General features: G+C 55.8%; 25 protein-coding genes and 1 CRISPR repeat array. Of the genes, 19 read left to right on the top strand and 6 right to left on the bottom strand.

Going from position 1 to position 40,552, the window contains the following annotated elements; all coding sequences use genetic code 11:
• Window positions 1–136: 136 nt before the first annotated feature.
• Window positions 137–2,240: a CRISPR direct-repeat array (repeat unit 33 nt; unit sequence GTCGCGCCTCACACGAGGCGCGTGAGTAGAAAT).
• A 3-nt stretch (window positions 2,241–2,243) separates the two neighbouring features.
• A complete protein-coding gene (locus FYJ65_RS07950) occupies window positions 2,244–2,705 on the bottom strand; it encodes a DUF3592 domain-containing protein (RefSeq protein WP_154554792.1) in 462 nt (153 codons plus the stop codon).
• Window positions 2,706–2,873: 168 nt separating this feature from the next.
• On the opposite strand from FYJ65_RS07950, the gene FYJ65_RS07955 reads away from it, so the two are divergent.
• Window positions 2,874–3,278: a hypothetical protein gene (locus FYJ65_RS07955; RefSeq protein WP_154554793.1), complete on the top strand. Its 405-nt coding sequence runs from the start codon at window positions 2,874–2,876 to the stop codon at window positions 3,276–3,278.
• Window positions 3,279–3,537: 259 nt separating this feature from the next.
• On the top strand, window positions 3,538–4,674 hold the full coding sequence (locus FYJ65_RS07960) for a tetratricopeptide repeat protein (protein ID WP_154554794.1): 1,137 nt from the start codon (window positions 3,538–3,540) through the stop codon (window positions 4,672–4,674).
• A gap of 1,895 nt (window positions 4,675–6,569) precedes the next feature.
• Here FYJ65_RS07960 and mltG read toward each other — a convergent pair.
• On the bottom strand, window positions 6,570–7,595 hold the full coding sequence (gene mltG / locus FYJ65_RS07965; protein WP_206157372.1) for an endolytic transglycosylase MltG: 1,026 nt from the start codon (window positions 7,593–7,595) through the stop codon (window positions 6,570–6,572).
• 267 nt (window positions 7,596–7,862) lie between these two features.
• Between mltG and FYJ65_RS07970 the strand changes: the two genes are divergently transcribed.
• The 4 genes from FYJ65_RS07970 to FYJ65_RS07985 all read left to right on the top strand — a co-directional run bounded on the left by FYJ65_RS07970 (window position 7,863) and on the right by FYJ65_RS07985 (window position 13,835).
• The gene (locus FYJ65_RS07970) at window positions 7,863–8,321 is read left to right on the top strand and encodes a MarR family winged helix-turn-helix transcriptional regulator (RefSeq protein ID WP_154554796.1); all 459 of its coding nucleotides are present in this window, start codon (window positions 7,863–7,865) and stop codon (window positions 8,319–8,321) included.
• Window positions 8,318–10,054, top strand: a complete 1,737-nt coding sequence (locus FYJ65_RS07975) for an ABC transporter ATP-binding protein (RefSeq protein WP_154554797.1) — start codon at window positions 8,318–8,320, stop codon at window positions 10,052–10,054. Before FYJ65_RS07970 ends, FYJ65_RS07975 begins: the two co-directional genes overlap by 4 nt.
• A complete protein-coding gene (locus tag FYJ65_RS07980) occupies window positions 10,054–11,973 on the top strand; it encodes an ABC transporter ATP-binding protein (protein ID WP_154554798.1) in 1,920 nt (639 codons plus the stop codon). Before FYJ65_RS07975 ends, FYJ65_RS07980 begins: the two co-directional genes overlap by 1 nt.
• A gap of 788 nt (window positions 11,974–12,761) precedes the next feature.
• Window positions 12,762–13,835, top strand: a complete 1,074-nt coding sequence (locus FYJ65_RS07985; protein WP_154554799.1) for an endonuclease/exonuclease/phosphatase family protein — start codon at window positions 12,762–12,764, stop codon at window positions 13,833–13,835.
• A 46-nt stretch (window positions 13,836–13,881) separates the two neighbouring features.
• Here the strand turns inward: FYJ65_RS07985 and FYJ65_RS07990 are convergent, their stop codons facing one another.
• On the bottom strand, window positions 13,882–14,514 hold the full coding sequence (locus FYJ65_RS07990) for a CvpA family protein (protein WP_154554800.1): 633 nt from the start codon (window positions 14,512–14,514) through the stop codon (window positions 13,882–13,884).
• Between the two features lie 33 nt (window positions 14,515–14,547).
• On the opposite strand from FYJ65_RS07990, the gene FYJ65_RS07995 reads away from it, so the two are divergent.
• The 8 genes from FYJ65_RS07995 (at window position 14,548) to FYJ65_RS09770 (ending at window position 26,912) form a co-directional block, all read left to right on the top strand.
• Window positions 14,548–16,083, top strand: coding sequence for a sensor histidine kinase (locus FYJ65_RS07995; RefSeq protein WP_154554801.1), 1,536 nt, complete (start codon window positions 14,548–14,550; stop codon window positions 16,081–16,083).
• Window positions 16,080–16,778 (top strand): response regulator, encoded by a 699-nt coding sequence (locus FYJ65_RS08000; RefSeq protein WP_287795378.1) that lies wholly within the window; start codon window positions 16,080–16,082, stop codon window positions 16,776–16,778. The genes FYJ65_RS07995 and FYJ65_RS08000 overlap by 4 nt, the downstream gene beginning before the upstream one ends.
• 73 nt (window positions 16,779–16,851) lie before the next feature.
• Complete coding sequence (locus FYJ65_RS08005) at window positions 16,852–17,982, top strand: DUF3048 domain-containing protein (RefSeq protein ID WP_206157373.1); 1,131 nt, start codon at window positions 16,852–16,854, stop codon at window positions 17,980–17,982.
• Between the two features lie 1,860 nt (window positions 17,983–19,842).
• A complete protein-coding gene (locus FYJ65_RS08010) occupies window positions 19,843–21,174 on the top strand; it encodes an MATE family efflux transporter (RefSeq protein ID WP_235898241.1) in 1,332 nt (443 codons plus the stop codon).
• Window positions 21,161–24,625, top strand: coding sequence for an ABC transporter ATP-binding protein/permease (locus tag FYJ65_RS08015; RefSeq protein WP_154554803.1), 3,465 nt, complete (start codon window positions 21,161–21,163; stop codon window positions 24,623–24,625). The genes FYJ65_RS08010 and FYJ65_RS08015 overlap by 14 nt, the downstream gene beginning before the upstream one ends.
• 25 nt (window positions 24,626–24,650) lie before the next feature.
• Window positions 24,651–25,718: an A/G-specific adenine glycosylase gene (gene mutY, locus FYJ65_RS08020; RefSeq protein ID WP_154554804.1), complete on the top strand. Its 1,068-nt coding sequence runs from the start codon at window positions 24,651–24,653 to the stop codon at window positions 25,716–25,718.
• A gap of 104 nt (window positions 25,719–25,822) precedes the next feature.
• Window positions 25,823–26,764 carry a magnesium transporter CorA family protein gene (locus FYJ65_RS08025; protein ID WP_154554805.1) on the top strand — a complete coding sequence of 314 codons (942 nt, stop codon included), beginning with the start codon at window positions 25,823–25,825 and terminating at the stop codon, window positions 26,762–26,764.
• 25 nt (window positions 26,765–26,789) lie between these two features.
• Window positions 26,790–26,912 carry a hypothetical protein gene (locus tag FYJ65_RS09770; protein ID WP_268890087.1) on the top strand — a complete coding sequence of 41 codons (123 nt, stop codon included), beginning with the start codon at window positions 26,790–26,792 and terminating at the stop codon, window positions 26,910–26,912.
• A 675-nt stretch (window positions 26,913–27,587) separates the two neighbouring features.
• Here the strand turns inward: FYJ65_RS09770 and FYJ65_RS08030 are convergent.
• Window positions 27,588–28,937, bottom strand: coding sequence for a sensor histidine kinase (locus FYJ65_RS08030; RefSeq protein ID WP_288796741.1), 1,350 nt, complete (start codon window positions 28,935–28,937; stop codon window positions 27,588–27,590).
• The gene (locus FYJ65_RS08035; RefSeq protein ID WP_154554806.1) at window positions 28,930–29,607 is read right to left on the bottom strand and encodes a winged helix-turn-helix domain-containing protein; all 678 of its coding nucleotides are present in this window, start codon (window positions 29,605–29,607) and stop codon (window positions 28,930–28,932) included. The genes FYJ65_RS08030 and FYJ65_RS08035 overlap by 8 nt, the downstream gene beginning before the upstream one ends.
• A 227-nt stretch (window positions 29,608–29,834) precedes the next feature.
• On the opposite strand from FYJ65_RS08035, the gene FYJ65_RS08040 reads away from it, so the two are divergent.
• The 4 genes from FYJ65_RS08040 to FYJ65_RS08055 all read left to right on the top strand — a co-directional run bounded on the left by FYJ65_RS08040 (window position 29,835) and on the right by FYJ65_RS08055 (window position 34,782).
• The gene (locus FYJ65_RS08040; RefSeq protein ID WP_154554816.1) at window positions 29,835–32,453 is read left to right on the top strand and encodes a translation factor GTPase family protein; all 2,619 of its coding nucleotides are present in this window, start codon (window positions 29,835–29,837) and stop codon (window positions 32,451–32,453) included.
• A gap of 68 nt (window positions 32,454–32,521) precedes the next feature.
• Complete coding sequence (locus FYJ65_RS08045) at window positions 32,522–33,181, top strand: hypothetical protein (RefSeq protein WP_154554807.1); 660 nt, start codon at window positions 32,522–32,524, stop codon at window positions 33,179–33,181.
• Window positions 33,182–33,303: 122 nt separating this feature from the next.
• Entirely contained in the window at window positions 33,304–34,125 is an 822-nt protein-coding gene (locus tag FYJ65_RS08050; RefSeq protein WP_154554808.1) for a hypothetical protein, read from the top strand.
• Window positions 34,126–34,782, top strand: a complete 657-nt coding sequence (locus FYJ65_RS08055) for a hypothetical protein (RefSeq protein WP_154554809.1) — start codon at window positions 34,126–34,128, stop codon at window positions 34,780–34,782.
• Between the two features lie 871 nt (window positions 34,783–35,653).
• Here the strand turns inward: FYJ65_RS08055 and FYJ65_RS08060 are convergent.
• Window positions 35,654–36,571, bottom strand: coding sequence for a cation diffusion facilitator family transporter (locus FYJ65_RS08060; RefSeq protein WP_154554810.1), 918 nt, complete (start codon window positions 36,569–36,571; stop codon window positions 35,654–35,656).
• 192 nt (window positions 36,572–36,763) lie between these two features.
• On the opposite strand from FYJ65_RS08060, the gene FYJ65_RS08065 reads away from it, so the two are divergent.
• A complete protein-coding gene (locus tag FYJ65_RS08065) occupies window positions 36,764–39,109 on the top strand; it encodes a Tex family protein (RefSeq protein WP_154554811.1) in 2,346 nt (781 codons plus the stop codon).
• The last annotated feature ends 1,443 nt before the right edge of the window (window positions 39,110–40,552 follow it).

Raw genomic sequence — 40,552 nt, forward strand, 5'->3', positions numbered from 1 at the left:
AAGATGCATACATTCATTTTAAGGATTTATATATGTGGTATCCAGTTGCAGGAACAACGGTACCATATCTCAGGAATTGCGGTACCCGTTTACTGGAACAGTGGTGCAATTCTGGCAGGAATCTTCAATAGGGTGAGTCGCGCCTCACACGAGGCGCGTGAGTAGAAATCCAATATATACAATGTATGAGTGGGTGGGGTGGGGTCGCGCCTCACACGAGGCGCGTGAGTAGAAATGTCTTCCAGCGCTTCCAGGCGCTCCGCGATTTCGGTCGCGCCTCACACGAGGCGCGTGAGTAGAAATTGGCATATCGAGGACACGGTGGGTGTGCACTGCGTCGCGCCTCACACGAGGCGCGTGAGTAGAAATTCTAGCGTACTGAATAGCGTTGTCCTCGGTTTCCGTCGCGCCTCACACGAGGCGCGTGAGTAGAAATGGAGACTGCACAGGAGCGACACAGAAAGCAGATAGGTCGCGCCTCACACGAGGCGCGTGAGTAGAAATGATGTCAGATGGTTTCTGATATTTTTCATCTTCGTCGCGCCTCACACGAGGCGCGTGAGTAGAAATTATCTGGTAGCCTATGCCAATGGCTGGGTAACACGTCGCGCCTCACACGAGGCGCGTGAGTAGAAATATCTGCGGCACTGCAGCTGTGCTTGTCATTGAATGTCGCGCCTCACACGAGGCGCGTGAGTAGAAATCAATCTGCGGAAAGCGTATTCTGCCAATGTCTCGTCGCGCCTCACACGAGGCGCGTGAGTAGAAATTACTATGATGGGGATGAGTATGCAAGCGATGGTCGCGCCTCACACGAGGCGCGTGAGTAGAAATTGTTTTAAAGACAGAGCTTTTTTGATTTTATCGTCGCGCCTCACACGAGGCGCGTGAGTAGAAATTGCTTTCTTCCGGATGCGAGAGCTTCCGGACCCGTGTCGCGCCTCACACGAGGCGCGTGAGTAGAAATTGGAATCTCTTCCAACAAATACTCCAGAGCCTCGTCGCGCCTCACACGAGGCGCGTGAGTAGAAATCGTCAAACTTTATTGTTATTCCTTTAACCGTGCCGGCCAGTCGCGCCTCACACGAGGCGCGTGAGTAGAAATTGGAAAGCAGTGGCGGATGCGTTGAACGGAATCGGTCGCGCCTCACACGAGGCGCGTGAGTAGAAATGACCTTATGATTCAGCAGAAGCCGTACCTTGCAGTCGCGCCTCACACGAGGCGCGTGAGTAGAAATGACCAAACACATTAGACTATTCACTACAAATAAGTCGCGCCTCACACGAGGCGCGTGAGTAGAAATATGTGAAGCATTTCAGGGTAGAACAGGGAAGATATGACAGTCGCGCCTCACACGAGGCGCGTGAGTAGAAATTCATGTACGGGTGTTCTTCTTCCATGCGGCGGAGTCGCGCCTCACACGAGGCGCGTGAGTAGAAATCAGGGATTAGAGTACGTCGTTATATTTTTGGATGTCGCGCCTCACACGAGGCGCGTGAGTAGAAATCAGGGATTAGAGTACGTCGTTATATTTTTGGATGTCGCGCCTCACACGAGGCGCGTGAGTAGAAATTTCATATGCTTTCTTCACAAACATATCTTGTCCTCGTCGCGCCTCACACGAGGCGCGTGAGTAGAAATTCATATATGGATGCTCTTCTTCCATTCTCCTAAGTCGCGCCTCACACGAGGCGCGTGAGTAGAAATCACGGAATAGGTTCATCGTTCTTCACTGGTGCTAGTCGCGCCTCACACGAGGCGCGTGAGTAGAAATTGAGTCAAGCACAACATCGCACCCTCTTGCATTGTCGCGCCTCACACGAGGCGCGTGAGTAGAAATATGTTTCGGCGGTTCAATATCCTCTTCATCGTCGTCGCGCCTCACACGAGGCGCGTGAGTAGAAATACCCATCAGGTTGGCAATGCCGACGGCGTCCTGGTCGCGCCTCACACGAGGCGCGTGAGTAGAAATACCGATGCAGAATGTTTTACCAGATATGGGATATGAGTCGCGCCTCACACGAGGCGCGTGAGTAGAAATAGTTAATTGAGGGGTACATCAATAAGCACGAGAGTCGCGCCTCACACGAGGCGCGTGAGTAGAAATCTTCCCAGTCGATGTCTTCCCCGGCAATCTCCGGTCGCGCCTCACACGAGGCGCGTGAGTAGAAATCTGATTGTGGAGCCAGGGTGCAAATGCGTTGAAGTCGCGCCTCACACGAGGCGCGTGAGTAGAAATTTTTTAGTGCATGGTGATGGTGGGACCGAAGAAGACGAAGAGGGCGGCAGCCAGAAAGGTGAGTCCCAGGAGTAGGACGATGGTGTAGAGGACTTTCTGGGGCCGGGCGAACCTTTGGACGTAGGCCATTTTGGGCTTGCGGGGGTTGTAGAATACATCAACTTCGGAGCCGATGGGGTACAGTTCCAGCAGGGGGCTTTCGGTGAGGCCGGCGAGGGAGTTCTGCCGGAGGTTGAGTTTCAGCACGCTGGGGAGGTCCTCCCGGGTGGTCAGGTTCGAGGTGATGTCGGTTTTGGCCCGGTGGAATGGGGACGAAAAGGACTTGGAGACGGTGGCGCTGAATTTTGGGCCGACAACGGTGTAGGTGCGGCCGTTTGCCGTGTATTCCACAACGGGCAGGCTGATGTCGTTGTAGCGAACAGCGAAAGCCAGCGTGTAGAGTCCCCAGAAAATGTTCCAATTCATTTCAATCACAATCCTTTTTTTCGTTGAACAGATGGGCGTGGCATGCTAAAGTGGAGCTAAGCAGCGCGGCCGGTTTTTCTGGGTTGAGTGTACCACAGATTGGGGCCGGGCGGAAGAATTGGAAGGACGAAACTTTTTTTTAGGGAGTGAAGCGGGGAGGAATGAGCGATGCCAACGATGGACAGACGGATTAAAGGGTGCCGAAATGTGCACTGCAGATACAACAAGGAGCGGAAGCATTTGCCGCTGGACTATAACTATTGCCCGATTTGTGGGGAGAAGGTCGGGCTGGTGTGCCGGGAGTGTTTCGCGGAGATCGAGGATCTGGGGAAGACGCATTTTCGGTGCGATGCCTGTGAGGCGAAGAAAGCGAAACGGGCAGAGGAGCAGAGAGAGAAGCTGGTGAAGGCGGGGAAAAAGCTCGCGGCGCCGGCAACGGATGCGGCGGTTGGCGTAATTCAGCAGGTCGCAGTGAAACAGGTGAAGAAGGTGGCACCTGCTGCCGGGCAAGCGATGAAGAAGGTGGTGCCGGTGGCCGGGAAAGCAGTGAAGAAGGCGATTGTGAGGCACTAAAGGAAAAGGTAAGAGGAAGAGATGCACGAAGGGCGGCGGCCTTCGTGCATCTCTTTTCATCTGAACGTCGGCCGGAGGCCCAAAGGGAAGGATTTTGGTCAATGGGCTCGGGGGTGGAGCCGGCGGGTTGTCAGGGGTGCCGGGCTGCGATATACTCGAGCTAAGGATTTGGTATAGAAACCGCAGCACTGCGACGGGGTTTGCCTTGCCGGACGTGGGTGCCGAACGGATTTTGTTTTTTTTAGGAGAGGGGCGTGTGATGAACGATAGATTTAATCGGAAGGGTGCGCAGCCGGTGTGGAAGAGCCATGAGAAGTCGTCGGCGGAGAAGGAAGCGTGGCTGCGGCCTTTTGAGGAGGATGAGAACCTCCGGATGATGGACGAGGAGACGCTGGCGAAGGCGCGGCGGTACACGGAGGAACTGTGCCGGGAGGACAATGTTTTTGCGCTGCGGCTGAAGGGGTACGCGTGCTACGGGGGCAACCGGCTGTACGAGTGCGACTGGACGGCGGCGCGGGACTGCATGCTGCGGCTTCGGGAGCTGGCGGACGACGCGGAGTATGCGAATACGCTAGGGTACATCTATTATTACGGGCGCTGCAACGGGGGCGAGCCGGAGTACGAGAAGGCGTTCCCGCAGTTCAGCTATGCGGCGGCCAACGGGCTGTTCGAGGCAATCTACAAGCTGGGGGACATGTACAGCCACGGGTACGGCTGCCGGAAAAGCGAGGAGACGGCGCAGAACCTGTACCACATGGTGTATAACGAGACCAAGAAAAAATTCCTCCGGGGGTATGATGCGAGTTTTGCGGATGCGGCGCTTCGGCTGGGGAAGGTGTTCGAGTACGGCTTCGGAACGGAGGCGAATCCGGCGGCGGCCTACTGTCTGTACCTGGAGGCAGATTATGCGGCAAAAATCCGGGCGGCCCACTCGGATTTCTTCGGGGATCATTCGGTGGCAAAGCGCACGGGGCAGGCTTTGGAGCGGGTGGCCCGGAAGCTTCCGGCGGAGTTTTTCCGGGATGTCCTGTGGCTGGATACGCCTCGCCCGGTGGTGGATTTCCTGGAGGACGGCTACCGGTGTGAGCTTTCCTTCCAAAAAAAAGAGGACGGCGGGGCGTGGGTGACCGGCACGCGAATCGGGACCCGCACCTGTCCGGATGTGGAATATCGGCTGGCGAATTTTGGCGGACTGGGTGTGGTCATTCGCTGCAGGGAACTGTCCCTGAAAATGGAGGAGCCGGCAGAATATGAAATCTGCGACGGCGGGGACGCCGCTGTGTTTGACTACTACGAGCGGAATACCTACGATGACCAGGATGAGTTCTACCTGGGAGATAAACTGGTGGCCTGGATCAAGTGTCCGGGGTATCGGGTGGACCGGGAGGTTCTGTAGGGGAATAAAATGCTGATGGGAATCGATGTGGAAAGGCCGGAGAGGCGAGGAGATGATTAGAATTGACGACGAACGGGGGGAGATGTGGTGTTCGTCGTCAATTCTTTCCTTTCGGGAATTAGGATGAAGAAGAGAAGCACGAAGGGCGGCACCCCTTCGTGCTATTTCATCTGAACGCGGCCCGAATCCGGCGAGGGCTTCGTAAAGGTGGAGCTTCCGACAGGTGAGAAGCCCGCCGGGCGTGCCCGCGCGATCCGGCGGGCACCTCTAATTCGGGCCGCTTTCCGGGAATTGGTGAAAAGTGATGCAGGAACGCTCCGAAAAGAGGTTCCTGCATCACTTTCTCCGCGGCCGCCGGGTTGATTAGAGTGGAATGCCCGAGGGGGAGCGGAGGTATATGATGCTGGGAAGCAGAAAACCGGGGTTCGGACATCACTTTTTTACTTGAGCGAAATTAAAGTAGAATAAATATAGCACAGAAATGATTGGAGTGATGCATGAGGCGAAAGAAGGGGTGCTCATGCATCAACCTGGAAAATGGAGTTGATGAATGGAGCAGAAAAACAAGGGCTCATGCATCACTTTTTGGATGCGAGGCCGGCGGTCGGCCCAACCGGCGCCAAAGACGTGGTGCTCGATGACGAAGGAACAAGATTTTGCGGGGAGTGAGGCACCACGTCTGGTACGCCGGCAGCGCCTTGGGCCCCAAAGACGTGGTGCTCGACGACGAAAGAACAAGGGATTGCGGGAGGCGGAGCACCACGTCCGGTACGCCGGCAGCGCCTTGGGCGCCAAAGACGTGGTGCTTGACGACGAAAGAACAAGGGATTGCGGGGAGCGGAGCACCACGTCCGGTACGCCGGCGGCGCCTTGGGCCCCAAAGACGTGGTGCTCGACGACGAAAGAACAAGGGATTGCGGGGAGTGAGGCACCACGTCAGGTACGCCGGCGGCGCCTTGGGCCCCAAAGACGTGGTGCTCGACGACGAAAGAACAAGGGATTGCGGGAGGCGGAGCACCACGTCCGGTACGTCGGCGGCGCCTTGGACCTCAAAGACGTGGTGCTTGATGACGAAAGAACAAGGGATTGCGGGAGGCGGAGCACCACGTCCCGCAGACCGGCGGCGCCTTGGGCCCCAAAGACGTGGTGCTCGACGACGAAAGAACAAGGGTTTGCGGGGAGCGGAGCACCACGTCCGGTACGCCGGCGGCGCCTTGGGCCCCAAAGACGTGGTGCTCGACGACGAAGGAACAAGGTTTTGCGGGGAGTGAGGCACCACGTCCCGCAGACCGGCGGCGCCTTGGGCCCCGAAGACGTGGTGCTTGACGACGAAAGAACAAGGGCTTGCGGGAGGCGGAGCACCACGTCCGGTACGTCGGCGGCGCCTTGAGCTCGGAAGACGTGGTGCTTGACGACGAAAGAACAAGGGATTGCGGGGAGTGAGGCACCACGTCCGGTACGCCGGCGGCGCCTTGGACCTCAAAGACGTGGTGCTTGACGACGAAAGAACAGGGGCTTGCGGGAGGCGGAGCACCACGTCCGGTACGTTGGCGGCGCCTTGAGCTCGGAAGACGTGGTGCTTGACGACGAAAGAACAAGGGCTTGCGGGAGGCGGAGCACCACGTCCGGTACGTTGGCGGCGCCTTGAGCTCGGAAGACGTGGTGCTTGACGACGAAAGAACAAGGGCTTGCGGGAGGCGGAGCACCACGTCCGGCACGCCGGGAGCGCCTTGGGCGCCAAAGACGTGGTGCTTGACGACGAAGAAACAAGGTTTTGCGGAGAGTGAAGCACCACGTCCCACGCCGGCAGGGAGCCCCGCCCCGCGCCGGAGGCCCACCAAAAAAGGACCGACGTACAGTCGGTCCTCCTAATTCTTCTAATTCCCCTAATTCCCCTACTTCACCTTCCGGGTTTTCGTGGTCTTCCAGTTGGATTGCAGCTTCTTCTGGATTTTGGCATGTTCCTGCCAGGTCCGGGCGAAGTGCAGCCGGCCCTTGGAATCGGACTGGAAGTAATAATAGCTGTTGTTAGTGGGGGTCAGCACCGCATTGATGGACTCCATGCTCGGGCAGCAAATCGGGCCGTAGGGAAGACCCGGATATTTGTAGGTGTTGTACTTGGAATTGTACTTGGTGTCCGCCAGAGAGATGATGTCCTTTTTGATGCCCTTTGCGTACTCTACGGTGACGCAAGATTCCAGCTTCGGGAACTTGTCCGGGTGGTGGAGGCGGTTCAGGAACACGCCGGCCACGGTTTTCCGGTCTTCGGTGGTAGCGGCTTCGCTCTCCACCATGGAAGCTAAGATAATCACCTGATCCAAAGTGTATTTGCTCTTCTTCACCTTGGCCAGGATTTCCGGCGTGTACACCGTCTGCTGGAAGTGATCCAGCATCGTGTTGATGATGTTGTCCGGGTCCTCGTCCTTTGTAAAGTAGTAGGTATCCGGGAAGAGGTATCCCTCCAGACCGCCGATGCGCTTGGAAGCGGGCACTTTCTTCAGGAATTCGTAGCTAAAAGAATGGGTTTTGCAGGCTTTGAGGAATTCCGATTTCTTACAGACGCCGGCATCCTCCAGGATGGTCCCCATTTCGCGCACCTGAATACCCTCCGGGAAGGTGACACGGATGTCTCCCGCCGGTTTGCTCATGATTTTACAAATCTCGAAAAAACTGCTGCCGCCGGGAATCTTATAAGAGCCGGGGTACCAGTTGCCGTTTCGGCCTTCCACTTCCGCCACAATCCGGAAAAGGAACGGGCTCTGAATCAAGCCTTCCTCCTTCAGCTTGTCGGCCACGATGATGGATCCGTCGCCGGAGGATACGGTGACCTCGCCCCCATCGCGATTCGCAGTGATGCCGGATGTCAGGACGCCGAGCAGCAGAAACAGAGCTGTCAACGCGGCGATTGCTATAATTGTCATTTTTTTTCGTTTACTCATAATAATAAGGATATCACAGCGGTAAAAAAAATAAAAGTTAAACCACAGAGATACTGAGAAAAATTCACAGAATCGTCATTGACTATGGGGTGCGATAGGATTAAAATGTGTAGCGTGCTACATGTAGCACGCTACACATTTTACAATTAGAATTCGTTTTGCCGGAGGCTCAATCCCGGCAGCCGACGGCCCACACAGCAGCCGGAGGCCCGGTCACAGAGTGCCGCCACATGAATAAAGGAGAAAAAAATGAAGGAATGCAAATGCAATCGGAACGAAATCGGCATGCTGATCAAGCAGATTTCCTTCCAGATGCGAACCCATGCGGACATGGACCTGCGGAAGTGCGACCTCACCTGGTCTCAAGCCCACCTGCTTCGGCACCTGGCCAAGACCGAAGGACAGATGTCCCAGAAGCAGATTGAGAAAGAATTGGAGATTTCCCATCCCACGGTGGTGGGGTTGGTGCAGCGGCTGGAAACAAAGGGTTTTGTGGAAAGCTTTACCGACGAGAAGGATCGGCGGATTAAGATGGTACTCCTGACGGAACGGGCGTACGAGCACCAGCATTTTATGGAGACGCGGTTCCGAGAGAAAGAGAAATTGATGACCCGGGGGATGAGTGAGGCAGAAGTGCAGGAGCTGATTCGGCTCCTGCGAAAGCTCCACACCAACCTGGAGAACGATAAGGAGGATAACGATATATGATCAAAAAGTTAATGCAAAGCATCCGGGACTACAAGCGGCCGGCCATTGAGACGCCGGTGTTTGTGGGAATCGAGGTGCTGTTTGAATGTGCTTTGCCGTTCGTGATGGCCCAGCTCATCAACCACATGACCGGAGAATCCATGGATCCGATTGTGAAATACGGAAGCATCCTGTTGGTGATGGCCATGCTGTCCCTGCTTTTCGGCGTTTTGGCAGCGAGAAAAGCCGCTACAGCCGGCGCGGGATTCGCGAAGAACCTGAGACACGATATTTTCTATGCGATTCAGGACTTCTCTTTCGCAGATGTGGACCGATTCTCCTCTTCATCGCTGGTAACTCGGCTCACCACCGACGTCACCAACGTGCAGAACGCCTTTCAGATGATGATTCGAATTGCGGTACGGACTCCGCTGATGATGGTGTTCTCTCTGGCAATGAGTTTCTCCATCAATCCGAGAATGGCGCTGCTGTTCTTCTGTGTGATGCCGGTCATCGCCATCGCGCTGATCTGGATGATACGCACCGCCATGCCGATTTTCCGACGGATTTTCAAGAAATACGATGCCCTGAACAACTCCGTGCAGGAGAACATCGCCGGCATCCGAGTGGTAAAATCCTTCGTCCGGGAGGAGTACGAGCGGGAGAAATTCTACCGGGCATCCGATGAAGTGAGAAAGGATTTCACCCATGTAGAGCGTATCCTGGCCCTGAACAGCCCGGTGATGAGCTTCTGCATGTCCGCCTCCATGCTGCTCATCAGCTTCTTCGGTGCAAAAACCATCGTGAACAGCCACGGAACCAGCCTGAACACCGGAGACCTGTCCGCCCTGATTTCCTACGGCGTGCAGCTGCTCATGTCCATCATGATGCTGTCCATGGTGTTCGTCATGCTCACCATGGCACAGGAATCCGCGCGAAGAATCACGGAAGTGCTGAACTACGAGAACACCTTGCACTCCCCGGAAAACCCGGTGATGGAAGTGGCCGACGGAAGCGTGGACTTCAACCATGTTTCTTTTAAGTACAATGAAAAAAGCAAGCGGAATGCCCTGACGGATATCGACCTCCATATCGAATCCGGCGAGACCGTGGGCATCATCGGGGGAACCGGTTCCTCCAAAAGCTCCCTGGTGCAGCTGATTCCGAGACTCTATGACGTGACGGAGGGCTCCGTGGAAGTGGGCGGCATCGACGTGCGGAACTACGATGTGGACACCCTGCGGGACGCGGTGGCTGTGGTGCTTCAGAAGAACGTGCTGTTCTCCGGCACCATCAAAGACAACATGCGCTGGGGCAACAAGAACGCCACGGACGAGGAAATTGTGGAAGCTTGCAAGCTGGCTCAGGCGGACGAGTTCGTCTCCAAATTCCCGGACGGCTACGACACCTACATCGAGCAGGGCGGAACCAACGTGTCCGGCGGCCAGAAGCAGCGTCTGTGCATCGCCCGGGCGCTCCTGAAAAATCCAAAGGTGCTGATCCTGGACGACTCCACCTCCGCGGTGGACACCAAGACCGACGCCCTCATCCGTCAGGCTTTCATGGATAAGATTCCGAATACCACAAAAATAATTATCGCTCAGCGAATTTCGTCCGTTCAGGACGCGGATCAGATTCTGGTGATGGACGGCGGCCGCGTGGTAGAACAGGGAAATCACGAGAGCCTCATCGCTAAGAACGGAATTTACCGGGAAATCTATGATTCCCAGACCAAAGGAAAGGAGGAAGAATAATGCCGAGACCAAGAAGAGGACAACCCGTTGGCGAAATTCGCCCGGGAACGATGAAACGTTTTATCAAATACCTGACCGACCATTATAAAGGCCGGCTGCTGGTGGTGCTGGTGTGCATTATTTTATCCGCCATCTCCATGTCCTTCTCCAACGTATTCCTGCAGCAGCTGATCGATCAAGTCATCCTGCCGGGAATGAAGGTGGGCATGGAGTCGGTACAGGCCAAATTCCTCCGCATCATCGGAACCATGGGCGTGTTCTACCTGGTGGGCATGGCCACTTCCGCCATCTACACCCAAATTATGGCGGGAGTCACCCAGGGAACCCTGAAAAACCTGCGGGATGAGATGTTCGACGCCATGGAGAAGCTGCCGATTAAGTACTTCGACACCCACGCCCACGGCGATATCATGAGTACCTACACCAACGACGTGGATGCCATTCGGCAGATGATCGGCCAGAGCACGCCGACCTTGATTCAGACCGGCCTGTCCGTACTCACCATCGTGTTCATGATGCTCCGGTACAGTCTGTGGCTGACGCTGGTTGTTTTTGCCGTAATTCTCCTGATGTTCCGGGTGACGAAAAAGCTGGGGAAGGAGAGTTCGGTGTACATGATGCGCCAGCAGAAATCTCTGGCCAAGGAAGAGGGCTTTATCGAGGAAATGATGAAGGGCCAGAAGGTGGTGAAGGTGTTCACCCACGAGGAAGAGAGCAAGAAGGAATTCGACGTGCTGAACGAGCAGCTTTTCCAAGACAGCGCCCGGGCCAATGCGGCCGGCAACGTGCTGATGCCGATTCTGGGAAATATCGGGAACATCCTGTACGTGCTGCTGGCGCTGGTGGGCGGACTGCTGGTGGTCTTTGGGGCGACCAACGTGAGCCTGCGGGGATTCCGGCCCATTACCATCGGTATTATCGTGTCCTTCCTGGGCATGTCCCGCCAGCTGTCTCAGACCATCGGTCAGATGTCGGCCCAGGTGCCGATGATTTCCATGGCTTTAGCCGGTGCGGGCCGGGTGTTCCGGCTCATCGATGAAAAGCCGGAGAAAGATGAGGGTTACGTGCACCTGGTGAACGTGGTAAAAAAAGAGGACGGAAGCTTCAAGGAGACCGACCGGAATACGGAGATGTGGGCCTGGAAACGCATGACTCCGGGTTACGCGGAACCCCAGTACATAGAAGTAAAAGGCGACGTGCGCCTGCAAGATGTGGACTTCGGATACACTCCGGAGAAACAGGTGCTCCACGACGTAAGCCTGTTCGCGAAACCGGGTCAGAAAATTGCTTTTGTAGGTGCTACGGGTGCGGGCAAAACCACCATCACCAATCTGATCAACCGGTTCTACGACATCGCGGACGGCAAAATCCGTTACGACGGAATCAACATCAACCACATCTGCAAACCGGATCTTCGCCGTTCCCTGGGCATCGTGCTCCAGGACGTGAACCTGTTCACCGGAACGGTGATGGACAATATCCGATACGGACGGCTGGATGCCACCGATGAGGAGTGCATGGAAGCGGCCCGCTTGGCCAATGCGGATGATTTCATCACCCGCCTGCCGGAGGGATACAACACCATGCTCACCGGCAACGGCGCCCAGCTCTCCCAGGGCCAGCGCCAGCTGATTTCCATCGCCCGGGCGGCGGTGGCGGATCCGCCGGTGATGATCCTGGACGAGGCCACCAGCTCCATCGATACCCGAACAGAGGCTTTGGTGCAGAAGGGCATGGACAACCTGATGAAGGGCCGGACCGTGTTCGTCATCGCCCATCGTCTGTCCACGGTCCGGAACTCCGACGCCATCATGGTGCTGGATCAGGGCCGGATTATCGAGCGGGGGGATCACGACGAGCTTATCGCCCAGAAGGGCACCTACTACCAGCTGTACACCGGTGCCTTTGAGTTGGAATAGTTAACCAATATTCGACGCGAATTGAAAAGTGATGCACGGAAGGCCTCACCGGCCTTCGTGCATCACTTTTTATCATTTTTGAAAAGAAGAGAATTGGCTGAATTGACGACGAACGACTTAGATTCTTCCTTTCGTCGTCAATTCTAATTACATTCTCATGCAAATGACTCTAATCTGCATTCAGATTACAAAAAATTGACGACAGCCCCTTGGGTGGGGACAGTCTGTCGTCAATCTAATATTTTCCCCACGCTACTATTTCTAATCCTTTTTCTGACCAGGAACAAAAACCCTTCTTCCAACCTTGTTTTCTTGCTTTTTTAACCTCATCTTACCGTTTCCACCCGGCATTCTCCTCTAATCTACCCGGCGGGCGCGGGGAAATTGACGACGAAACCACGGGGTGGGGTATTTCGTCGTCAATTATTCCGAATTCCTAGAAAAGTCATAGAATTAGAAATGAAAAAACGGAATCTCCCGGCGCGGGGCTGTCCAAGTTGGCGCCTGGCTCCTCGCAAAGCCATTGTCTTCCGTCGGGTCACACCAACACCGGCGCCTTGGCCCCGGAAGACGTGGTGCTCGGCGACGAAGGAATAAGGGTTTGCGGTGAGCGACGCACCACGTCCGGCTGGTCGGCCCGCGCCGGGCTCTTTTTGCGGTTATGCTTTTCATCAATTTACAAAAAAGGTATAATGAAGTGGCCCGATTGGCGAGGGGCCGATTCGGACGAAGGAAAGGGACGAGAAGTAAGCAATTTATAACTGGGGGATAATGATAGGAGAAAGAACATGCTTAACAAAATCGCTCGTTTAGTGGGCGCCTTCTGCATCACGCTGGTGGTTCTGCTGCTGATGCTGTTCATCGTGCTGACGGCAATGGAATATCGGCCGGAAAGCACGGAGAAGGTAAGAATCGACAGTCTGGCAGAGGATACCTTTGGTTCCCCGGAGGTGGGATCCACCATCAAGGTGATGAGCTGGAACATCGGCTACGGCGCTTTGGGAGACAATGCGGATTTCTTTATGGACGGCGGAAGTCAGGTGACTACCGCTTCTGCAGAGCGGGTGCAGGAAAACATGCAGGGAATCATCGATGAACTGAAAAGCCAGAAGGCGGATGTGATGTTCCTGCAGGAAGTGGATCGTTTTTCCACCCGTGCCCATCATACCGATGAGCAGCAGGACATTGCGGAATCCATGGATGGATACCAGTCTACTTTTGCCAATAACTTTAAGGTGAGATACGTGCCGTATCCGTGGCCGCCGATTGGTCGCGTGGACAGTGGCATCATGACCTTGTCTCGGTTCACTCAGTCCGATTCCACCCGAATCAGCCTGCCGTGCCCGTTTGAATGGCCGGTGCGCATCGCGAACCTGAAGCGCTGCCTGATGGTGAACCGGGTACCGATTGCGGGAACCAAGAAAGAGCTGGTGATGATCAACCTGCACCTGGAAGCTTACGACAACGGCGAGGGCAAGGTGAAGCAGACCCGGGCCCTGCTGAAGGTGATGGAAGAAGAACAGAAGAAGGGCAATTACGTGATTGCCGGGGGAGACTTCAACCAGACCTTCTCCAACGTGGACATCGGAAAATATCCGAGCAGTGAGGATATTTGGACACCGGGCAAGATTGACGCAAAGGATTTCGGCAAGGACTGGAACCTCCTGATGGACAACAGCAATCCGACCTGCCGTTCCCTGGACAAGGTCTACAAGAACGCGGACAAAAAGGACTGCTACTACTACATGCTGGACGGTTTTATCCTGTCCAAGAATCTGCAGGTGGATTCCATAAAAACAGAGAATCTCAACTTCAAGAATTCCGACCACAACCCGGTAATTCTGAAGGCCACATTGAGTTAGTGGAACGAAAAAAGCGGCGCCCGAAGGGGCGCCGCCGTGTATACGCTTACAGCGAGAATTTTTTCAGCAGTAAAAGCAGCGGATTGATGTCGTAGAGGGGACCGGCGATATAGGAGCTGTTCAGCTGTTCATTGATGGCTTGAATCCGATCCGGGAGGAAGATGCCCGCCAGAGGAAACATAAAGGCCAGGAACAGAAAGACGAACAGGGTTCCCTTCAGCACGCCCACCGCAAAACCGGCAAACGAATCGGTGCTGCCGATGACGGTGCCTTTCTTCCGAGCGATGTGAAGCCGCCGACGAAGGAACAGGGAAATCAAGCTGACTCCGGTGGTGATTAGCAGGAAAGACAGCACGAGAACCGCGGTGGTCGTAAAATGGCTCACCTCAAAAGGAAGGTCCGAAACACCGAAGTTCTGAAGGGTGTCTTCCAAGGCCTTTGGAATAAAGTCCAGCAGGTTCACGGTGGAGCCTTGGAAAATGTTTTCCAGGCCCCGCTGCATGGAGGCCTGCAGGGGTGTTTTTCGAATCAGGGCGCTGAGGGGCCGGGTAAAGGTCGTCGCCAAAGCGATGCCGGCCACCATGGCGGCCAGCCGAATCAGGGACTCTCCCAATCCACGGGATTTTCCCCGAACGGCAAAAACTATAAAAATAAGAATCACAATTATATCTAATATCATAGCTGTATTATACACAATCTGAGTGAGGAAACAATGGAAAAGTATTGGAAATCTCCGGAAGAAAAGGAAGACAATTCCCTCTTCTATCACATCGCCATAATGTGCGGAATCTTCGGCGGCACCTCCATGGTGGCGTACGCAGTTTCCTTGAAATTGATTTCCTCCGAAGCTACCATCATGCTGTACCTGCTCTGCGTATTCCTGGTGGTGTGGCGCACCGGACGATTCAGCTTGGGGGTTATTACCTCAATCGGGTCCACCATGGTGTATTATTATTTCTTCGCATCGCCCAAATTTTCCTATGATATGACTACCCCGCCCCGATACCTCCTCACCATGGGCATCATGATTTCGGTGGCACTGGTCACCAGCGGACTTATTTCCCAGGTTCGGCAGGAAGCCCTGATTGCCCGAGAGAAGGAGACCCTGACGGAACAACTGCTGCGATTGAACAACGACCTGGCCGGCGCAAAAAGCGCAGAAGCCATCATCGGAATCGCTCTGTCTGCCATCAACGAGGGTGTCGGCTGTGCCGCCGGCTACGTGGCGTACGATTCCGGAGGCAAACCCGGAAGCAGATACGTCTTCCAGACTGTGGGATATCACACGGCACTCACCTGGTATCCAATGGAAGAAGATGAAAACGTACGGAATCGGATTCAGAATGGGAAAACGATTTTCGTACGGGGAAAACAATATTACGAATGGCCCTTGCGCGGCCATGCCGGTCTGATGGGAGCGATTCGAATTCGGTTGGAGGAACAAGAAAAACTGGACCGGACGCAGCTCCACCTTGTGCGCTCCATCATCGATAATATCGGGATGGCGTTGGACCGATTCCGCACCGCGGAACTGCGGATTCAGGCCCGGGAAGAGGCCACCCAGGAACGGTTCCGCTCCACATTGCTTCGTTCCATTTCCCACGATATCCGAACTCCGCTCACCAGCATTTCCGGCAACGCGGAGATGCTGATGAAAGCAACCAAGTCGGAAGATTACCGCTACCGCATGGCGAAGAACATCTACGACGATGCCCAGAATCTGTCGGGCATGGTGGAAAACGTGCTGGGCATCACCCGCCTGGAAAGCGGCGTGGAGATTAAGAAGGAAGTGGAAGTGGCGGAGGAAGTCATCGGTGCGGCGGTGCAGCTGACGGAGGTGCACCACCCGGAATACGATATCCAAGTATCCGTGCCGGAGGAAATCCTCATGGTCCCGATGGATGCATCCCTGATTCAGCAAGCCATCACCAACCTGCTGGAAAATGCCATTCACCACACCAAGAAAAAGGATGGGGTGGCAGTCATCCTGGAACGGAAGGGGAACGATGCGGTGTTCACCGTGCGGGACCGTGGAATGGGCATCAATCCGGAGCACTTGGACCGGCTCTTTGAACCGTTTTATCAGTCCAATCGAAGCGATCAGGTGGTGTATCGAGGTTTTGGGTTGGGCCTTTCCATCTGTAATTCCATCGTGAATGCCCACGGCGGCCGGATTCTGGCGAGAAACCGGAAAGATGCGTCCGGGGCGGAAATAATTTTTACGTTGCCTATGGAGGGAGAACAGTGAAACAGACAAAAGAACTTATAATGATTGTGGAAGACGACCGGCAAATTCAGGATTTTATCGCCTACTCGCTGATGACAGCGGGATTCGGCGTGCTGACGGCCGGCGGTGTGGAAGAAGCGATGCGGAAGATGCGGTCCAAAAAACCGGACATCATGGTGCTGGATCTGGGCCTTCCGGACGGAGACGGGCTGGACCTGATTCGGCGGGTTCGGAAGTTTTCGGATATTCCGATTATCGTGGTGTCGGCACGAGATAAGGAAGAGGACAAAATCGAGGCTCTGGATCGGGGTGCAGAGGATTATATCACCAAGCCGTTCTCCGAGTCGGAGCTGATGGCACGGATTCGGGTGCTTCGGCGCCATCTGATTCGGGAAGAGCGAAACCGGATGGGGGCCGAGGTTTCGGTGCGGGGACTGAAGATTAATTTCGACGCGAAGGAAGTGACCCTGGATGGGAACCTTCTGCACGTCACTCCGCTGGAGTACCAGCTGCTGGAACTGCTGTTCCACAACATCGGAAAGGTGATTACCACCCGAACGCTGCTGGACGAGCTGTACGGTGTGAGCTACGGGGACAATACCCAGTCCCTACGGGCGCTGATGGCGGGGCTTCGCCGGAAAATCGAGAAGGTGCCGGGAAAGCCGCAGTACATCGTGACGGAAATCGGTGTGGGTTATCGCCTGAAGGATGAATAGAACCTTGCCGATAATGCCGGAAATAGTGTATTATTAAAGTATATTTTTATGGATGAGAAAGGAAAGCAGAGAAATGAAGAAACGATCCAAAATCCTGATTTCATGCTTGATGATGGTGATTCTTGCGGCAGCCATGATGACCGGCTGCTCCAAGAAGGAAGAGGCGAAGCCGGAACCGGTTCGGAACCCGCTGACCGGATCTGAGAAGTTCGATTCTGCGGCACAGGGAATTCGCCCGGTGGCACTGGTGGTGGAAAACGCTCCGGATGCCCGCCCGCAGTGGGGAATGACGGACAAGAAGTACTCCCCGGATATTATTTTACAGGGAGAAGTGGAGGGCGGAATTACCCGTACCCTCTGGTTCTATGCGGATTACAACAAGCTGCCGAAGAAAATCGGCCCGATGAGAAGTGCTCGTCCGCCGTACATCAAGTTCTCGGAACTGTTCGACGCGATTTTCATTCACTGGGGACAGAGTTCTTCTTCCTCGGAGTACAAGGGTGCCAACACCGTTTTCAAGGAAGATAAGGTGGACCATATCAATCAGATGACCTACAAAGGAAAGGTGGATCTGTACAGCCGGGACAACAGCCGGGACGTATCTTCGGAACACACCGGAATTCTCCACGGCGACAAAGTGGCGGATGCCATCAAGGACAAGAAGTTCCGCACCAAGACCAAGAAGAAGGCAACACAGCTGCAGTTCGGCAAGGGCATTCGGGACCTGAGCAAGAACACCTGTGGAAAGGTGACTCTCACCTGGTCGAGCCGGAGTTTTGAGGATGCGGTATGGACGTACAACCAGGAATCCGGACAGTATGAGACGAAGGATTTTGAGAACAACTTGAGCCGGGAGAACCTGCTGATTCTCTTCGATAAGACCCAGTACATCACAAAATCCAATTACCACGGCACAGGTCAGGGGGTGACTTACTGTGACTACAAGCTGGCCGGCGGCAAGGCGAAGCTGATCAGCAACGGCACCGTAAAGGACATCCGTTGGGATGTAAACGAGGACAACCAGCTGGAGCTGTTCACCCTGGTGGAGAAAAAGGATTCCGACAAGGACGATGAGGATTCCGAGCCGGAGAAGAAGATGGTTTCCCTGAACCCGGGCAAAACCTGGATCGGCTGGGCTTCCTCCAACAACGGCGGCAAGGTAAAGATCAATCCGTTGAAGGAAAAGAAGTCGGAAGAGAAGTAGAGGAAGAAGTAGGAAGCGGGCACCGCGGGTGCCGCTTCCTTTTGTTTTTGTGGAAATGGGAGGGATGTGCCCTGCTGAAAAGCAGATGCTTTTCAGCAGGGCACATCCTTTCTGATTGTGGTGGAAGAGGAGGGCAGCGCTTCCCGAACGTGAAGCGCTGCCGTTCCGGTTTTGAGGAGATGAGTGCCCATTCAATCCGGGGCGGATTGAATGGGCTTCCTGATTTGGAAGGGGGAGCACTTCCGGGAAAAGCTTAGGCGGGAAGCGCTTTCCGATTGGGGCGGCACCGAGCGGGCTCGGTGCCGTGGGGAAAAGAGGGAAATTCCCGCCGACCGTGCGTGGAAGGGAAATTCGCGGGCGGGAATTTCCTTCGGCTTTAGTCTTTAGCGCCGAAGACCCGCTGGGCCCGAGGACGTGGTGCCCCCGGACGAAGGAATAAGGGCTAGCGGGGAGTGAGGCACCACGTCCGGCTCGCCGGAGGCCCGCTGGGCCCGAGAGACGTGGTGCCCGGCGACGAAGGAATAAGGGATTGCTGGGAGTGAAGCACCACGTCCGCACTGCCGAAGGCCCGCTGGGCCCGAGGGACGTGGTGCCCGGCGACGAAGGAATAAGGGCTAGCGGGCGGTGAAGCACCACGTCCGCCCGGCGGGAACGGCTACTGTGCTCGAGGACGTGGTGCCCCCGGACGAAGAAAAAAGGGATTGCGGGCGGTGAAGCACCACGTCCGCCCGACGGGAACGGCTACTGTGCTCGAGGACGTGGTGCCCGGCGACGAAGGAATAAGGGATTGCTGGGAGTGAAGCACCACGTCCGGCTCGCCGGAGGCCCGCTGGACCCGAGAGACGTGGTGCCCGGCGACGAAGGAATAAGGGCTAGCGGGCGGTGAAGCACCACGTCCGCCCGGCGGGAACGGCTACTGTGCTCGAGGACGTGGTGCACCCGGACGAAGGAAAAAGGGATTGCTGGGAGTGAAGCACCACGTCCCCACTGCCGGAGGCCCGCTGGGCCCGAGAGACGTGGTGCCCGGCGACGAAGGAATAAGGGATTGCTGGGAGTGAAGCACCACGTCCGCCCGGCGGGAACGGCTACTGTGCTCGAGGACGTGGTGCCTCAAGACGAAGGAATAAGGGATTGCTGGGAGTGAAGCACCACGTCCGCACTGCCGAAGGCCCGCTGGGCCCGAGGGACGTGGTGCCCGGCGACGAAGGAATAAGGGCTAGCGGGCGGTGAAGCACCACGTCCGCACTGCCGAAGGCCCGCTGGGTCTCGAGGACGTGGTGCCCCCGGACGAAGGAAAAAGGGATTGCTGGGAGTGAAGCACCACGTCCGCACTGCCGAAGGCCCGCTGGGCCCGAGGGACGTGGTGCCCGGCGACGAAGGAATAAGGGATTGCTGGGAGTGAAGCACCACGTCCGCACTGCCGAAGGCCCGCTGGGTCTCGAGGACGTGGTGCCCCCGGACGAAGGAATAAGGGCTAGCGGGGAGTGAGGCACCACGTCCATGACGTCGAGGACCCGTTCGGCTCGCCAAAGGCTTTCGCGTAACTGCACGCTCCTTTCCAATCACCGGTTTTTCACACAGAAAACCGCACAATATGGTAAAATAAAAAGTCATGTAACGGGACGGCGGCAGCCCTGCCCGGCGCCCGAAGGGCCTTCCAATTTGGCGGTAGCCCTGCCCGGCGCCCGGAGGGCCTTCAGTTCCCGAAGGGCTCCGGCTTTCCCGGAGGGTTCAAAGACCTCCGGAGCGGCAGCCCGGCCCCCCCGAAGGGTCCACCGGCCCCCCGGAGGGCCTTCGCTCCCAGCGGGCCCACAGTTCCCGGAGGACCCGCCCACAACCAAAGAAACGAGGTACACATTTATGCAGTTGAGAGGAGAGCCAAAGTCCCTTCGCTCAGAATACATCCGATACATCATTCCATCCATACTGGCTCAGTGGGTGTACACCCTGTACACCGCAGTGGACGGGCTGTTCGTGGCGAAAGGCGTTTCCGTAACGGCCATGACCGCCATCAATATCGCATCGCCGTTTGTGACGGCGATGTTTGCCCTGTCCCTGATGTTCGCGGTGGGCACCTCCACGGTGGTTTCCATCTCATTGGGAGAAGGCCGGAAGGAAAAAGCCAACGAGATATTCAGCCAGAACTTCGCGTTCCTGATCGTACTGTCCCTCCTGATTTCCGGGCTCCTGTTCTGGAAGCTGGAGGAACTGGCCCTGTTCCTGGGGGCTACCAAAGCCACCCTGCCCTATGTGACGAAGTACATCGGAACCATCGCTCCTTTTGCGGTGGTATTTATCGTGTCCTATTCCTTTGAGATTCTGCTGAAGGCGGACGGGCATCCGAAGAAAGCCACCAAAATCGTGATGGTTGGCGTCATCCTGAACTGCATCATGGACTACCTGCTGGTCATCGTGTTTCCGCTGGGCGTCTTCGGTGCGGCCATTGCCACGGCACTGTCCCAGGTGGGGGTCACGGCCCTGTATCTGCGGCACTTCCTGTCCAAGGAAGCCGTGCTGCATTTCACCCGCTTTCATTTTAGCGGGCGCACCATTGTGCGGGCCATGAAAAACGGCCTGTCCTCCGGCATTACGGAGCTGTCCGCCGGACTGACGGTGTACTTTTTCAACCACGCCATCGCGGCCTATCTGGGGGACGAGGCCTTGGTCAGCTATACCATCATCAACTACGTGAACGCCCTGTACATCTATTCCATGACGGGAATCGCTCAGGGCAGCCAGCCGCTAATCAGCTTCTATCACGGGAAAAAAGAAAAATCCGCCACGGCCAAGCTGCTCCGGTACGGCCTGATTACGGCGGCCGGTTTTGCGGCGGTCACCGTGGTGCTGTCCGTATTCGGCGGAGGCCTGCTGGCAAAGCTGTTTATTCCGGCGGATTTGACTCACCTGAGAAATTACACGGTACATGCTTTGCGGATTTTCTGCATCTCCTTTGTGCCGGCGGGATTCACCGTGGTGTTGGCCGGATATTTTGCATCCATCGAACATGCGGGGAAAGCGGTTTCCATCACCATCGGCAGAGCCATCGCGGTGATGCTGCTGGTACTGGTGCTGATGACGAGAGTTTTTGGCGGCGAAGGCATCTGGTGGACCACGCCGATTTCCGAGAGCATTTGTCTGGTGTATGCGGTGATATTGTTTATAAAGGGAAAGGCGAGAGATGCTGCAGATTAAGAACATTCGAAAAGAGTACCGCACCGGGGGACTGGTGCAGAAAGCGCTGGACGGCGTGAGCCTGAATTTCAGGGACAGCGAGTTCGCGGCGATTCTGGGACCCTCCGGTTCCGGCAAAACCACGCTGCTGAACGTACTGGGCGGACTGGACCGGTACGACAGCGGGGACCTGATCATCAACGGGACATCCACCAAGAAGTACACGGACCGGGATTGGGATTCCTACCGGAACCACACCATCGGGTTCGTGTTCCAGAGTTACAATCTGATTCCCCATCAGACCATCCTGTCCAACGTGGAACTGGCACTGACCATTTCCGGAATCGGGAAGGAAGAACGGCGAAATAAAGCGGCGGAGGCCCTGGCCAAAGTGGGTCTGGGCGACCAGCTTCATAAGAAGCCCGGCCAGCTTTCCGGGGGACAGATGCAGCGGGTGGCCATCGCCCGGGCGCTGGTGAATGACCCGGACATTCTTTTGGCGGATGAACCGACGGGTGCGCTGGACAGCGTGACCAGCGTTCAGATTATGGATATCCTCAAAGAAGTGGCGGAGGATCACCTGGTAATCATGGTGACCCACAACCCGGAGCTGGCCCGGGAGTACGCCGACCGGATTGTGGAGCTGAAGGACGGGAATATCATTTCGGACTCCCGGCCTTTTTCCGTGAGCAAAGAGGAAGCGGGAAAAGCGGTGCACCGGAACCTGGGCAAAGCGGCCATGAATTTTGCCACCGCTTTGCAGCTGAGCTTCAACAACCTGAAGACCAAGAAAGCCCGCACCATTCTGGTGGCCTTTGCGGGATCCATCGGCATCATCGGCATTGCCATGATTTTATCCCTGTCCAATGGGGTGAACAACTACATCCGCGGCGTGGAGGAGGACACCATCCGGGAATACCCGCTGACGGTGGACAGCTCCGGCTTCGACATGTCGGCCATGTTCACCCGGGGCGGCGATGGGGATGCCGGCAAGAGTGCGAAAAAGGGGGAGATTCGGGAACTGCAGACGGTGACCAATATGGCCTCTGTCATGGAATCCAATGATTTGAAATCCCTGAAGAAATACATCGACAGCGGCAAAAGTAATTTAGAGAAGCACACGAGAGCCATTGAATACAGCTACGACGTGAAGCCCCAGATTTTCCGGAAAGTGGATACGGAATACCGGAAGGTGAATCCGGACGAAACCCGGAAAAAGATGGGCATGTCCATCAGCTCCTCCATGGCATACAGCAGCATGATGAGCACCGACGTGTTCCACCAGCTGCCGTCAGATCCGTCTCTTTACCGGGACGAGTACGATGTGAAGGCGGGGCACTGGCCGAAGAAGTACAACGAGTGTGTGCTGGTGCTGTCCAAGGAAGGTATGGCCAGCGACATCGCCCTGTACGCCATGGGCCTGAAGAACATGAACGACCTGGACAAGATGCTGAAGGATTTCTCCAAGGGAAAGGACGTGCATCTGGACGAGGATCAGACCGAAACCTTTAACTACAACGACTGCATGGGCATCAAATTCAAGATGATTGGCAGTTCGGATTACTACACCTACGACTCTTCCCAGAACGTGTGGGTGGACCGCTCCGAAGACGACAGCCATATGGACCGCGTCATCGGAAAGGGGGAGGACCTCAAAATTGTGGGCGTGGTCAAGCCGAAGAAGGATGTGGATTTCACCGTGCTGAACGGGGATATCTACTACCCGGCTTCCCTGACGGACCACATGATTCAAAAGGCGGCGGACAGCAAAGTGGTTCGGGCCCAGAAGAAGAGCCGGGACATCAACATCCTCACGGGAAAAGAATTCGGCGAGGAGAGCGACGGACCGGACTTCGAATCCATGTTTTCCTTTGACAAAAACGCCTTTGCCAAAGCCTTCCAATTCGATCCGTCCCAGATTGGCAAGGCCATGAAGGCGCCGTCCAAGAAAATGGATATGAGCGGCCTTATCGACCCGAAGGCCGTGACTCAAATTCCGGGCATGAGCCAAGGAGACATTCAGAAGCTGATGCAGAGCACCAAGCTGAACTTCACTCAAGAGAGCCTGCAGGAGCTTTTCGGCGGCCTGATGAAAGGCTTCCTGGAATACTCCGAGAAAAAGGGCACCGACTACACCAAGATGAACACCGCCTTTCAGGATTACATGAACTCCCCGGCGGCCCGAAAAATCCTCTCGGACAACATGAGCCGCATCCTGAAGACCCACGTGGAGGAGCAGCTGAAGGATGAGAACCTGCAGGACACCATGAAGGATGTGCTTCAGGACTTCCCGAAATACCTGAAGGACAAGGGCATCACCGACCCCGACGGCATCACCGACGAGACCATCGATGGTTTTCTGGCGTCTCAGGGCGTGCAGGACAAACTCTCTGCCAAAATGACTTCTCTAAAAACAAAACTCGAGAACGTGGAGATTTCCGACGAGGATGGGGAGCGGATCATGACGGAGTTGATGGAGGGCTACGCAAAATTTGCGAAGGAGAACAACTATCCTACCACGCAGCAGATGCAGCAGGATTTTCAGGAGTATCTGTCCACCCCGGAAGCCCAGAAAATAATCAATTCCACCGTGGCAAAGAGCATGGACACCTCGGCGCTGGAGAAGAATCTGGCGGCGGCTATGTCCGGATACACCGCCAAGGCGGTGGCCTCCATGTCGGAAAAACTGGTATCCGGCATGATGACCAGCTACATGAAGAGCATGGGCAGCCTGGATTTCTCCAAAGCCTTTAAGATCGATACGGATGCTTTTGCGGACGCCATGGGAATGAACATGAGCGAGAGCGAGATTCAATCCCTGATCACGTCCCTGATGAACACTCAGGCCAACACCTACGAAGGAAACATGAAGAGCTTCGGCTATGCGAAGAAATCCAATCCGACTCAGATTGCCATCTACGCCAAGGACTACGAAAGCAAGGCCGAGGTGAAGGATATTTTGGATGGATACAACCGGAAGATGGTGAAATCGGGCAAAACCGATCAAGAAATCACCTACAACGATCTGGCGGGAGCCCTGATGGGTTCCGTGACCAACATCATCGATGCCATCAGCTACGTGCTCATCGCCTTTGTGTCCATTTCCCTGGTGGTATCTTCCATCATGATTGGAGTCATCACCTATATCAGCGTGCTGGAACGGCGAAAGGAAATCGGAATCCTTCGAGCCATCGGCGCATCCAAGCGGAACGTGGGCCAGGTGTTCAACGCGGAGACCTTTATCATCGGGGCATTGGCCGGACTGATCGGAATCGGCGTGACGGAAATCCTGATTATTCCGACCAACATCATCATCGGCCATGTGACCAGCGTGAACATGCAGGTGTCCCTGCCGGTGGTGGGAGGAATCGTGCTGGTAATCCTCAGCATCATCCTGACCTTGATCGGCGGAATCATCCCATCCCGGAAGGCCGCCAAGAGCGACCCGGTCACCGCCCTGCGCGTGGATTAAATAATTAAACAGAAGGAAAAAGAGATTGAATACATCAAATCGAAATCAACAAGCAGCAAAACTATCGGACCTCTTGCTGTCCTGGTACGACAGTGAACGTCGGATTCTCCCCTGGCGGGAGGATCCGACGCCTTACCATGTGTGGGTTTCGGAGATTATGCTCCAGCAGACCCGGGTGGACACGGTAATTGAATATTATCAGCGGTTCCTTCGGGAGCTTCCGGATGTGAAAGCGTTGGCGGAAGCGGAGGAAGAACGGCTCCTGAAACTGTGGCAGGGGCTGGGCTACTACAGCCGGATTCGGAACATGCACAAGGGGGCCATCCAGGTGATGGAGGAATACGGGGGCGAAATTCCGGGAACCCCCAAAGAGCTGCAGAAGCTGTCCGGCATCGGGGAGTACGTGGCGGCGGCCATCAGTTCCATCGCCTTTGCCTACCCCATCCCTTCTGTGGACGGGAACCTGCTTCGGGTCTACGCCCGCATGACCGGCTACGAGGAAAGCATCCGCACCACCGCCGCTCGAAAGGTGGCCACGGCCTATTACGAGGAAATCCTGGACCGCACCCGGCCCGGGGACATGAATCAGGCCCTGATGGACCTGGGAGCCACCATCTGCCTCCCCAACGGAGCGCCGCTTTGCGGAAAATGCCCATGGCAGATGCACTGTGAGGCCCGCCGGACGGGGAAGGAACAGCAGCTTCCGGTGAAGGAAGAGAAGAAACAGCGGCGAAAAGAAAAACGCACCGTGCTTCGAATCCGGACGGGGGACCGGGTGGTGATTGGGAAGCGCCCGGAACGGGGGCTTCTGGCGAATTTGTACGAGCTGCCCAACGCGGAGGGCTGGCTGACGGAGGCGCAGGCGGAGGAGGCCTGCCGGACGCTGGGATATGAGCCGAAGGCCATCCGGAAGCTGAAGCCGTCGAAACATATTTTTAGCCATGTGGAGTGGCACATGCACGCCTTCGAGATTGAGGCGGAGGAGCGGCCGGACGCGTCGGCGGCAGAAAATGTTTTTTTTGCGGCGGAGAAAAGCGCTTTGCAGGAGGAATATTCCATTCCAACGGCGTTTAAGGCGTATATGGACTTCTGATTCGGGAAGGCGGTTTTTACGCGGATTTTGCAGGTGGCGTGGACCCGCCGGGGGGGAAAAATTGTGGTACAATAGACAGCAATGAGACAGAAAGGAGATGGGGCATGATTAAGTATTTCTACACGCAGAACGGACGGACGAGTTCGGTGCCGAATTTCTGTCACGACTGCTGGGTGAAGATGACCAACCCTTCCAACGAAGAGGCGGAGCTGATTGCGGAACGGATGGGCGTCGAGGTGGACGACCTGATGGCGGCAATTGACCTGGAAGAAAAGACGCGAATTGAACTTCCGGAGAACTACACTTTAATCGTGGTGGACATCCCGTCGGAGGAATACCGGAACGGGGTGCGGGCTTACGTGACCATTCCGCTGGGAATCATTATCACTAAAGAAGCCATCGTGACCATCTGCTCGGAGGAGTCCTTCGTGCTTCGGAATTTCGAGAAGAATCGGATGAATGATTTTTCCACCCGGAAAAAACTGCGGTTCGTGTATCAGATTCTTTTGGAATCCGCTTTGCTGTACCAGAAGGCGCTGTACGCAATCGACCGGAAGCGGCAGGAAATCGAGGAAAAGGTGCGAGACGATGTGGAAGAGGAAGATCTGTTCAGCCTTCACGAGCTGGAGCAGGCGCTGGTGTACTTCGCCACCTCCATTCGTGAGAACGGCAACGTGTTGGACCGCCTCACCCGGTACTCTCGGCTGGAACGCTTCCCGGAGGACCAAGAGCTGCTGGACGATGCCATCGTGGAAAACCAGCAGGCGGTGGAGATGACGGACATCTACCGCAGCATCGTGGACGGCACCCGCCAGCTGATGTCTACGATTTTCGATAACCGGCTGAACAACGTGATGAAAATCCTCACCTCCATCACGCTGATTCTGGCGATTCCGACGGTAATCTCCGGAATGTACGGAATGAACGTGCTGACGAAATACATGCCTTTCGCCCAGACGCCTTTCGGCTTCGGCATCATCAGCGGTATCGTGGTGGTCATCTGCCTGGGCCTGTACGTCGTGCTGAAACGGAAGAAGATGTTGTGATATTGCATGAAAAATGGTACACTTGGTGCAATTTAAGGTAAAAGATCTGCCGAAGCCGACAAAGTTAAGCGTTTCCGGAGGAAAGAGAAAATGTACCATCAAGTTCAAGAAATCTTCCGCACCAAAGAGAAGCGGAAAAGTAAAGTAGTAAAACTTAATCGGATTATGAAGAAAAAGTAGCGGTGCAATGGCGCCGCTACTTTTTCTGTCGATACAGAACAAAAGTGGAAGGGAGTGCAGTCGAATGGCAAATTCGTCCGCACTTCCTTTTCCAATTCCATCCGGGGCCGGGGACGTGGTGCCCCTCGACGGAGGAATAAGGGATTGCGGGGTATGGAGCACCACGTCAGTAAGGGAGGCGGTTCATTCGGAGCGAGGGACGTGGTGCCCCTCCGCGAAGGAATAAGGGCTTGCGGGAGGTGAAGCACCACGTCAATGAGGGCGTCGGCCCATCCGGGCTGAGTGACGTGGTGCCTCCGGACGAAGAAACAAGGGATTTCGGGAGGTGAAGCACCACGTCACATCGTAGACGGAGAATTGGAATTCAAAGACTTGGTGCAAAGGAAACGAAAGAACAAGGTTTTGCGGGAGTCTTTGCACCAAGTCCAAAGGGTTGGAACTCCGAAAAGGACCAAAGACTTGGTGCAAGGGAAACGAAGGAACAAGGGCTTGCGGGGATTCGTGCACCAAGTCCGAAGGGTTGGAACTCCGAAAAGGACCAAAGACTTGGTGCAAAGGAAACGCAGAAACAAGGGTTTGCGGGAGTCCTTGCACCAAGTCCGAAGCCGCGGAGCGGCGCACCACTAATCGGCGAAGCCCACGCCTACATCGGCCGTCTCGGGATGCGCACCGTGAAGGTGGTGCCCTTGCCCGGGATGCTGTCCACGTGAACCGTCGCGTGATGGATCATCAGCGCGTGTTTTACGATGGAGAGGCCTAGTCCGGTGCCGCCCACCTCCTTGGAACGGCTCTTGTCCACCCGGTAGAACCGTTCGAAGATGCGGCTTTGGGCGTCCTCCGGGATGCCGATTCCGGAATCGGACACCGTCAGAAGGATTTCCGATTCCGTCGGTTCCAGGTGCACGTGCACGTAGCCGCCGGAGTGGTTGTATTTAATGCCGTTTTCGCAGAGGTTGTAGACGATGCTGTACAGGGTTTCCGGAATCCCGTGCATCGGACAGGATTTTCCCTGGAGGGAAATGGACACGCCCGCCTCTTCCGCTGGAATTTCCAGACAGTCCACCGCATTCTCGGCGATGGTGAAGAGATCCGTATCCTCCCACTTCATTTCCGGGGCACCGCTGTCCAGCTTGCTCAGGCCGATGGTGTCCTCCACCAGCTTGGCCATCCGCAGGGATTCCGAGCGGATTTTTGCGGCGAAAGGCCGGATGTCCTTTTCCTGAACCATGCCGTTTTCCAGCAGCTCCGCGTATCCGGAGATGGCGTGGAGCGGTGTCTTCAGTTCGTGAGACACGTTGGCGGTGAAATCCTGACGAATCTGCGCCGACCGGGCAATTTCGTCTCGGTCCTTCCGCAGCTGCTCCTGCTGCTGGGTCATACGGCGGATCAGCGGAGCGATTTCCTTGAAATCGTCCTCATCCACGTGCTGAATGGCCTCATCCAGGTTCAACTTGTTGATTGGCTCCACGATTTTCCAGGAAAGCCGGGAAGCCAGCCACAGAGAAATGAGGATGGCGAATATTGCTACAAACGCGATGGATGGGGCGATGCCCAGAAGCACCATCCACACCGGTTTCTGGTCGATGGACACCCGGAGCACGCTCTTGTCGGACAGGCGTTCCGCGGCGTAAAGTTGTTTTACGGAAAGGGTGTTGGAGTAGCGAACGCTTTGGCCGAAACCGTCCTTCTCCGCCTCTTTGATCTCCTCACGTCCTTTGTGATTGCCCATGGAATCCACGTCCGCCCGGTTGTCGAAGAGCACCGTGCCGTCCGCAGCGACCCAGGTAATTCGGTAGCTGTCGGAATCTAATTTATGAAGATATTTTTTGCCGTTCAGTTCCACGCCTTTGGCAGCCAGATGGGTTTCGTCCACCAGCTGCTCTCGCTGCGTGGTATCCACGTAATCGTACAATGCCGCCATGATGATAATCAGGGAGGCGGTCAGCACCAGGATGGAAACCATCCAGATGGAGCGAAAAATTTTCTTACTCACCGGTATCCTCCATTCTGTAACCCACTCCGCGGACGGTGGCAATCATCCCGCCGCAGCTTCCCAGCTTGGTCCGCAGAGTTCCGATATGGACATCCACCGTCCGGGTTTCCCCGACGAAGTCAATGCCCCAGATCGAGGAAAGAAGCTGCTCCCGGGAGAATGCCTTGCCCAGATTTTCCATAAAAGTACGAAGGAGTTCATATTCCTTCAAGGTCAGGGTGACCGGCTGGTCGTGGACGGAAACCTGATGCTTGACGGTGTTCAGGGCAATGCCTCCGCACATCAGCACCGGCGCATCCTCTTTCGGGGTGGTGCGGCGAAGTACGGCTTTGATGCGGGAAATCATCTCCATCATGCCGAAGGGTTTTGACAGGTAGTCATCGGCGCCCAGATCCAATCCAATCACCTTATCGTATTCCGAATCCTTTGCCGTTGCCATGATCACCGGAATGTTCCGGGTCAGAGGCGAGGCTTTCAGTTCCTTGAGAATGGCGATGCCGTCTTCCCCCGGCAGCATGATATCCAGAAGAATCAGTTCCGGCGTCTCCTGTTTCATTGCATCCCAGAAAGGAACGCTGTCCGGGAAACCATTGGCGGAAAAACCCGCCGTGTTCAAAGTATACAGCATCAGATCCCGGATGCTCTGATCGTCTTCTACGCAATATATCATACCGAAACCTCCTCGTGTTCGTTTTCTTTGCTTCTTTATGGTACAATCTTAAAATTCTTTATGGTACAATCTTAAAACTTCAATGTAAGGAACATTATCATGAATCTGTAAAATCTGTGTAAAGTCGGAAATCACCGCCAATCCGGCCTTTTTTTATGGAAATTTTACACAAATTCTACCACTCATGGTATCATTACAATATCATAAAGGCGAAAGGAATTCCATTCATGAAGAAATTGATTATGGGAATATTGGCTCACGTTGACGCGGGTAAAACCACTTTGTCGGAGGGCTTGCTCTACCGGTCTGGCGAAATTCGGCGGTTGGGCCGGGTGGATCACGGGGACTCCTATCTGGATGGAAATTCCGTGGAGCGAAACCGAGGCATTACGGTGTTCTCGAAGCAGGCCCGGTTCCAAGCGGGAAACACGGAGGTGACCTTCCTGGACACTCCGGGACACGTGGATTTTTCGGCGGAAATGGAGCGGGTGCTGTCGGTAATCGACCTGGCGGTGCTGATTATCTCAGCACCGGACGGCATCCAAAGCCACACGGAAACCCTGTGGAAGCTGTTGCGTCAGCGGAACATTCCGGTGATGGTGTTCGTCAACAAGATGGACCTGGCGGTTCGGGAGCGGGAGACGATTATAGAAGAATTAGAGGAAGCCTTCGGGGAGGGCTTCGTGAATTTCAGCCGGAACCGGGATAGTGAGGAGTTCCTGGACGACCTGACTTTGGCGGTGCCGGAGCTGGCGGAGCAGGTGCTGATGGATCGGCCGGTAGGGGATGAGGATATCGCCCGGGCCGTTCGGGAACGGCGGCTGTACCCGTGTATTTTTGGGTCTGCCCTGAAAATGCAGGGAATCGAGTACCTGATGGACTGCCTGGATCGGTATACGGAGGAGCCGGCCTATGACGAGACCTTCGGCGCAAAGGTGTTCAAAGTGAGCCGGGACGAACGGGGGGAGCGATTGGTGTTCCTTCGGCTTACCGGGGGAAAGCTGGCGGTGCGCACCCTGCTGCACGGCACCGATGAGAACGGGGAGCCGTGGGAAGAGAAGGTGAATCAGATTCGATTCTATTCCGGAATGAAATACCGTTCCGCCGATGAGGCGGAAGCGGGAGCCGTATGCGCGGTCACCGGCCTGTCCCACGTGATTCCTGGCGACGCGCTGGGCAGCGCAGACCCGGACAGCGGCGAGGTGCTGGAACCTTTCATGACCTACAGCGTCATCGTACCGGAGGGCATGGACGTGCATACCGTGCTGCGCCATTTCCGGGAACTGGGAGAGGAAGACCCGAAGCTGCACGTCACCTGGAACAGCGAGACGTCGGAAATCGGTATCCGGCTGATGGGTCAGATTCAGCTGGAGGTGCTTCGCACTATGATTGAAGAGCGATACGGATACACCGTGGAATTCGGTACCGGAAGCCTGATCTATCAGGAGACCATTCTGGATACGGTGGAAGGCGTGGGCCATTTTGAGCCCCTTCGCCACTACGCCGAGGTGCACCTGATTCTGGAACCGGGGGAGCGAGGCAGCGGCATCGTGTACAACAGCACCCTGTCGGAAGACCTGCTGGCCCGCAACTGGCAGCGGCTGATTCTGGGAAATCTGGAACAGAAAGAGCATCGAGGCGTGCTGCTGGGGGCACCGTTGACGGATGTAAAAATAACATTGGCCGCGGGCAAAGCCCACGAGAAGCACACCAGCGGCGGAGATTTTCGGGAGGCGGCCTGCCGGGCGGTTCGAAACGGGCTGATGAAGGCGGAATCGGTGATTTTGGAACCCTGGTTCACTTTCCGCATCGAGGTGCCCACCGGTTATGTGGGCAGAGCCATGACGGATATTCAACAGATGGGCGGAAAAATCGGCAATCTGGAACAGTCCGGCGACCGTTCTGTGGTTCCGGGAGAAGCGCCGGCGGCCGGTTTAATGGATTATCCGGTGACACTGGCATCCTATACCGGCGGTCAGGGAAGAATTCTCTGTTCGTTGAAAGGGTACGACGTGTGCCACAATCCGGAGGAGGTACTGGCCCGCAGTTCCTATGAGCCGGAGCGGGATCTGGAAAACCCGGCGGATTCGGTGTTCGTGTCCCACGGCGCCGGCAATATCGTTCCCTGGGACGAGGTGGAAGCGCACATGCACCTGCCTTCCGCCCTTCGCAGCAGCGCCCCGGAGGAAAGCGTGCGGGATATGCGCCGGGAACGGCTGCGCCAAACCATGGCTTCCGACGAAGAGCTTCGGGCGATTTTCGAACGCACCTACGGCAAGAGCAAAAAAATCATGCGCAAGGGTCCGGTGGAACGGCGGACGAAGCAGGACGATATTGCGTCCGCAGAGGCTTTGGCCCGCAATGAAGAAATCCGAAAAAAACACATGCGGCCGGCAAAGGGAACCGGGGAGGCGAAATCCGATCTGGTAATCATCGACGGGTACAACCTGATTAACTATTCGGAAACCCTGCGAGACCTGGCCAACCAAGACCTGGGGGCGGCCCGGCAGCAGCTCATCGACCGGTTGGTGAACTATCAGGGGTACATGCAGTGCGAGCTGATTGTGGTGTTCGATGCCTATAAAGTCCCGTACGGCGTGGGGTCTGTGGAGCAGCATTTTGGCGTACAGGTCATCTATACAAAGGAAGAAGAACCGGCAGACATCCTCATCGGCAAAATGGTGGATGAAGCAAAGGGGACCCGATCCATCCGGGTCATCTCTTCGGATGCGCTGGTGCAGCAGAATGCTTTGGGGCACGGAGCAGATCGGTATTCTTCCCGAGAATTTCTGGAGAAGCTGGAAGAGGCGGAGAAGGAAATCCGAGAAGTACTGGAGGAATTGTAGAAAATTTTGGATTGGAAATCTCCTGTGGTATAATACAGCTATTGTAAGGGAACGAGACAGGAGTGACTATGCATCGATTAAAAAATCTCAGCAAGAAAATAATGGCGATGATTCTCGCCGCAGAACTGATTGCGGCGGCGGGAATGGTGCTGGATATTCTTTACACCGTGTATCTTACCCGGCAGAATGCCCGGCTGCAGAAGCAGGCGGAAGCGATTGCCGTAGACCTGGTGCAGAACCAGATTGCCGGTGAAGTTACCGGAACCGCAAAGAGAACGAAGAAAACCGGCGCCGACCTGATTGAAAAGGCCTATGTTCGCCGGATTGCCAAGAAGGCGGAGAATCTGGAATACGTGCCGGCATCCACCGACACCAATATCGGGGCGTCGGAAGTCTACGACATCGTACAGAGTGCCTACAGCTACAGCGGAGGCAGGCTTTCCCGGTCCAGCGGAACGGCCAACGGTCCCAACGGAAAAGAAACCTACTACAATCTGAACATGTCCGGCGTGGTTCGAACCATGCGTGGGATGGGAAATACGGATGCCTATTGGGAACGGAAGGACGGCTGCAAAATGCTGGGGAACTACATCATGGTAGCGGCGAACCTCAGTCGGCATCCGAGAGGATCCATTGTAAAAACAAGTTTGGGTTTGGCCATCGTTTGCGATACCGGCGGTTTTGCCAGCCGGAATCCGACTCAGATCGATATTGCCACCAACTGGTAATGCCCGGTTTACTCGGGAGAAAGAAAAATGTTTTTAGGGGAAATATGTACGGTGTTTTCACACAGGGGTTGTTTTTCTCCGCTATAATATAAGAAAATGACCTTCTGGAAGGGGGAAACGCCATGAAGATGAAAAGATGGATCGGGTGCCTTTGCGTGGCGATGCTGGTGCTGGGCATGAGCGCCTGCAGCAAGTCGGCGGATGAGGACAAATCTGCGGATGACGGTCAGAAGACGGAGCAGGTGGAAACGGATCAGAAGAAGGATGTGGATCTCAGCCAGGTGTACACCTTGTACGATACTCTGGTTCAGGACAAGAAATATTCGGTGGATAATTACAACTGGCAGCGGGCGGTGAGCTCGGATCTGGTGACCATTGACCGCCAGACGGCGCTGTGTGATATCAATTCGGACGGCGTGCCGGAGCTGTTTTTGATGGAAGAGGTGAACAATCATCAGGCGGACCTGCACATCTATACGGTGAAGGATGGCGAGACGGTGGAGATGAAGAGCGATGCCAACGGCTCGGAGTCGCTGCTGTCGGATGTCGCGGCCGGAGCGGGCGTAAATTACGTGGTGTTCACCGGTAAGGATGGCAAGTTCTACATTTACCGAACCAGCGGAGATTCCTCCATCACCTATCGGGTCTGCACCTATACGGTGGACGGAACCACGCTGAAGCAGGAAGGTATGTTGGAAAATGAATACGGACCATCGGAGGACAATACCAATGAAATCTCCGATGAGTATTCCCGTAACGGAAAGAAGATCACGGTGAAACTGGGCAAGAAGCTGTTCCACGAATCCTTCCAGAATCTGGACAAAGCGATTCTGTTCAGCGGATACGATGAAACATCCATCTGGTCCTGTTTCGATATGGATTCGGCACTGTCCGTGTCCTCGGATGATATGATAGCGCAGTTAGAGAAAGGAATGGACGATTAAATGGCGGAGAATACGCAGACGGTGAAGCTGAGAGTAATGGAAGAAGCGAATTTTCGGGAACTGTACCACCGGTATCAATACATTGAATGCCCGGAAGATATGGACGCACTGAAGAATGCTTTTACCGTTATGGAAGGAGCGACCGGAATTCTGACATACTGCTATATCGAGGAGGGGCTGGGCCTCAGCTTCTACATCCTGTGTTCCGCAAAGATGGACGGGACCGAGCTGGAAGCGGGGCCGGATGTGACGGCGCAGATGGCACGGGTTCGCTACGGCGACGTGTGCTACAAGAAATTCCTGGATCAGGGCGAGCTGGATGTGGATTGGAGCGCCTTTGACGGCATTGCGGCGCAGACGCGGGAGCAGTTCGAAACCAAGGAAAAACTGCGCCAGCTGATTTACGACCTGGAGCTGATTGACGGAAGCCGGAACGTGGAGTGCCCGGAATACGTCAGCGTCATCGTGCAGAAGGCGGGGCTGTATCCGGAATACGTGTGGGTGAAGTGTACCGGCTTCGGCGAGACGGAGATTTACGGCGAACTGCTGGAAGCGCCGAAGCAGGATTTCGGCCTGCGGAAGGACGATGCGATTACCTTCCAGATGGTACAGGCAGAGGGCAAAATCTACCTGATGTGGGTGCCGGATGCAGAGTAGCGAATAAGTGGGCGCCACGCGGGCGGGCGCCGAATAGTTAGGCGCGGGACAGTTGACACGGAATAGTTGGAATAAGAAGTGATGCTTAATGGTGTCGGCGATGAACGGATTCATCGCCGGCACTGTTTTTATATGGCCGGCCGGCGGGAATGGAGGGATTCAGCCGCCGGCGGAGGTGAGAGTTTGCGCCCAACACCCGGGAAAGCCTTATTCTTCCGTTGAGAGGCGCAAACCTTTTGCCGGGGAAAGGCGCCGGCGGCGGTGGGGGTTTGCGCCTCACACCTCGGAAAGCCTTATTCTTCCGTTGAGAGGCGCAAACCGGTTTCCCGGGAGCCGGCGCAGAGTTGGTGCACGGAACCCCGCAAGGCCTTGATTTTCCGTTTCCGTTGCACCAAGTTGTAGGCCTTTTTCGCCGGCTTACAGCTTCGGAGTTGGTGCACGGAACCCCGTAAGGCCTTGATTTTCCGTTTCCGTTGCACCAAGTCGTAGGCCTTTTTCACCGGCCTACAGCTCCGGAGTTGGTGCACGGAACCCCGCAAGGCCTTGATTTTCCGTTTCCGTTGCACCAAGTCGTAGGCCTTTTTCGCCGGCTTGCAGCTCCGGAGTTGGTGCACGAAACCCCGCAAGGCCTTGATTTTCCGTTTCCGTTGCACCAAGTCGTAGGTCTTTTTCGCCGGCTTACAGCTCCGGAGTTGGTGCACGGAACCCCGCAAGGCCTTGATTTTCCGTTTCCGTTGCACCAAGTTGTAGGCCTTTTTCGCCGGCTTGCACCAACCTTTTGGCTCTTTACAAAAAAGTTGCGGGATAGGCTAATACCTATCCCGCAACTATTCGCGAAGAAACTATTTTTTTCCCTAGTTCTATTTAAATTCTATTCCGCCGGATTGTCCGGGTGGATTTCCGGAATCATTTCCACATCCAGGTTCAGGTAAATCGTGGACAGAGCTTTCTTTAAGTCCATGGTGGCCTGTTTCAGCTGTGGCACCTTAATCATGTTCCCTTCCGTGGTGAAGTAGAGGGAAATCCACATTTTTCGGCCGGTGCGAACCGCATCGATAAAGTCGATTTCATACGGGTAATCCGAAAGGGTTTCGTGGCACAGGGTGCGAATCCGTTCCAGTTTTTCCTCGGAAGGGGCCATGAGCACCAGTCCTCGGATGGCTTTGATAAATGCCCGGGTCGGCTCCGGCAGCATCAGCATGGCGATGGCGCAGGAAACCAGCGGGTCAATATACGGAACCAGCCATTCCAGCACGTGGAAGTGGAGGAATGGGATTTCCATGAAGAATGCCAGGAAGGCACCCAAACTCAGAAAAACGTCGATCTTCCAGGTAATCAGTTCCACCTTGATCATCGGGGTTTTCAGCTTTCGGCCCAGTCTCCGCACCACGAAGTAGCCGAAGATGCAGAACAGCGTCAGGAAGGCTTCGAAAATCAGCACCTGCTTCGTATCGATGGAGGTGCCCCCGTTCAGGATGATGACGATATCGTTATAAATAATCATGGAGGTGACGACAATCAGGACGGAGCCCTTAATCAGGATGAACAGGGTTTCCACCTGGGCAAAACCAAATGGAATGCGCTCGCTGACCGGCTTGTAAATCAGCGGAAGCAGCATCTGATAGATTACCAGAATAACCACATCCATTGCATCGTAGACGCCGTCGATGAGAATCGCCTGAGATCCGCTGACGATGAACATGGCAAGCTCGAAGACTGCCACGGTAACGCCCAGCCAGCTGGACAGGCGGATGGTTTTCTTTTCCTGGTCCAATAGGACTCGTTTCATATAACCTCCTTGTGTTTCTAACTTGTTTACTGCTTATTATATACCCGGCAGGGGGGGAGCCGTCAATCGGAATTCTTGAGAGCGATACCAAAAACGCCGAGAATGTGGTATCATAGACAAGCCGCTTTCCCGCGGCCCTGCCGGAAACGCCGGCGGGATGTTTTATTTTTTTTAGGAGAAACGAAACGACATATGGATATTAAAAAGAAAATTACTCAGGAATTAGAGATTCGTCCGGCACAGACCGAGGCGGTGATTAAATTAATCGATGAGGGGAACACGATTCCGTTCATTTCTCGGTACCGGAAGGACGTGACCGGCGGGATGAACGACGAGCAGCTGCGGGCGTTTGACGAGCGGCTGAAGTACCTGCGGAATTTGGAGGAGCGGAAGGCGACGGTGATTGCGTCCATTGAGGAGCAGGAGAAGATGACCCCGGCGCTGCGGAAGCAGATTGAGGCGGCGGAGACCGCGGTGGCCGTGGAGGACCTGTACCGGCCGTACAAACCGAAGCGCCGCACCAGAGCCACCATTGCCAAGGAGAAAGGCGTCAGCGGACTGGCGGATTTTATTCGGAAGCACGGAGCGGCGGCAGACGTGGAAGCGGAAGCGCAGAAGTATCTGGACCCGGAAAAAGAAGTGAACACCGTGCCGGAGGCGATTCGGTACGCGCAGGATATCATCGCCGGGGACGTTTCCGACGACGCGGAGTATCGGACTCAGATTCGAAACCGCACCCAGAAGCAAGGCATGATGGTTTCCGTGGCCACAAAAGAAGGTGTGGATAATCCGGTCTATGCCAACTATGCGGACTATACCGAGGGAGTCGCAAAGATTCCGGGACACCGGGTGCTGGCTATGAACCGGGGAGAGAAGGAGAAGATGCTGTCCGTGCACATTCAGGCGCCGGAGGAAACCTGCGTGCAGTACCTGGAGAAGCAGGTGGGCCGAGGGGACTACCTGTCGCCGGCTTTGGCGGATTCCTACAAGCGGCTGATTGCCCCGTCCATCGAGACGGAGCTTCGGAACGAGCTCACCGAGAAAGCCCAGGAAGGGGCCATTAAGATTTTCGGAAGCAACCTGGAGCAGCTTCTGATGCAGCCGCCGCTGGCGGGCAAAACCGTACTGGGCTGGGATCCGGCGTTCCGTACCGGATGCAAGCTGGCGGTGTGCGACCCGACGGGCAAAATCCTGGACACCACGGTGATTTTCCCAACGGCGCCCCAGAACAAGGTGCGGGAAGCCAAGGCCGTGCTGGCAAAGTTGGTGAAGAAGTACGACATCGATGTGATCTCCGTGGGCAACGGAACCGCATCCCGGGAATCCGAGCAGATTATCGTTGATTTTATCAAGGAGTACGCACAGGCAGAGGGCAAAAAACTCCGGTACGTCATCGTCAACGAGGCGGGAGCCTCCGTCTACTCCGCCAGTAAGCTGGCCACGGAAGAATATCCGGACCTGGATGTGGGCGAGCGCAGTTCCGCATCCATCGCCCGCCGTCTTCAGGATCCGTTGGCGGAGTTGGTAAAAATAGATCCGAAATCCATCGGCGTGGGTCAGTACCAGCATGATATGAACCAGAAGAAGCTGGGGGAAGCCCTGAACGCCGTGGTGGAAGACTGCGTAAACCGGGTGGGCGTGGATTTGAATACCGCTTCCCCGTCCCTGTTGGAATACGTGTCCGGAATCACCAGCACCGTTGCGTCCAACATCGTGAAATACCGGGAGGCCAACGGCCGGTTCCGGAGCCGGAAGGAACTCCTGAAGGTGCCGAAGCTGGGACCGAAAGCCTTCCAGCAGTGCGCCGGTTTTCTGCGAATTTCCGGCGGCGAGGAACCGCTGGATGCCACCGCAGTGCACCCGGAAAGCTATGAAGCGGCCCGCACCATCCTGGCGACTTTGGGATACAGCGAGGCGGACCTGGCAAACGGCGGCGTCCGAGATCTGGCCGCCAATCCGAAGCTTTCCGCAGCGGGTGCCGGAAGCGGAAAGGGTGCTGGCAAGGGGAAGAAGGAGAATTCCCGGAACGCAGCCCCGGAAGTTGCGGTGAACGAAAAAGGAAACCTCAGCAGCCTCAGCGCGCTGAAGGCGCTGAACCGCCCGAAGAAAGAGGAAAAGCCGAAACAGGCGCCGGCAGCCCCGGCGAAAATCAGCGAGGCAGCGGTGCAGCGAATGGCGGAAAACCTGGGAATCGGAGAGTACACCTTGAAGGATATTCTGGAAGAGCTGGAAAAACCGGGCCGGGATCCTCGAAGCGAGGCGGCGGCGCCGATTCTCCGTTCCGATGTCATGGAGGTCAAGGATCTGAAACCGGGCATGGAACTGAAGGGCACCGTCCGGAACATCGTGGACTTCGGTGCCTTCGTGGACATCGGCGTACACCAGGACGGTCTGGTGCACATCTCCCAGCTGGCGGACCGTTTCGTAAAACATCCGCTGGACGTGGTGAAGGTGGGCGACATCGTGGATGTGCGCGTGCTGGATGTGGATGTGAAACGGGAAAAGATTTCCCTGACCATGAGAAAAGAAAAGAAGTAATAAAGGTAAGGATGAAGAAGAAGGAGGTGTCGCATGATTGGTGCGACACCTCCTTCTTCTATTTGTACGGGCGCAAACCGGTTGCCGGGAAAAGGCGCCGGCGGCTGTGGGAGTTTGCGCCTCACTCCCGGGAAAGCCTTATTCTTCCGTTGAGGGGCGCAAATCTTTTGCAGGGAAGAGGCGCCGGCGGCTGCGGGAGTTTGCGCCCCATTCCCGGGAAAGCCTTATTCTTCCGTTGAGAGGCGCAAACCGGTTGCCGGGAAAAGGCGCCGGCGGCCGTGGGAGTTTGCGCCTCCTTCCCGGGAAAGCCTTATTTCTCCGTCGAGGGGCGCAAACCCTTCACCCGGAAAAGCGCCGGCGGCTGCGGGAGTTTGCGCCCCATTCCCGGGAAAGCCTTATTTCTCCGTCGAGGGGCGCAAACCCTTCACCCGGAAAAGCCCCCGGCGGCCGTGGGAGTTTGCGCCCCGCTCCCGGGAAAGCCTTATTCTTCCGTCGAGAGGCGCAAACCCTTCACCGGGAAATCCGCCCGGAGCCAGTGTGAGTTTGCGCCCCCCTCCCGGGAAAGCCTTATTACTCCGTTGAGAGGCGCAAACCGGTTGCCCGGAAAAGGCGCCGGCGGCCGTGGGAGTTTGCGCCTCCTTCCCGTGAAAGCCTTATTTCTCCGTCGAGAAGCGCAAACCTTTCACCCGGAAAAGCGCCGGCGGCTGCGGGAGTTTGCGCCCCATTCCCGTGAAAGCCTTATTCTTCCGTTGAGAGGCGCAAACCGGTTGCCGGGAAAAGGCGCCGGCGGCCGTGGGAGTTTGCGCCTCCTTCCCGGGAAAGCCTTATTTCTCCGTCGAGAAGCGCAAACCTTTCACCCGGAAGAGGCGCCGGCGGCTGCGGGAGTTTGCGCCCCATTCCCGGGAAAGCCTTATTCTTCCGTTGAGAGGCGCAAACCGGTTGCCGGGAAAAGCCCCCCGGCGGCGGTGTGAGTTTGCGCCTCACTCCCGGGAAAGCCTTATTCTTCCGTCGAGGGGCGCAAACCCTTCACCCGGGAAGAGCCCCCCGGCGGCCGTGGGAGTTTGCGCCTCACTCCCGGGAAAGCCTTATTCTTCCGTCGAGGGGCGCAAACCTTTCACCGGGAAGAGGCGCCGGCGGCTGCGGGAGTTTGCGCCCCATTCCCGGGAAAGCCTTATTCTTCCGTTGAGAGGCGCAAACCGGTTGCCGGGAAAAGGCGCCGGCGGCCGTGGGAGTTTGCGCCTCCTTCCCGGGAAAGCCTGTTATGAAGTGACCGTTGTCAAGAGACGATTACAAGAAAGTTTCTTCTCTCGGCATGGCACATTTGTATTTTCTTGACAGCATCTGGAAAGAGCTTTGATTTAACAGTTCCCGGCATGTGGCCACTCTGTTATTCGTGGATTGGTTACCTACAGGCTAATGGTCCGCCGTGAGCCCTGCGATCTT

Origin of the sequence: Mogibacterium kristiansenii (genome assembly GCF_009695905.1) — a bacterium.
Lineage (GTDB): Bacteria > Bacillota > Clostridia > Peptostreptococcales > Anaerovoracaceae > Mogibacterium_A > Mogibacterium_A kristiansenii.

Excerpts from the sequence above, each read along its gene's own strand:
- FYJ65_RS07950 (WP_154554792.1), bottom strand. The coding sequence starts at position 2,705 with ATGAATTGGAACATTTTCTGGGGACTCTACACGCTGGCTTTCGCTGTT.
- FYJ65_RS07955 (WP_154554793.1), top strand. The coding sequence starts at position 2,874 with ATGCCAACGATGGACAGACGGATTAAAGGGTGCCGAAATGTGCACTGC.
- FYJ65_RS07960 (WP_154554794.1), top strand. The coding sequence starts at position 3,538 with ATGAACGATAGATTTAATCGGAAGGGTGCGCAGCCGGTGTGGAAGAGC.
- mltG (WP_206157372.1), bottom strand. The coding sequence starts at position 7,595 with ATGACAATTATAGCAATCGCCGCGTTGACAGCTCTGTTTCTGCTGCTC.
- FYJ65_RS07970 (WP_154554796.1), top strand. The coding sequence starts at position 7,863 with ATGAAGGAATGCAAATGCAATCGGAACGAAATCGGCATGCTGATCAAG.
- FYJ65_RS07975 (WP_154554797.1), top strand. The coding sequence starts at position 8,318 with ATGATCAAAAAGTTAATGCAAAGCATCCGGGACTACAAGCGGCCGGCC.
- FYJ65_RS07980 (WP_154554798.1), top strand. The coding sequence starts at position 10,054 with ATGCCGAGACCAAGAAGAGGACAACCCGTTGGCGAAATTCGCCCGGGA.
- FYJ65_RS07985 (WP_154554799.1), top strand. The coding sequence starts at position 12,762 with ATGCTTAACAAAATCGCTCGTTTAGTGGGCGCCTTCTGCATCACGCTG.
- FYJ65_RS07990 (WP_154554800.1), bottom strand. The coding sequence starts at position 14,514 with ATGATATTAGATATAATTGTGATTCTTATTTTTATAGTTTTTGCCGTT.
- FYJ65_RS07995 (WP_154554801.1), top strand. The coding sequence starts at position 14,548 with ATGGAAAAGTATTGGAAATCTCCGGAAGAAAAGGAAGACAATTCCCTC.
- FYJ65_RS08005 (WP_206157373.1), top strand. The coding sequence starts at position 16,852 with ATGAAGAAACGATCCAAAATCCTGATTTCATGCTTGATGATGGTGATT.
- FYJ65_RS08010 (WP_235898241.1), top strand. The coding sequence starts at position 19,843 with ATGCAGTTGAGAGGAGAGCCAAAGTCCCTTCGCTCAGAATACATCCGA.
- FYJ65_RS08015 (WP_154554803.1), top strand. The coding sequence starts at position 21,161 with ATGCTGCAGATTAAGAACATTCGAAAAGAGTACCGCACCGGGGGACTG.
- FYJ65_RS08025 (WP_154554805.1), top strand. The coding sequence starts at position 25,823 with ATGATTAAGTATTTCTACACGCAGAACGGACGGACGAGTTCGGTGCCG.
- FYJ65_RS08035 (WP_154554806.1), bottom strand. The coding sequence starts at position 29,607 with ATGATATATTGCGTAGAAGACGATCAGAGCATCCGGGATCTGATGCTG.
- FYJ65_RS08040 (WP_154554816.1), top strand. The coding sequence starts at position 29,835 with ATGAAGAAATTGATTATGGGAATATTGGCTCACGTTGACGCGGGTAAA.
- FYJ65_RS08045 (WP_154554807.1), top strand. The coding sequence starts at position 32,522 with ATGCATCGATTAAAAAATCTCAGCAAGAAAATAATGGCGATGATTCTC.
- FYJ65_RS08050 (WP_154554808.1), top strand. The coding sequence starts at position 33,304 with ATGAAGATGAAAAGATGGATCGGGTGCCTTTGCGTGGCGATGCTGGTG.
- FYJ65_RS08055 (WP_154554809.1), top strand. The coding sequence starts at position 34,126 with ATGGCGGAGAATACGCAGACGGTGAAGCTGAGAGTAATGGAAGAAGCG.
- FYJ65_RS08060 (WP_154554810.1), bottom strand. The coding sequence starts at position 36,571 with ATGAAACGAGTCCTATTGGACCAGGAAAAGAAAACCATCCGCCTGTCC.
- FYJ65_RS08065 (WP_154554811.1), top strand. The coding sequence starts at position 36,764 with ATGGATATTAAAAAGAAAATTACTCAGGAATTAGAGATTCGTCCGGCA.